The 57,432-nt window shown below is 57.4% G+C and carries 55 protein-coding genes (1 of these 55 only partly in view); 33 read left to right on the plus strand and 22 right to left on the minus strand.

Translation table 11 applies throughout. The features are described 5' to 3' along the window. From RSK20926_RS17410 to RSK20926_RS17430, 5 genes are all read right to left on the minus strand, one after another. Positions 1-1,470 (minus strand): sulfatase-like hydrolase/transferase (locus tag RSK20926_RS17410; RefSeq protein ID WP_008208735.1); only part of this gene is annotated, 1,470 nt, incomplete at its 3' end. A 159-nt stretch (positions 1,471-1,629) separates the two neighbouring features. After that, the gene (locus tag RSK20926_RS17415) at positions 1,630-2,766 is read right to left on the minus strand and encodes a nitronate monooxygenase (protein WP_008208737.1); all 1,137 of its coding nucleotides are present in this window, start codon (positions 2,764-2,766) and stop codon (positions 1,630-1,632) included. Next, complete coding sequence (locus RSK20926_RS17420; RefSeq protein WP_008208739.1) at positions 2,766-4,733, minus strand: acetyl/propionyl/methylcrotonyl-CoA carboxylase subunit alpha; 1,968 nt, start codon at positions 4,731-4,733, stop codon at positions 2,766-2,768. Before RSK20926_RS17420 ends, RSK20926_RS17415 begins: the two co-directional genes overlap by 1 nt. 17 nt (positions 4,734-4,750) lie before the next feature. Next, entirely contained in the window at positions 4,751-6,367 is a 1,617-nt protein-coding gene (locus tag RSK20926_RS17425) for an acyl-CoA carboxylase subunit beta (RefSeq protein WP_008208741.1), read from the minus strand. 62 nt (positions 6,368-6,429) lie between these two features. Next, entirely contained in the window at positions 6,430-8,244 is a 1,815-nt protein-coding gene (locus tag RSK20926_RS17430) for an acyclic terpene utilization AtuA family protein (RefSeq protein WP_037255684.1), read from the minus strand. A gap of 254 nt (positions 8,245-8,498) precedes the next feature. Here RSK20926_RS17430 and pcaF point away from each other — a divergent pair, with 254 nt between their 5' ends. The 19 genes from pcaF (at position 8,499) to RSK20926_RS17525 (ending at position 25,034) form a co-directional block, all read left to right on the plus strand. Continuing rightward, complete coding sequence (gene pcaF, locus RSK20926_RS17435) at positions 8,499-9,701, plus strand: 3-oxoadipyl-CoA thiolase (protein ID WP_008208746.1); 1,203 nt, start codon at positions 8,499-8,501, stop codon at positions 9,699-9,701. A gap of 30 nt (positions 9,702-9,731) precedes the next feature. Next, positions 9,732-10,709: a 1,2-phenylacetyl-CoA epoxidase subunit PaaA gene (gene paaA / locus RSK20926_RS17440; protein ID WP_008208748.1), complete on the plus strand. Its 978-nt coding sequence runs from the start codon at positions 9,732-9,734 to the stop codon at positions 10,707-10,709. Between the two features lie 59 nt (positions 10,710-10,768). Continuing rightward, a complete protein-coding gene (paaB, locus tag RSK20926_RS17445; protein ID WP_008208750.1) occupies positions 10,769-11,053 on the plus strand; it encodes a 1,2-phenylacetyl-CoA epoxidase subunit PaaB in 285 nt (94 codons plus the stop codon). After that, positions 11,053-11,826, plus strand: a complete 774-nt coding sequence (gene paaC / locus RSK20926_RS17450) for a 1,2-phenylacetyl-CoA epoxidase subunit PaaC (RefSeq protein WP_008208751.1) — start codon at positions 11,053-11,055, stop codon at positions 11,824-11,826. The genes paaB and paaC overlap by 1 nt, the downstream gene beginning before the upstream one ends. Before the next feature lie 122 nt (positions 11,827-11,948). Continuing rightward, positions 11,949-12,422: a 1,2-phenylacetyl-CoA epoxidase subunit PaaD gene (gene paaD / locus RSK20926_RS17455; RefSeq protein WP_037255637.1), complete on the plus strand. Its 474-nt coding sequence runs from the start codon at positions 11,949-11,951 to the stop codon at positions 12,420-12,422. Positions 12,423-12,433: 11 nt separating this feature from the next. Continuing rightward, complete coding sequence (locus RSK20926_RS17460; RefSeq protein ID WP_008208755.1) at positions 12,434-13,507, plus strand: 2Fe-2S iron-sulfur cluster-binding protein; 1,074 nt, start codon at positions 12,434-12,436, stop codon at positions 13,505-13,507. A gap of 26 nt (positions 13,508-13,533) precedes the next feature. After that, positions 13,534-14,295, plus strand: a complete 762-nt coding sequence (locus RSK20926_RS17465; protein WP_008208757.1) for a Phenylacetic acid catabolic protein — start codon at positions 13,534-13,536, stop codon at positions 14,293-14,295. A gap of 156 nt (positions 14,296-14,451) precedes the next feature. Next, the gene (locus RSK20926_RS17470; RefSeq protein WP_008208758.1) at positions 14,452-15,315 is read left to right on the plus strand and encodes a branched-chain amino acid aminotransferase; all 864 of its coding nucleotides are present in this window, start codon (positions 14,452-14,454) and stop codon (positions 15,313-15,315) included. Between the two features lie 126 nt (positions 15,316-15,441). Beyond that, positions 15,442-15,897, plus strand: coding sequence for a universal stress protein (locus RSK20926_RS17475; RefSeq protein ID WP_008208760.1), 456 nt, complete (start codon positions 15,442-15,444; stop codon positions 15,895-15,897). Between the two features lie 186 nt (positions 15,898-16,083). Beyond that, complete coding sequence (locus tag RSK20926_RS17480; protein ID WP_008208763.1) at positions 16,084-16,647, plus strand: NifU family protein; 564 nt, start codon at positions 16,084-16,086, stop codon at positions 16,645-16,647. A gap of 37 nt (positions 16,648-16,684) precedes the next feature. Continuing rightward, positions 16,685-17,281, plus strand: coding sequence for a tRNA (adenosine(37)-N6)-threonylcarbamoyltransferase complex dimerization subunit type 1 TsaB (gene tsaB, locus RSK20926_RS17485; RefSeq protein WP_008208765.1), 597 nt, complete (start codon positions 16,685-16,687; stop codon positions 17,279-17,281). Beyond that, positions 17,274-17,699 carry a GNAT family N-acetyltransferase gene (locus tag RSK20926_RS17490; protein ID WP_008208768.1) on the plus strand — a complete coding sequence of 142 codons (426 nt, stop codon included), beginning with the start codon at positions 17,274-17,276 and terminating at the stop codon, positions 17,697-17,699. The genes tsaB and RSK20926_RS17490 overlap by 8 nt, the downstream gene beginning before the upstream one ends. Before the next feature lie 417 nt (positions 17,700-18,116). Then, the gene (locus RSK20926_RS17495) at positions 18,117-19,115 is read left to right on the plus strand and encodes a BMP family lipoprotein (RefSeq protein ID WP_037255639.1); all 999 of its coding nucleotides are present in this window, start codon (positions 18,117-18,119) and stop codon (positions 19,113-19,115) included. Between the two features lie 19 nt (positions 19,116-19,134). Further along, on the plus strand, positions 19,135-19,488 hold the full coding sequence (locus RSK20926_RS17500; RefSeq protein ID WP_008208772.1) for a nuclear transport factor 2 family protein: 354 nt from the start codon (positions 19,135-19,137) through the stop codon (positions 19,486-19,488). Beyond that, entirely contained in the window at positions 19,485-21,014 is a 1,530-nt protein-coding gene (locus RSK20926_RS17505) for an ABC transporter ATP-binding protein (RefSeq protein ID WP_008208773.1), read from the plus strand. Before RSK20926_RS17500 ends, RSK20926_RS17505 begins: the two co-directional genes overlap by 4 nt. Further along, positions 21,015-22,109, plus strand: coding sequence for an ABC transporter permease (locus RSK20926_RS17510; RefSeq protein ID WP_008208774.1), 1,095 nt, complete (start codon positions 21,015-21,017; stop codon positions 22,107-22,109). It abuts the gene before it with no gap. Continuing rightward, on the plus strand, positions 22,109-23,119 hold the full coding sequence (locus RSK20926_RS17515) for an ABC transporter permease (RefSeq protein ID WP_008208775.1): 1,011 nt from the start codon (positions 22,109-22,111) through the stop codon (positions 23,117-23,119). Before RSK20926_RS17510 ends, RSK20926_RS17515 begins: the two co-directional genes overlap by 1 nt. Positions 23,120-23,331: 212 nt before the next feature. Further along, entirely contained in the window at positions 23,332-24,252 is a 921-nt protein-coding gene (locus tag RSK20926_RS17520; RefSeq protein ID WP_008208776.1) for a sulfite exporter TauE/SafE family protein, read from the plus strand. Positions 24,253-24,254: 2 nt separating this feature from the next. After that, positions 24,255-25,034 (plus strand): TIGR02186 family protein, encoded by a 780-nt coding sequence (locus tag RSK20926_RS17525; protein WP_198136595.1) that lies wholly within the window; start codon positions 24,255-24,257, stop codon positions 25,032-25,034. Between the two features lie 176 nt (positions 25,035-25,210). Here the strand turns inward: RSK20926_RS17525 and RSK20926_RS17530 are convergent, their stop codons facing one another. The 5 genes from RSK20926_RS17530 to RSK20926_RS17550 all read right to left on the minus strand — a co-directional run bounded on the left by RSK20926_RS17530 (position 25,211) and on the right by RSK20926_RS17550 (position 31,211). Further along, positions 25,211-25,948, minus strand: a complete 738-nt coding sequence (locus tag RSK20926_RS17530; RefSeq protein WP_008208780.1) for an SDR family oxidoreductase — start codon at positions 25,946-25,948, stop codon at positions 25,211-25,213. Then, a complete protein-coding gene (locus RSK20926_RS17535) occupies positions 25,945-27,480 on the minus strand; it encodes an ATP-dependent DNA helicase (RefSeq protein ID WP_008208782.1) in 1,536 nt (511 codons plus the stop codon). Before RSK20926_RS17535 ends, RSK20926_RS17530 begins: the two co-directional genes overlap by 4 nt. 58 nt (positions 27,481-27,538) lie before the next feature. Next, positions 27,539-28,258 carry a helix-turn-helix transcriptional regulator gene (locus tag RSK20926_RS17540; RefSeq protein WP_008208783.1) on the minus strand — a complete coding sequence of 240 codons (720 nt, stop codon included), beginning with the start codon at positions 28,256-28,258 and terminating at the stop codon, positions 27,539-27,541. A gap of 360 nt (positions 28,259-28,618) precedes the next feature. Further along, positions 28,619-29,899, minus strand: coding sequence for a crotonyl-CoA carboxylase/reductase (ccrA, locus tag RSK20926_RS17545; protein ID WP_008208784.1), 1,281 nt, complete (start codon positions 29,897-29,899; stop codon positions 28,619-28,621). 229 nt (positions 29,900-30,128) lie between these two features. Continuing rightward, positions 30,129-31,211 carry an acyltransferase family protein gene (locus RSK20926_RS17550; RefSeq protein ID WP_050773116.1) on the minus strand — a complete coding sequence of 361 codons (1,083 nt, stop codon included), beginning with the start codon at positions 31,209-31,211 and terminating at the stop codon, positions 30,129-30,131. A gap of 201 nt (positions 31,212-31,412) precedes the next feature. On the opposite strand from RSK20926_RS17550, the gene RSK20926_RS17555 reads away from it, so the two are divergent. The 3 genes from RSK20926_RS17555 (at position 31,413) to deoD (ending at position 34,541) form a co-directional block, all read left to right on the plus strand. Beyond that, a complete protein-coding gene (locus RSK20926_RS17555; protein WP_008208786.1) occupies positions 31,413-33,365 on the plus strand; it encodes a protein meaA in 1,953 nt (650 codons plus the stop codon). Positions 33,366-33,498: 133 nt separating this feature from the next. Next, positions 33,499-33,816, plus strand: coding sequence for an H-NS histone family protein (locus RSK20926_RS17560; RefSeq protein WP_037255643.1), 318 nt, complete (start codon positions 33,499-33,501; stop codon positions 33,814-33,816). 20 nt (positions 33,817-33,836) lie between these two features. Beyond that, on the plus strand, positions 33,837-34,541 hold the full coding sequence (deoD, locus tag RSK20926_RS17565; protein WP_008208789.1) for a purine-nucleoside phosphorylase: 705 nt from the start codon (positions 33,837-33,839) through the stop codon (positions 34,539-34,541). Positions 34,542-34,665: 124 nt separating this feature from the next. Here the strand turns inward: deoD and RSK20926_RS17570 are convergent, their stop codons facing one another. The 3 genes from RSK20926_RS17570 to RSK20926_RS22915 form a co-directional block, all read right to left on the minus strand. Beyond that, complete coding sequence (locus RSK20926_RS17570; RefSeq protein ID WP_037255645.1) at positions 34,666-35,511, minus strand: urea carboxylase-associated family protein; 846 nt, start codon at positions 35,509-35,511, stop codon at positions 34,666-34,668. A gap of 85 nt (positions 35,512-35,596) precedes the next feature. Continuing rightward, positions 35,597-36,766 carry a type III PLP-dependent enzyme gene (locus tag RSK20926_RS17575; RefSeq protein ID WP_442852525.1) on the minus strand — a complete coding sequence of 390 codons (1,170 nt, stop codon included), beginning with the start codon at positions 36,764-36,766 and terminating at the stop codon, positions 35,597-35,599. A gap of 462 nt (positions 36,767-37,228) precedes the next feature. After that, positions 37,229-37,405 (minus strand): hypothetical protein, encoded by a 177-nt coding sequence (locus tag RSK20926_RS22915; RefSeq protein ID WP_008208795.1) that lies wholly within the window; start codon positions 37,403-37,405, stop codon positions 37,229-37,231. A 157-nt stretch (positions 37,406-37,562) separates the two neighbouring features. Between RSK20926_RS22915 and RSK20926_RS17580 the strand changes: the two genes are divergently transcribed. Beyond that, positions 37,563-38,318, plus strand: coding sequence for a hypothetical protein (locus RSK20926_RS17580; protein ID WP_008208796.1), 756 nt, complete (start codon positions 37,563-37,565; stop codon positions 38,316-38,318). Positions 38,319-38,383: 65 nt separating this feature from the next. Here RSK20926_RS17580 and RSK20926_RS17585 read toward each other — a convergent pair whose 3' ends face one another. The 9 genes from RSK20926_RS17585 to RSK20926_RS17625 all read right to left on the minus strand — a co-directional run bounded on the left by RSK20926_RS17585 (position 38,384) and on the right by RSK20926_RS17625 (position 45,543). After that, positions 38,384-39,163, minus strand: coding sequence for a succinate dehydrogenase iron-sulfur subunit (locus RSK20926_RS17585; RefSeq protein WP_008208797.1), 780 nt, complete (start codon positions 39,161-39,163; stop codon positions 38,384-38,386). Positions 39,164-39,175: 12 nt separating this feature from the next. After that, positions 39,176-40,981: a succinate dehydrogenase flavoprotein subunit gene (gene sdhA, locus RSK20926_RS17590; protein WP_008208798.1), complete on the minus strand. Its 1,806-nt coding sequence runs from the start codon at positions 40,979-40,981 to the stop codon at positions 39,176-39,178. A gap of 12 nt (positions 40,982-40,993) precedes the next feature. Next, complete coding sequence (sdhD, locus tag RSK20926_RS17595) at positions 40,994-41,365, minus strand: succinate dehydrogenase, hydrophobic membrane anchor protein (protein WP_008208799.1); 372 nt, start codon at positions 41,363-41,365, stop codon at positions 40,994-40,996. A 10-nt stretch (positions 41,366-41,375) separates the two neighbouring features. Then, positions 41,376-41,759, minus strand: a complete 384-nt coding sequence (sdhC, locus tag RSK20926_RS17600; RefSeq protein ID WP_037255647.1) for a succinate dehydrogenase, cytochrome b556 subunit — start codon at positions 41,757-41,759, stop codon at positions 41,376-41,378. A 152-nt stretch (positions 41,760-41,911) separates the two neighbouring features. Beyond that, positions 41,912-42,655, minus strand: coding sequence for a DUF1194 domain-containing protein (locus tag RSK20926_RS17605; protein WP_008208803.1), 744 nt, complete (start codon positions 42,653-42,655; stop codon positions 41,912-41,914). A gap of 194 nt (positions 42,656-42,849) precedes the next feature. After that, positions 42,850-43,896 (minus strand): MaoC family dehydratase, encoded by a 1,047-nt coding sequence (locus RSK20926_RS17610; protein WP_008208804.1) that lies wholly within the window; start codon positions 43,894-43,896, stop codon positions 42,850-42,852. Then, on the minus strand, positions 43,896-44,099 hold the full coding sequence (locus RSK20926_RS17615; RefSeq protein ID WP_008208806.1) for a DUF1737 domain-containing protein: 204 nt from the start codon (positions 44,097-44,099) through the stop codon (positions 43,896-43,898). Before RSK20926_RS17615 ends, RSK20926_RS17610 begins: the two co-directional genes overlap by 1 nt. A gap of 6 nt (positions 44,100-44,105) precedes the next feature. Then, on the minus strand, positions 44,106-44,654 hold the full coding sequence (locus RSK20926_RS17620; RefSeq protein WP_008208808.1) for an NnrU family protein: 549 nt from the start codon (positions 44,652-44,654) through the stop codon (positions 44,106-44,108). A 34-nt stretch (positions 44,655-44,688) separates the two neighbouring features. After that, entirely contained in the window at positions 44,689-45,543 is an 855-nt protein-coding gene (locus tag RSK20926_RS17625) for an HpcH/HpaI aldolase/citrate lyase family protein (protein ID WP_008208810.1), read from the minus strand. Positions 45,544-45,912: 369 nt separating this feature from the next. On the opposite strand from RSK20926_RS17625, the gene RSK20926_RS17630 reads away from it, so the two are divergent. The 10 genes from RSK20926_RS17630 to lpdA form a co-directional block, all read left to right on the plus strand. After that, complete coding sequence (locus RSK20926_RS17630; RefSeq protein WP_008208812.1) at positions 45,913-46,245, plus strand: hypothetical protein; 333 nt, start codon at positions 45,913-45,915, stop codon at positions 46,243-46,245. Between the two features lie 840 nt (positions 46,246-47,085). Then, entirely contained in the window at positions 47,086-48,048 is a 963-nt protein-coding gene (gene mdh / locus RSK20926_RS17640) for a malate dehydrogenase (RefSeq protein WP_008208815.1), read from the plus strand. 351 nt (positions 48,049-48,399) lie between these two features. Further along, positions 48,400-49,593: an ADP-forming succinate--CoA ligase subunit beta gene (gene sucC, locus RSK20926_RS17645; protein WP_008208817.1), complete on the plus strand. Its 1,194-nt coding sequence runs from the start codon at positions 48,400-48,402 to the stop codon at positions 49,591-49,593. Positions 49,594-49,932: 339 nt separating this feature from the next. Then, positions 49,933-50,817 (plus strand): succinate--CoA ligase subunit alpha, encoded by an 885-nt coding sequence (gene sucD, locus RSK20926_RS17655; RefSeq protein WP_008208818.1) that lies wholly within the window; start codon positions 49,933-49,935, stop codon positions 50,815-50,817. A 59-nt stretch (positions 50,818-50,876) separates the two neighbouring features. Further along, on the plus strand, positions 50,877-51,230 hold the full coding sequence (locus RSK20926_RS17660) for a hypothetical protein (protein WP_008208819.1): 354 nt from the start codon (positions 50,877-50,879) through the stop codon (positions 51,228-51,230). A gap of 34 nt (positions 51,231-51,264) precedes the next feature. Then, positions 51,265-54,216 (plus strand): 2-oxoglutarate dehydrogenase E1 component, encoded by a 2,952-nt coding sequence (locus RSK20926_RS17665; protein ID WP_008208820.1) that lies wholly within the window; start codon positions 51,265-51,267, stop codon positions 54,214-54,216. A gap of 11 nt (positions 54,217-54,227) precedes the next feature. Further along, positions 54,228-55,736, plus strand: a complete 1,509-nt coding sequence (odhB, locus tag RSK20926_RS17670; RefSeq protein ID WP_008208821.1) for a 2-oxoglutarate dehydrogenase complex dihydrolipoyllysine-residue succinyltransferase — start codon at positions 54,228-54,230, stop codon at positions 55,734-55,736. Positions 55,737-55,791: 55 nt separating this feature from the next. Beyond that, the gene (locus tag RSK20926_RS17675) at positions 55,792-56,139 is read left to right on the plus strand and encodes a hypothetical protein (protein ID WP_157133169.1); all 348 of its coding nucleotides are present in this window, start codon (positions 55,792-55,794) and stop codon (positions 56,137-56,139) included. 7 nt (positions 56,140-56,146) lie between these two features. After that, positions 56,147-56,536, plus strand: coding sequence for an MAPEG family protein (locus tag RSK20926_RS17680; RefSeq protein ID WP_008208823.1), 390 nt, complete (start codon positions 56,147-56,149; stop codon positions 56,534-56,536). Positions 56,537-56,630: 94 nt separating this feature from the next. Further along, positions 56,631-57,432 carry the 5' portion of a dihydrolipoyl dehydrogenase gene (gene lpdA, locus RSK20926_RS17685; RefSeq protein WP_008208824.1) on the plus strand. 590 nt of this gene lie beyond the right edge of the window, so the window shows 802 of its 1,392 coding nt (coding positions 1-802); its start codon is at positions 56,631-56,633; the stop codon falls past the right edge of the window.

Here is a 57,432-nt window from a genome sequence, read left to right on the forward strand (position 1 = left end):
GCGCTGATACATCAATGCAATGACCTCTTGGTGCTCCGCGCTTTGCCCCAAATCCACCAATTCCTGCGGATCCTCCTGCATGTCAAACAGCATCGGCGGCAGCCCGCCTTCGGCATGCATGAACTTCCAGCGCTGATCGGTCACCATGAAAAGCCGCGCATCCTTTGGCGCTAACCCCAGCTTTGCGCAGAGCGGCATGGTGGAATAGTCGAACTCGGCCACTGCGAAGTCCCGCCACTGCGGTGTTTCCCCATGCAGCACAGGCGTAAGATCACGCCCCTCCAGGATATGGCCAACCGGCTCGCCCCCTGCAAACTCCAGAAAAGTCGGTGCCAGATCGATGGCCTCGACCAGGGCATCAGACACGGAGCCCCGGGTGGCGTCAGCCGCTTGCCGCGGATCATAGACAATCAGCGGCACTTTGATCGAAGGCTCATGGAAAAGGTTCTTCTCCCCCAGCCAGTGATCTCCCAGATAATCCCCATGGTCCGAGGTCAGGACCACCATGGTATCCTCCATGCGGCCTGTCTCTTCCAGGTAGGCAAAGAGCCGGCCCATCTGGTCATCCGCTTGTTTGATCAGCCCCATATAGGCGGGGATCACCTTTTCGCGCACCTCATCGCGGCTGAAGGTCTTGCCGATCTGATTGTTCATCATGCCCGCAAAGACCGGGTGGGTGCCCTCGCGTTCCCCTTCTGAGCGGACAACGGGCAGCATATGCTCCGGGCCATACATATCGTGGTAGGGCGCCGGCACAATATAAGGCCAATGGGGCTTGATATAGCTCAGATGCGCGCACCAGGGGCCATCCTCCTTCCTGCGGCGCTCTTCCATGAACTCGATGGCCTTGGTGGTGAGCCAGGGCGTTTCGCTGTCTTCTTCGGCGATATTGGCGGGCTTGTCCGCATTGACCATGAACCAGCCCGAAGCGATATCATTGCCCTCGATGCCGGCATTGGCGAAATCATTCCAGGGGTTCTCTCCTGGATACCCCCTGTCCTTGAGATACTCATTATAGGGGCTGCGTTTCTGGTCATAGAAACCATCCGGCCCCTCGGCCCAAAGCCCATCGTCGCGCACATAGGGGTCAAAGCCGCATTCGCTCTGCCGCACACCTATCACACTGTCTGGCGCCAAACCCAGGCGCTCCATGCCCGCGGCATCAGCCACCATATGGGTCTTGCCAATCAGATGGCAGCTCATCCCTGCCCCGCGCAGATGATCCCCCATGGTCCATTCGCCTACTTTCAGCGGGTAGCTGTTGAACTGCACGCCATGGCTGGAGGGGTAGCGCCCGGTATAGCTCGACATCCGGGAGGAACCGCAGGTCGGCGATTGCACATAGGCCCGGGCAAAGCGCACCCCCTTGGCCGCAAGCCCATCAATATTGGGAGTATGCAGATGCGGATGCCCAGCACAGCTGAGGTAGTCAAACCGCAGCTGGTCAAACATGATATAGAGAATATTCATCGCAGGGCCTCTCCGTCTTGCGCTCTAAGCCTTGCACAACTATTAAACATGTGAAGCAAAATGGCGAGAGAGAAGAATCTCTCAGTGCCTCTCGCCTGGAAAAACCAGTATGCTTTGCCCAGAGTGAATAGCAACAAAGGGCCAATTCTTCACGCCCTGTTACTCCTCCAAGGCCGCTTGCAAGCGCTCAAAGGCATTCAGGAAATCTTCCTTGAACTCCTGGACCACTGCACCTGCCGACATCGACTGGTTCATCAGGCCCACGCCCTGCCCGACCCAATAGGTGGCCAGGCTTTGTGCGCCTTCATGCCCCTTCTGAGACATCTGATCTATCCGTTGCAAGGCGGGTTCGGAAACAAGAGTTTGCAAGGGCATCGGCAGAGGCTTGGGCGCATCTTTGCCCTCCCAGGCCTGGGTCCATGTGCTGACCAGTTGACGTGAGGGTTTCCCGGTTCTGGAACGTGAACGAGTGGTGTCGCGACTACTGGCCGCCAGCATTTTTCCCTTCACCACCGGGTTGGTCTCCGCCTCGGCAGTGGTTAGCCAGACCGAGCCGCACCAGGCCCCTGCCGCACCCATCGCCATAGCCGCTGCCATCTGAGCGCCGGTCGCGATGCCACCTGCGGCAAGCACAGGCACGCCGGATCCTGCAATCGCCTGCACCACCTCTGGCACTAGAACCATGGTCGAGATTTCACCGGTGTGGCCACCCGCTTCACCCCCTGCTGCGATGATCACATCCACACCAGCGGCAACCTGCGCGCGGGCATGCTCGGCAGTACCGACCAGAGCGCCCACCGCAACGCCCGCCGCTTTCCCGCGTTCCAGCATTTCCTTCGGCGGCAGGCCCAATGCATTGGCAATCAGCGCTATAGGATGGGAAAAGGCCACATCCAAGCTACGTCGCGCGCCCTCGGCGCTGATGTTTTCACGAAAAATCAATTGCTCGGCCCGGATCGGGTCCAGATCACCCGGCTCCACCCCATGGGACTGCAGGACCTCATCGGCAAAGTTCTTATGCACCTCAGGCACCATCGCCAAAATCTGGGCGTCGGGTATATCTTCACCCTTGGCCTCAAACTTGTTGGGCACAATCAAGTCCACCCCATAGGATTTACCCCCAACATGAGCGTCAATCCAAGCGAGCTCTTCTTCCAACTGCTCCGGAGACATCATGGCTGCCCCGAAGACACCCATTCCGCCAGCATTGGTGACCGCAGCCACCACATCTCGGCAATGAGAAAAAGCAAAGAGAGGAAACTCAATTCCGAGACGCTGACAAAGTTCATTGTTCATTATTCTGTCTCCTCAACTTCTATTTCGACCAAGACATCGCCCAGTTTGACCTGCGCCCCGGACTGGGCATGAATAAATCGGGTAACACCCGCGTTGTACGTCAGGATTTCATGCTGCATTTTCATCGCCTCCAACACGGCGATACGATCCCCGGCGGCGACCCGGTCGCCCGCTGCAACACAGATCTCCAGCAGGTTTCCATGCATTGGCGCACGGATTTCGCCACTCTTCTCTCCCCGATCGTCTGAGGCGCCAGCGCTTTGGAGGGTGACCTGAAACTGACGGTCGCCAAGCGCAACAAAGAGATTATCGCCTAAGATCAGCTGCCCCCGCAGATCGACCCGCCTACCATCCAGACGGATCTCCGCCGCGTCAAAGCAGACTGTGTGGCGCTTGTCCGCAATGGATGCCATCATTTCGCTACCATTTTGCTGCACCTGCACCAGTACGGGGCCGGACGATCCTTGCAAAGTCAGCCGGCTGTGTAGCGCGCCCTGGCTGGACCAGCCCAGCAGTTCCTTCGTGACGCCTGACTTACTTGCTGAACTCTCTTGCTGCCCCCGGAGGAAAAGAGCAGCGGCAAGGGCCAGATCTTCAGAACCCAGCTCTTTCTCCGGCGGAGCATCAAAATGCGTCCCGATAAAATCCGTTGTGGCCGCGCCCTGCGCAAACTCCGGATGTTGCAAGACTTGAAGCAGGAAGTCCCGGTTGGTTGTCGGCCCAAAGAGATGGCAATCCTGCAGCCCAGCAACCAATCTCTGGCGAGCCTCTTCACGATCTCTGCCATGGGCCACCAGCTTGGCCAGCATCGGATCATAAAAGGCAGAGATCTCCTGCCCGGTCGCAATTCCCGCATCTATCCGCAGACCCGCCCCCTTTGGCGAATGCCAGCGGTGGATCACCCCGGCCTGGGGCAAAAAATCCTGACCAGGATCTTCGGCATAGAGCCGGACCTCTATCGCATGGCCCTGCAGGGTGACTTCTTCCTGCTCCAACGATAGCGGGGCCCCCTCTGCACTGCTGATTTGCAGGGCAACCAGGTCCAGACCAGTTACCAGTTCCGTCACCGGATGCTCGACCTGCAGGCGCGTATTCATTTCCAGGAAATAGAAGTCGCCACTCTCATCCAGCAGAAACTCAACCGTGCCCGCCCCCAGATAGCCAATCGCGCGCGCCGCCTCGACCGCAGCCTTCCCCATGCGCGCACGCAGCGCAGGGTCCAGCGCCGGCGAAGGTGCCTCTTCCACAACTTTCTGGTGTCGGCGCTGCACAGAGCAATCGCGTTCACCAAGGTGGATCACATGCCCATGCACATCTGCAAGGATCTGGATCTCCACATGACGCGGGTTTTGGACAGCCCGCTCCAAAATCATCTCATCTGACCCAAAAGCAGAGAGAGCCTCACTCTTGGCCAGCTCCAGAGAAGAAGTGAAATCCGCCTCGGATGAAACCAACCGCATACCCCGGCCCCCACCACCGGCTGCGGCCTTGATCATCACCGGATAGCCGATCCGGGCGGCCTGTGTCTTCAAGGCTTCAGATGCTTGCTCAGCGCCTTCATAGCCCGGTACGCAGGGCACGCCCGCCTGCAGCATCTTGCCCTTAGCTGCAGCTTTGTTTCCCATCAAAGCAATCGCATCAGGCCTAGGGCCGATGAAAATCAGCCCCGCCGCCGCACAAGCGCTGGCAAAATCTGCATTCTCTGACAAGAAGCCATATCCTGGATGCACGGCATCAACACCCGCATCCAAGGCCGCCTGCACGATTTTTTCCGCATCGAGGTAGCTGGCGCCAACGGGTCCAGGACCAATAAGGATGGCTTGATCCGCAAATCGCCTATGCGGGCTATCCCGATCCGCTTCGGTGTAGACAGCAACACAAGCTATTCCCATGCTGCGGGCGCTTTGCATGATCCGCAGCGCGATTTCGCCGCGGTTTGCCACGAGGATAGAATTGATTTTCTGCATCTTTTTCTTCCCTCTTCTCAGGCTCGTGCCACGCCAAAGGCATTGGGGTTTAGGTCGCGCTTGCGTGCTTCCATGCAGGTTGCCAGGCAAAATCCGATGATGGCGCGGGTATCACGCGGGTCGATCATGCCCATATCGAGCATCCGACCAGAGGTAAAAAATGCGTCGGATTGATTGTCAAAATGTGCAGTGATCCCTGCGCGCTGTTTCGCCAAGCGTGCTTCGTCTACCTCTACACCTTTTCGCGCAGCTGTTCGGCGCGCGACCTGCTCCATTGTCAGTGCCGCCTGTTCGCCGCCCATCACACCCGTCATGGCATTGGGCCAGGTAAAGAGGAAATCCGCTCCAAAGGCATAGCCGCACATGCCATAGTTCCCGGCCCCAAAGCTGGCCCCTGTGTAGAGAGAGATCTTAGGCACGCGCAGATTGGTCACCGCCTGGATCATCTTGGAGCCATGCTTGATCATGCCCGCACGTTCATACTCCGTACCGACCATGTAGCCGGTGGTGTTTCCGAGAAAGACAACCGGCGTGCCAGCCTGGTCCATCGCCTGCAGAAAATGCGTCGCCTTGGTGGCTCCGTCTGGATCGATGGGACCATTGTTGCCCAAAATGCCTATGGCTTGCCCCATGAGATGGGCCTGCAGACAGAGGGTTGAACCCCCATAGTGAGGTTTGAAATCTCGCAGTTTGGACCCATCGACGATACGTGCCGCCAGCTCTCTCATGTCATAGGGTCTGCGATAATCCACCGGGACCACGCCTGCCAGCTCATCGCTGGCATAGATCGGCGCCTCATAAACAGATGGCTCCGTTGCGCAACTCTTCCAACCCAGCCCAGCCACCACATCCCGGGCAATCTCCAGCGCTTGGGCATCATTCTCGGCCAGATATTCCACCAGGCCGGTGACCTCCGCGTGCATCTCAGCGCCACCGAGATCCGCATCCTTGGCGACTTCACCGGTAGCCGCTTGCACCAGAGCAGCACCGGCCAACATCGCCATACCGTTGCCTTTGACCCCGATCACATAGTCCGAAAGCCCCGGCTGATAGGCACCACCCGCCGTCGATGCCCCATGCAGCACGGTGATCACTGGATTACCCGCTGCGGATAGCCGCGCAAGTCCCGCAAACATGCCGCCCCCGTGGGCCCAGAGTTCAACCGTGTAGCGCATCAAATCCGCACCAGCGCTTTCAACCAAGTGAATAAAGGGGAGCTTCTGCTTCAGAGCAATTTCGATCGCGCCCAGCGCCTTATCAACAGACTTACCAGTCATTGCCCCGGCATTGATGCCCGCGTCATCGACAAACACCATGCTCCGCACGCCGGAGACATAGCCAATTCCCAAGATGATCGAAGCACCAGGAACGGAAGTCTCAGGATCCGGATCATCCACCAGGTATGACGCCAGATTGAACAGCTCCAGGAATGGCATGCCAGGATCCAGCAAGGCGGCCAGGCGCTCCCTCGGAGAGAGCTGGCCACGTTTGTCAAAAACCGCTCTGCGCTCCTCGGATTTTGCGGCCGCACGCGCCTCAAGGTCGCGCATCCGCTTGACCAGGGCCTCCATGGCTTCACGGTTTTGCTGAAAACTCTCGCTCTCAGGGCTGATCTTGCTTTGAAACTGTGTCATTCAGCCGTCCTCATATTCGACTTCCTTGTTGCCCAGGCTAAAAGCTGCATCATCTAGAGCCCCTAGGCCCCAGCCTTCAGTAGGGCCGCATCTATTGCGATTGGTGCTGCGAGTAGGAGCTGCGCATAGCCTTTTGCCTGTGGGTCATTGCGAAGGCTGGAGGTCCCCCCCCCGCCCAGCGCCGCATGCAAAAGGATATTCATTGATTGGCTTCCAGGCAGAAAGAACCTTTCGATCTGCTCAGCCCTCCCCTCGCCCTGGAAATGGCCAAAAACCTTTTGCAAATGCGCCTCATTCAGACCTTTCCAGATCCATGGCATAAAGTCAGGTCTGCGGGCCAAGACACCGATATTGGCAATATCCCCTTTGTCCCCGCTCCGCGCCCAGGCCAGTTGCACCAATGGCACCTCAACAAGCTGTTCCGCCCAAGGCTCCACTGGCGCGCCCACAGGAGTGGGAGTGGACGTGGGACACGCGCTGGGAGTATCATCAAACGCTTCAGTGCCTGCCTCATCGGTTATGGTCAGTTTCAGCTGATCCTTTGGCGTCAGATAGGAAAACAGTGCGAGCACAGGTGTTGGTTTTGGCCGCGCTCCGGCAAAGCCGCTAAGGCCTGGCGGGGAGGTCAGGCCTAGGCCCGTCGCCTCTTTAAGGAAGAGGCCAACCGCGCGCGCATCAGGATGACGCACTGCGATCTTGACCGCGACCTCCCGCACATCTGTGTTTTGCCGCAAAAGCCCAAACTGGCTTTCGGTCCCGATAATCTCAACACTGGTGTCGGCAAAATCCGGCGCCTGCATTCGGGCAAGCGCCGCACGGCACCGGGACAAAACAGTCTTCGCAAAATGCTCTGCCTTCGCCTCTGCCTCCAACCCATAGAATGTAAAGAGATGCCCAGAACGATATCCATCTGACCAAGTCAGGCAGGTCTTGTAGCTCTGTGGCGCGCTATAGCCCTTGGCCCCGGTGACCAACACTCTGTTCTCGCCGCGATCCTCCAGAACCACATTAGAAAAGTCGCAGGTGACATCGGGCAACACATAGGCCTGCGGATCCCCGATCTCATAGAGCATCTGCTCGCCAACTGTCGCCCGGCTGACCAGTCCACCTGAAGACTTTGGTTTCGTAACTTCGAACTCTCCGGTGGCTGAGATTTCTGCAATCGGATAGCCAATCTCGCCGGAAGCCTCTAGCGCCTCTCGCCAGTCGGTAAAATTGCCACCGGTTGCCTGTGGTCCGCACTCGAGAATATGGCCCGCAAGGCTGCCAGCGGCGAGAGCATCCAGATCGCTCCTTTGCCAGCCAAAATGGTGAATTGCCGCGCCGAGTGTAACCGCGCTGTCGACGCAGCGACCAGTTACCACGATATCGGCGCCCCTTTCCAATGCTCTGGCGATTGGGAAAGCCCCAAGGTAGGCATTGATGCTGGCAATCTGTGCGACAGGAGGCATGGGGGCAGAGGAGAACATATCTCGTGGCGCGCCCTCCGCGATCTTCTCACGTTGTGCCAAGAGGTCATCCCCTTCGACCACCGCGACCTTCAGATGGAGCCCCTGCCGCTCAATCTCCTGCCGCAAAGCCGCAGCACAGGCCTTTGGGTTCACTCCTCCGGCATTGGAAACGATCCGCACGCCCTGACGGGCAATCTCCTGCAGGTTAGGCACCATGGCAGAGGTGACAAAATCCGTTGCAAAGCCCGCTGTCGCATCCTTGGCGCGCGCGCGTGCCAGAACGGCCATCGTGATTTCAGCCAGGTAGTCATAGACTATGAAATCAAGATCCCCCTCTGCGAGGAGCTGTGGCGTCGCCATGGCAGCATCACCCCAGAAGCCGCTTGCCCCTCCGATACGCAATTTTCTTGTTTCTGACTGAACCATTGCAGCTTCCTCCAAACGGCCAACAATCACAGACCGATCGTTCTGTTTCCAGCATGGCTGAGCCGATCTACCCCTGGCAAGCCCAATTGGCTGCACAAAAGAAAGGACGTTAAGTCATCATCGGCGTTAATGTTACAAAAATTTCACCACTTACGATTAACTCGTTACGTTTCTCTTGCCACGAATCATTCTTCAGCCTATTACCGACCCAACGGTCGGCTTTTCTTGCCGCCAATCCAGGAGACGCGAACACCATGGATGCATTCATTTGCGATGCCACCCGCACCCCGATTGGCCGCTACGGCGGCGCTCTTTCCCAGGTCCGCACCGATGATCTGGCAGCAGCCCCGATTGCAGCTCTTGCAGCGCGCAACCCACAGGTGGACTGGGCCAGCATCGACGACGTGATTTTTGGTGATGCAAATCAGGCTGGTGAAAGCAACCGCAACGTCGCCCGCATGGCCGCCCTTCTGGCCGGTCTGCCAGTGGATGTGCCCGGTACCACCATCAACCGCCTTTGCGCTTCGGGCATGGATGCAGTGGGCATGGCCTCACGCGGGATCCGCGCTGGCGACTATGACATGGCGATTGCTGGCGGCGTCGAAAGCATGAGCCGCGCGCCATTCGTGATGCCCAAGGCCACATCGGCCTTTACCCGCGCCAATGCGGTCTACGACACCACAATCGGCTGGCGTTTTGTGAACAAGAAGATGCAGGAAATGTATGGCACCGACTCGATGCCGCAGACTGCCGACAATGTGGCAGAGGATTACGGCATCAACCGCGCCGATCAAGACGCCTTTGCCGCTCGCAGCCAGGCCCGCTGGGCCGCCGCGCATGAAGCAGGCATTTTTGCCGATGAAATCACCGCGGTCTCGGTCCCGCAGCGCAAGGGTGAGCCGATTGTGGTCGACACTGACGAACACCCCCGTCCCGGCACCGATGCTGAGAGGCTCGCCAAGCTGAAGGGCGTCAACGGTCCCGACCTAACTGTCACCGCAGGCAATGCCTCTGGTGTGAACGACGGCGCTGCCGCTATCCTAATGGCCAATGAGGCCGCAGCCGCCAAGAACGGGCTCAATCCCATGGCGCGCATCGTCGGTATGGCCGCCGCTGGGGTTGAACCCCGTGTCATGGGCATTGGCCCGGCACCCGCCACACGTAAAGTGCTGGCGCGCGCGGGCCTTAGCATTGAGCAGATGGATGTGATCGAGCTGAATGAGGCCTTCGCCAGCCAGGGGCTTGCTACCCTACGCGAACTTGGCATTCCCGACGATGCGCCCCATGTTAACCCTAACGGCGGCGCCATTGCCCTTGGCCACCCGCTTGGCATGTCCGGCGCGCGGCTGGTGCTGACCGCCGCCTATCAATTGCAACGCACTGGCGGGCGCTATGCGCTCTGCACCATGTGCGTCGGCGTGGGACAGGGCACCGCCCTGATCCTGGAACGCGTCTAAGCCAGTCAATCCCAAAGGGAGGAGCAAGTCATGTATGCACAGATGGTTCAGTCCGAAGCCTCAAAGGATGATCCCGAGAAACTGGCCGAATTTCAGGCTCGTATCGATGCCGGGGAGAAGATCGAACCCAAGGATTGGATGCCTGCCGGTTACCGCAAGACCCTGATCCGCCAGATCGGCCAGCACGCCCATTCCGAGATCGTCGGCCAGCTGCCCGAAGGCAATTGGATCACCCGCGCCCCAACTCTGGAGCGCAAGGCGATCCTGCTGGCCAAAGTGCAGGATGAGGCGGGCCATGGGCTGTATCTGTACTGCGCAGCCGAAACCATGGGCGTGTCGCGCGACGAGCTGACAGAGATGCTCCTGGATGGGCGGATGAAATATTCCTCTATCTTCAACTACCCGACGCTAAACTGGGCCGACATTGGCGCGGTGGGCTGGCTGGTGGATGGCGCTGCCATCATGAACCAGGTGCCGCTGCAGCGGACCTCCTTTGGCCCCTACTCCCGCGCCATGATCCGCATCTGCAAGGAAGAGAGCTTCCACGCGCGCCAGGGCTTTGATGCCATCCGCAAGATGGCCGAAGGCACGCCTGCGCAAAAGAAAATGGCCCAGGACGCAGTCAACCGCCTCTGGTTCCCGGCGCTGATGATGTTCGGGCCTTCGGACAAGGACTCCACCCATTCGGAACAGTCGATGAAGTGGAAGATCAAGATCAACACCAATGACGAGCTGCGCCAGAAGTTTGTCGACCAGACGGTGCCGCAGATCGAATTCCTGGGTCTCGACCTGCCCGATCCGTCAATCAAATGGAACGAAGAGCGCGGCCACTATGACTACAGCGACCCGGACTGGGCGGAGTTCTTTGATGTGATCAAGGGCAATGGCCCCTGCAATGTCGACCGCCTCGCGGCCCGCAACAAAGCCTGGGACGAAGGCCAATGGGTGCGCGACGGGCTCTTGGCCCATGCCCGCAAAAAGGCCGCCGCCAAACACGCCGCCGAGTAACACGCAATTCATGCGGCAGGCCTTTCGAACGGCCCCCGCAACAGCCAGGAGAACGAGCTATGAAAAATGAATGGCCCCTCTGGGAAATCTTTATCCGCGGCCAGCACGGGATGAGCCACCGTCATGTTGGCTCTCTGCATGCGCCGGACGCCGCCATGGCGATCAAGAATGCCCGCGACGTCTATACCCGCCGCAACGAAGGCGTGTCGATCTGGGTTGTCGAAGCCAATAACATCGCGGCCTCCTCACCCAGCGACAAAGGCCCGCTTTATGAGCCTTCGGAATCCAAAGTCTACCGCCACCCGACCTTCTTCGACATTCCCGACGAAGTGGGGGCAATGTGATGGCTGCTGCACTCACACAAAATGAGGCGCTGCTGCAGTTCCTCTTGCGCATGGGCGACAACACTCTGATCCTGGGACACCGGGTCAGCGAATGGTGCGGCCACGCGCCTGTCCTGGAAGAGGACATCGCACTGGCCAATACAGCACTGGATCTGATTGGCCAGACCCAGATGTGGCTGGGCCTCGCTGGTGAGGTGGAGGGGACGGGCAAATCCGCCGATGAACTGGCCTTCCTCCGCGACGCCTGGGATTTCCGCAATGTGCTGCTGGTCGAAGTGCCCAATGGCGATTTTGGCCGCACCCTGATGCGCCAGTTCCTGTTTGATGCCTGGCATTCGATCCAGCTGGGTCATCTGATAAAATCCTCTGACGAGCGCGTTGCAGCGATTGCGGCCAAGGCCTCGAAAGAGGTGACCTATCACTTGGAGCGCTCTGCGGACACGGTTGTCGGCCTGGGCGATGGCACCGAGGAAAGCCATGGCTACATGCAGGCGGCACTCGACTACCTTTGGCCTTATGTGGGCGAAATGTTTGCCTCCGATGAAGTGGACGCAGCTTTGGTTGCAGTAGGTATTGCACCGGACCCTGCCTCGCTGCGTGCCGATTTCGATGCCCTTGCAGGCCGCGTGCTGAAAGAGGCAACGCTGACCATCCCCGACAGCAGTTTCGGGCACAAGGGCGGGCGCAACGGCAAGATGCATACCGAACACCTGGGTCACCTGCTGACCCAGATGCAATGGCTGCAGCGCGCCTATCCCGGCGCCAAGTGGTAGGTAGGGCATCAATGATCTGAGGGCAGCCCCGACCTCGAGTGGGGGTGAAGCCCCCTCCCGTGGGGGAGGTCGGGGGCTGCCCGGCCTATCGTCCGGGCAATCTTTCCGGGAAGGATAATCGCATGAGCCAAGTCACTACTCAGCCAAGCGTGGACCAGATCTGGGAATGGCTGGATGCCGTTCCCGATCCGGAGATCCCCGTGATCAGCCTAGTGGATCTGGGCATCATCCGGGACGTGGAATGGCAAGGTGAAACGCTTGTTGTCGCGGTAACACCAACCTATTCGGGCTGCCCTGCCACCGCCATCATCAATCTGGATATCGAGACCGCTTTGCGCGACCGTGGGCTTGAGAAGATCCAGTTGAAGACGCAGATCGCTCCGCCCTGGACCACCGATTGGCTGAGTGAAAAGGGCCGCTCCAAACTGGAAGAATACGGTATCGCCCCGCCGCAGCCCGCAGGCGGCCCCGAACGCTGCCCCAATTGCAAAAGCACAAATCTCACCCGTGTGAGCCAGTTCGGCTCCACCCCCTGCAAGGCTCACTGGCGCTGCCAGGACTGCCTGGAACCCTTTGATTATTTCAAGTGCATCTGAGGAGATCTTCGATGGCGCGCTTTCACGAACTTGAAGTCACCGATGTCCGCAAGACCATCCGCGATGCGGTGGTTGTCACGCTAAAGCCTGTGAATGGCGCAGCGGCGGAGTTTGAATTCACCCAAGGCCAGTATCTGACCTTCCGCCGCGATTTCGACGGCGAAGAGCTGCGCCGTAGCTATTCTATCTGTGCGGGCAAGGACGAGGGCGTGCTGCAGGTCGGCATAAAGCGGGTCGATGGCGGTGCCTTTTCGACCTGGGCCAATGCTGACCTGAAAACGGGCGACCGCCTGGAAGCTATGCCCCCCATGGGTAGCTTTTTCACCCCGCTGGATGCGGGCAGCGGCAAGAATTATCTGGGCTTTGCCGGCGGCTCCGGCATCACGCCTGTCCTGTCGATCCTGAAGACCACCCTGGCGGCAGAGCCGGAGTCCTCCTTTACGCTGGTCTATGCCAACAAGGGCGTGAACACGATCATGTTCCGCGAGGAGCTGGAGGATCTGAAGAACCTCTATATGGGCCGCTTCAACGTGATCCACATCTTGGAGAGCGACGCCCAGGAAATCGACCTTTTCACCGGCCTGGTGACAGAAGAAAAATGCGCCCAGCTCTTTGAGCACTGGATCGATATTGAAAGCACCGACACTGCCTTTATCTGCGGACCCGAGCCGATGATGCTGGGCATCGCCAGTGCCCTTCGCAATGCAGGATTGGACGACGCCCAGATCAAGTTCGAGCTCTTTGCCTCGGCTCAGCCAGGCCGCGCCAAGCGTAAGGCTTCTTCTGCCGAGGACAGCCGCGCGGGCAACCAGGCCCAGATGGCCATCACCTTGGATGGCGCCACCCAAACGCTGGAAGTCAGCAAGGACATGACGGTGCTGGATGCAGCACTCGGCAATGCGATGGACGCACCCTATGCCTGCAAGGCTGGCGTCTGCTCCACCTGCCGCTGCCGGGTACTGGAAGGCGAGGTGGAGATGGTCGCCAACCACGCGCTGGAGGACTACGAGGTCGAAAAGGGCTATGTGCTCTCCTGCCAGGCCTATCCTGTCACAGACAACGTTGTTGTGGACTACGATCAGTAAACCGTTTTGCGAGGGAGGATTACCCCATGGCTGAAGACATGAGCATTGAAAGCTACCTGGCGCAGGGCGGCAAACTAAGCAACCCCGCAAACGTGCCACCGCGCTACCGCGCGGAACTGTTGAAACTAATGACCAGCTTTGTGGACAGCGCCCTGGCCGGTGCCGCTGGTTTTGCGGATGTCATCAACGAAGGGCCAGGCATCAAGGCCCGGATCGCCGCCGCAAAGATCGTGCTGGAGAAAAGCGATAACGCTTATCAGGTTTTGCGACTCCTGGGCGAATTCGGTGCCGACACCAGGCGCTATGAAACACGGCACCCCTGGGCTGCCCGACTGGAACGCAGTGCCGATATTGGGCAGCGCAGAAGCAGCCAGGACATGCGCCTTGCGGTCTTCAACTACCCGCTCAAGGACTGGAGTGACGCGGTTGTCATGAACTTGCTCATGGGACGTGCGGTCACGCTGCAGTTGACGGAATACTCTCAGGTTTCCTATCAGCCGCTCGCAGAGGTCTTTCGCGCCATCGCGCCGATCGAAACCCATCACGCCGAGCTGGCAGAAGAGGGTTTGGCACAGTTGGTAGAGCAATGCGAAAAAGACGCGTTGCAGGCCTCCGTTGACTATTGGCTCCCGCGTGTTGCGGCCAGTTTTGGCACCGGAGACTCCGCCAAGTTTGAGGCCCTCAAGGCCTTTGGTCTCCGTCAGACTCCGAATGAAGATCTGCGAGCACACTGGCAGGCGGTTGCGGCGGAAACTCTGGGGAAACACGGGCTATCCCTCAATCTGTGATCAGGATGGGGCGGCGTGCTCTGCCCCTTCAAAACAAGATCAAATGTTTCCTTGGGCTGGTTTCGCACAATAGCACTGAAGAAAGGGTCTGGCCCTCTGACCTTTTCTTTCTTAGGCTCCGGAGCACAGGCATCTCCGGCAAGAGGAAACACAAGCATGGCAGTGGGCAAAACAATCCGCACCTATTTTCAAGGCGCTTGGCATGACGGTGATCTCCCTGTCATGAAGGCTGCCGACCATGGAATGTGGCTTGGGTCTTCGGTTTTTGACGGCGCGCGTTTCTTTGACGGAAAGCTGCCCGATCTGGATCTTCATTGCGCCCGAACCAATGCCTCAGCAGAGGCCCTGATGATGGCGCCCACTGTTGGCGCTGATGAGATGGTCGAGATCATCCGCGAGGGGCTGGCAGGCTTTGCCTCGGGTGCTGCTATCTATATTCGCCCCATGTACTGGGCCAGCGCTGGGGATGCCACGCTGATTGCACCGGAACCCGACAGCACCCAATTTGCCATCAGTTTGGAAGAAATCCCGATGGCCCCGGCAGAGGCAAGCCTGACACTGACCCGCACCCGTTTTCGTCGACCCGTTCAGGAAAGCGCGGTGGTCAACGCCAAGGCGGGCTGCCTATATCCCAACAACGCGCGCATGCTGCGCGAAGCGCGCTCCAAGGGGTTTCACAACACCCTGACCTGCGACGTGATGGGCAATGTAGCCGAAACCGCAACCGCCAATGTCTTTATGGTCCGAGACGGCGAGATCTTCACCCCTGTGCCCAATGGAACATTCCTGGCTGGGATCACCAGAGCCCGCCACATATCCAATCTGCGGGCCGATGGGTATACGGTCCATGAAGGTGTCCTGTCATACCAGGATTTTGAAGCCGCAGATGAGGTCTTTACCTCGGGGAATATGAGCAAAGTCACTCCGGTGACCGCATTTGATGATCGCCAATATCAAGTTGGGCCAGTGGCAAAGCGCGTGCGGGAACTTTATTGGGACTGGGCCTCAAGCCAGCAGTGAGACCTTCGTCAGAACAGCTGACATTCAAGGCCAGTGCGTCAAGAATGATAAGTCCTGTTCGCGCGCTCTATTGCACCGGCCCTCCGCTTGGGTCATGATCCAACCTGCAACAATCAGAGGCCGAAAATGCGCAAATTTCTTGTTGTTCTGGATGACAGCCGCGAATGCCTAAATGCGATGCGCTTTGCGGCTATGCGGGCTGCAAAGACTGGCGGTGGTGTCGCCATCCTCTCCATCATTCCACCAGATGATTTCAACCACTGGATCGGAGTTGGAGAAGTAATGCGCGAAGAAGCCAGAGAGCGGATACATGCCCATTTCGAGGTCTTCGCCAAATGGATGCGCGACCGTCAGGGCGTGGACCCAGAGCTGGTAATCCGTGAAGGTGATGCGGTTCCGGAGATCATGGGGCAAATCGAGTCTGATCCGGAAATCGGTGTCTTGGTCCTTGGCGCAGGGACTGACAGAAAAGGACCGGGCCCATTGGTCAGCCAGCTCAGCAAGAGCTCCGGTAGCCTGCCCGTTCCCATTACAGTCGTTCCTGGGGATCTGTCCAAAGAGCGCCTTGAAGCGATTACTTAGCAAAGAGCATTCTGGTCTGTCTGAGACAGGCCGGAATAGTCAACTTAAGAATAGGTTCAGTTTCGCTTCTAGCGCGGGTTCTTCAAAGATGGTTGTGCCCCGTCACCAATCAGTTTAGAATGGTTCTAAATGTTGACTCTGATCTCACCAGGGCGCATATCGTGACGACAGTCTTTGGAGGCTCCGATGTTCATTCAGACAGAATCCACCCCAAACCCGGCAACACTCAAGTTTCTGCCAGGCCAAACCGTCCTTGAAACAGGAACGGCAGATTTCCCCAATGCCGAAGCTGCAGAGAACTCCCCTCTGGCACAAAGGGTTTTTGCCGCCGCTGGGGTAACCGGTGTGTTTTTTGGCAATGATTTCGTCACAGTGACCAAATCTGAAGATGTGGAATGGGATCACATCAAACCGGCAATCCTTGGCGCTATAATGGAGCATTTCCAATCGGGTCAACCGGTGCTGAATGCCGGTGGTGCGCAATCGTCTGGCCATGCTGAGCATAGCGGTGAAGACGCAGAGGTTGTGAACCAGATCAAAGATCTGCTGGATAGCCGGGTGCGACCAGCAGTGGCACAGGATGGGGGCGATATCACCTTCCATGGCTTTGATCGCGGCGTTGTCTATCTCCATATGCAAGGCGCCTGCGCGGGCTGCCCCTCTTCGACCCTGACCTTGAAAATGGGCATCGAAAACCTACTGCGCCATTATATTCCTGAGGTCACGGAAGTGCGCCCGGTCGCTGTTTGACCATAAGCGCTTCCCATCGCTTGAAAGAGGGGTATGGATGGCTACTGAGCCCTTAGTTCTGGCCTTTGATTGTTCGGCCGCGCATTGCGCGGCCGCTTTGCTCAAGGGAGATCAGGTCCTTTGCGAGCGCCTAGAGGAAATGAACCGTGGTCAGGCTGAGCGGCTGATGCCGCTCTTGGAAGAACTTCTGTTTGACTGCGCACAGAGCTGGCAGGATCTGGATGCGATTGGTGTCGGCGTTGGTCCCGGGAATTTTACCGGCATCCGCATCGCCGTTTCAGCAGCGCGTGGGCTCGCATTAGGTTTGAACAGGCCAGCAGTTGGCGTTTCTGGCCTGGAAGCCAGACAAAAACCTGGCGTCCTGCCCGCCGTCCCCGCCCCCCGCGATCAGGTCTACATAGAGATGCCAGGGGAAGCACCGCGTCTTACCTCTTGCGCTGAGGCAGAGGAATGCGCACGCGGTGCCGCGCTAGCCTTTGCGCCTGTTGCCTCCCCCGTTGATTTGGCTCGCCGTATCGCCGAACTCACCCGAGACAGATACCAAAAGACTTCAAGCCCACCAGCGCCGCTCTACCTTCGCGCGGCTGATGCAGCCCCAGCCCGAGACTTGCCTCCAAAGCTTCTCGATGACTGAAATTGCAACATCAGCTGAGATGGCGACCACGCATCAGCTTACCTTCACCCGGTCGCGCCCCTGGACGCAAGCAGAGTTCGAAGCGCTCCTGGAAAGCCCCCTGGTTTTCGCCACTGGTGACGCAAAGTGCTTTGCCATGGTGCGCGTGATCGCCGATGAAGCGGAATTGCTCACCCTAGCAACGCATCCCAAGTACCGCAGGCAGGGACTGGCTATTGTGGTGATGCAAAACTGGCATAGGCGGGCTCTACAGCGGGGCGCGAAGACCGCTTTTTTGGAAGTCGCGTCCGACAATCAGCCTGCCCTCTCTCTCTATCGTTCCTGCGGCTATGAGGAAACCGGCCTGCGCAAGGCCTATTACGCCCGAGGCGATGGTTCTGCTGCAGATGCCATTCTCTTACGGCGAAGCCTAATATAGGTCCCTCATATATCTGGTTTTCAAGATACTGTTTCAAAAATTTCTGAAAGAACGCTCATTGAGTGCTGGATTTTCGAGGGAAATCTGCTTGAGCCAAAGCACGACAACCGAGCCAAGAATGTTACCGAATCTGTGCGTATATCGACAGATTCTGGTAGCGCTACCGGCATTTTAGATGACTTGCTATGCTTTCCAGCCCCTACTCGAAATCTGCGCAAAGGCAAGCAAGGACTTGCGCTAACGCAAGGAAGTCGGCAATTGGCGCCAATTGCACCCCCGGAATCTAACTAATTGGTCAAAAAGCGGTTGACCCTATGCCCCAGCTCACTGCTAAATTGCCGCACCTTTTTGGCTCAAAAAAGCCAAGCAGTGGCACCAGCTGCTGCATCCAACAAAAATGAAAATGGGAGTAACCTGATGACTCTGATGAAATCGCTGATGGGCGCGGCTGCGTCTTTGGCTCTGACAGCTGGTGCCGCATTGGCGGAACCTGCGCTGATCTTCGACCTGGGCGGAAAATTCGACAAGAGCTTTAACGAAGCTGCCCACAATGGTGCGAGCCGCTGGGCGGAAGAAACCGGTGGCAGCTACCGCGAAATCGAACTGCAGTCCGAAGCCCAGCGTGAGCAGGCGCTGCGCCGCTTTGCCGAAGCAGGTGCAAACCCGGTTATCACCATGGGCTTTGCCATGGCAGATCCTCTCAGCACTGTTGCGGCGGACTACCCTGACACCAAGTTTGTTGCGGTCGACGTGACCTGGTTGGACGCAAACAACATCCGCCAGATCGGCTTTGCCGAGCATGAGGGCTCTTACCTCGTTGGTATGATGGCAGCGATGGCGTCGAAGTCCGACACCGTTGGCTTTATCGGCGGTATGGATATCCCCCTGATCCGTCACTTTGCCTGCGGCTATGCCCAAGGTGCCAAAGCCGTAAACCCTGACATCAACATCGTTGCAAACATGACCGGCACCACCCCTGCGGCCTGGAATGACCCGGTAAAAGGCTCCGAGCTGACCAAAGCGCAGATCAGCCAGGGTGCTGATGTGATCTATGCTGCCGCCGGCGGCACCGGTGTAGGCGTTCTGCAGACTGCGGCGGATGAAGGCATCCTGTCGATCGGCGTAGACAGCAACCAGAACCACCTGCACCCTGGCAAGGTCCTGACCTCTATGCTGAAGCGCGTGGACGTGGCTGTCTATGAAGCCATGAAAGCCGGTACCGATCTTGAAACCGGTGTCTTCACCATGGGTCTGGCCGAAGAAGGTGTGGGCTATGCACTGGATGACAACAACGCTCCCCTAGTCTCCAGCGACATGCAGAGCGCAGTTGACGATGCCCGTTCGAAGATCATCAGCGGCGACATCAACGTGGCCAGCTACTACGAAAATGATAGCTGCCCAGCCCTGAGCTTCTGATCTGAGAAAGCCCCAGGCCATGACTACGTGTATTCATACGTTTTTTGAGGCCTGGGGCGTTACATCGCCCGAACTGCGTGCGGAAAAAACCGCTGCCGCTATCGGGCCAAACTTCTACTATTCTGATCCCAACGCAGTTGAACCCATCCGGGGACAAGAGGCCTATCTGGACTATATCGCGCAGTTTTCTGCGATGATGCCAGGCGCTTCTGCCCGGGTTCTTTCGGTTTCTCAGCACCATGGCCACCTAAGGGCCACGGTCGAATTTGCAAAAGACGGCAAGCGCATGATGCTGGGCCAGTATTTTGCCGATTTGACCGATGGGAAGCTCTGTCGCGTGATCGGATTTACAGGCATGGGAGAGCCCGATTGACCGCGCCCGCCATTGAACTCAAAGGCATTTCCAAAGCCTTTGGCCCTGTACAGGCAAACAAAGATATCTCTATCAGTGTCGCACCCGGAACCATCCATGGGATCATCGGTGAAAACGGCGCTGGAAAATCCACACTGATGTCGATTCTTTACGGCTTTTACAAAGCCGACAAAGGTGAAGTCTGGATCAACGGTAAGAAAACCGAAATTCCCGATAGCCAGGCCGCCATCGCCGCTGGCATCGGCATGGTGTTCCAGCACTTCAAGCTGGTGGAGAATTTCACCGTTCTGGAGAATATCATCCTCGGCGCAGAGGATGGCGGGCTGCTGAAGCCCTCGCTCTCCAAGGCGCGTAAGATCCTGAAAGAACTGGCCGCCGAATATGAGCTGAACGTAGATCCTGACAAGCGGATCGACGAGATCGGCGTTGGCATGCAGCAGCGAGTCGAAATCCTAAAAGCCCTTTACCGTCAGGCCGACATCCTGATCCTTGATGAACCGACCGGTGTTTTGACCCCGGCCGAGGCCGATCAGCTGTTCCGCATCCTCGACCGGCTGCGCGGCGAAGGCAAGACCATCATCCTGATCACCCATAAACTACGGGAGATCATGGAGTACACCGATACAGTTTCGGTGATGCGGCGCGGTCAGATGACCGCGACAGTCAAAACCGCAGAGACCAGTCCCGAGCATCTGGCCGAACTGATGGTCGGGCGTAAAGTCTTGCTGCAAGTCGACAAAGTCCCCGCCAACCCCGGCAAGCCAATTCTGGAGATTGAAAAACTCCGGGTCATAGACGAGGCCGGTGTCGAACGGGTGAAGGGCATCGACCTCACCGTGCGTGCCGGAGAGATCCTCGGAATCGCCGGGGTTGCCGGCAATGGCCAGTCCGAGCTGCTGGAGGTCCTAGGCGGCATGCGCGAGGGTATGGGTTCAATCCGGCTGAATGGAACGCCTCTGCCCCTTTCCGGTTCTGGATCCGATGCCCGTGCACGGCGCGCGGCCCATGTGGCCCATGTGCCCGAAGATCGGCAGCGCGAAGGTCTGATCATGGATTTCCACGCCTGGGAAAACGTCGCCTTTGGCTATCACCATGCGCCCGAATACCAAAAGGGCCTGTTGATGGATAACACCGCCCTGCGCGCGGATACCGAAGCCAAGATGGAAAAATTCGATGTGCGCCCGCCGGACCCTTGGCTGGCGGCCAAAAGCTTCTCCGGCGGCAACCAGCAAAAGGTGGTTGTGGCGCGCGAGATTGAGCGCAACCCGGATCTTTTGCTGATCGGCCAGCCCACCCGAGGGGTGGATATCGGCGCCATCGAATTCATTCACAAACAGATCGTCGAACTGCGCGACCAGGGCAAAGCCATCCTGCTGGTCTCGGTCGAACTGGAAGAGATCCTGTCCCTCTCCGACCGCGTCGCCGTCATGTTTGACGGTATGATCATGGGTGAGCGCATGGCCGCAGAGACTGACGAAAAAGAACTCGGCCTGTTGATGGCCGGTGTCGCGGGGGAGGCCGCGTAAATGGAAAAAATGCCTAAATGGGCCGATGTGGTTCTGATCCCGCTGATCAGCCTCTTCCTGGCCGCAGTGCTCTCTGCCCTGGTGATCCTGGGTATCGGCGAAGATCCGGTGGCGGCTGTCAAACTCATGGTCGACGGCGCCCTAGGCTCCAGCTATGGCTGGGGCTATACGCTCTACTATGCCACCAACTTCATGTTCACCGGACTTGCGGTGGCGGTGGCAGCTCATGCGGGTCTGTTTAACATCGGCGGCGAAGGCCAGGCGATGCTGGGCGGCTTGGGTGTGGCTGTTATCTGCCTCTTCATTCCCTGGCCGCATTGGTCGCTGGCGCTGATCTTTGCTGCGCTGGCAGCTGGCCTCTTTGGCGCTGCCTGGGCAGCAATCCCGGCCTATCTTCAGGCCAAGCGCGGCAGCCATATCGTGATCACCACTATCATGTTCAACTTCATCGCGGCTGCGGTACTGAACTACCTGCTGGTAAACCAATTGCGCCCCGTAGGATCAATGGATCCGGCTAGCGCCCGCTTTGCAGAGGCTGTGCATCTGCCCTCGCTGCATGAAATGCTGGCGCCTTTGGGGATTGCCTTCTCCAAGTCGGCCCCTGCCAATGTCAGCCTGCTGGTTGCCCTGGCCGCCTGTATTCTGGTCTGGGTGCTGATCTGGCGCACTTCGCTGGGTTTCGAGATCCGCGCCTTTGGCAAATCCGAACCCGGCGCGCGCTATGCCGGCATTTCGCCAGTCAAGATCACGATGATCGCCATGCTGATTTCCGGCGCACTGGCCGGCATGATGGCGACCAACAACGTGATGGGTGAGGCCGAGCGCCTGGTACTGAACTCCACCGAGGGGGCGGGCTTCATCGGCATCGCTGTGGCCCTGATGGGCCGCAACCACCCCTTTGGCGTCTTCCTGGCTGCGATCCTCTTTGGCTTTCTCTATCAAGGCGGTGCTGAGCTGGCACTCTGGACCAAGATCCCGCGTGAGCTGATCGTGGTGATCCAGGCCCTGGTGATCCTCTTCACCGGTGCGCTGGACAATATGGTACGGATGCCGCTTGAGCGTATCTTCCTGGCCTTCCGCAAGGAGGCGAAGTGATGGATTTTCTCACTCTGATCCAGGTGCTCGATAGCACTGTACGCCTTGCCACTCCTCTGCTGCTGGCCTGTCTTGCAGGCCTCTACTCGGAACGCGCTGGCATCTTCGACATCGGTCTGGAAGGCAAGATGCTGATGGCGGCCTTCTTCTCAGCAGCTGTAGCAGCCGTCACTGGCAATGTCTGGCTCGGTCTGCTGGCAGGCATCGGCTCTTCCATGCTGCTGGCCGGCCTGCACGGGGTGGCCTCAATCACCTTCCGGGGCAACCAGCTGATCTCTGGTGTGGCGATCAACTTCCTGGCGGCAGGCATGACAGTGCTGATCGCGCAGGACTGGTTCCAGCAGGGCGGACGCACACCCTCGCTGATCGGCGGCGGGCGCTTTGTCCCGATCGAGCTGCCCTTTGCCATCGGCCCTGCGGATGCGGCAGCTGCTGGCGTGCCGCTGACGCAGATGCTGAAAGAGGCGGGCTGGGTCTCGCAGATCTATTCCGAGCTGATCTCGGGCCATTCGATCCTGGTCTATCTGACCTTCCTCTTTGTGCCGCTGACAGCCTGGATCCTGTTTGGTACCCGCTTCGGGTTGCGTCTGCGCGCCGTGGGTGAAAACCCGGCTGCGGTGGATACCGCCGGCGTCTCAGTGGTGGGCCTACGCTTTGCTGCGGTAGCCATCTGCGGCGTGCTCTGCGGCATTGCCGGCAGCTACCTGGCCACCGCCCTGCAGGCCGGTTTTGTCAAGGACATGTCGGCAGGCCGCGGCTTTATCGCCCTGGCAGCGCTGATCTTTGCCAAATGGCGCCCCTGGCACGCCCTTGGCGCCTGCCTGCTCTTCGGTTTATTCCAGGCGCTCGAACTTCGTCCCGACGTACTGGAAGCCGCTTTCGGCATGAAAATCCAGGCCCAGTTCCTTGGCGCCCTACCCTATGTCATGACAGTCGTCATCTTGGCTGGCTTTGTTGGCAAGGCCATCCCGCCCAAGGCCGGCGGAGAGCCTTATGTAAAAGAGCGCTAAGGCGGCCTTTCAGATCACAAACAAGACCCGGCAGAGACATTCTGGCGGGTCTTTTTCTTGCTTTGACTTTGCAAACGGCAAGGTTCTCCCCCATAGATTGTGAAGCACAATGCGGGGACCTTAAGTCCAGTTTTTCACATCAAATCAGTCCTGCGTGCTGCAAAGCGGCATAGTCAGTTGATTTTGTCCTATTGCTGAGCTTAAAGAGGAACATGCAAATATACCTCCCCATCGCCGAAGTATCGGTCAATGCCTTCCTCCTCCTGGGTCTGGGTGGAATTGTGGGCGTTCTTTCGGGCATGTTTGGTGTGGGCGGCGGCTTCTTGATGACGCCGCTGCTGTTCTTTATCGGCATTCCCCCGACCGTCGCAGTTGCAACAGAGGCCAACCAGATCGTGGCCTCATCCTTCTCTGGGGTTCTTGCACATTTCCGAAGGCGAACCGTCGATATCAAGATGGGGGTTGTCCTGCAAATCGGCGGCGTCATTGGCGCAGCCCTTGGTGTGGTGGTCTTCAACTACCTCAAGAGCCTTGGGCAGGTCGATCTGCTGGTAAAGCTTTGCTACGTTGTCTTTCTTGGCGTTGTGGGTGGGTTGATGTTCATCGAGAGCCTCAACGCCATGCGCAAATCCAAGCGCAGCGGCGGTGCTACCCCGGTGCGGCGCCAGCGCGGTTGGGTCCACGTCCTGCCCTTCAAGATGCGCTTTCGTACCTCTGGCCTCTATATTTCCGTAATCCCGCCCATTCTGGTTGGGGTCTGCGTTGGTATCCTGGCTGCCATCATGGGTGTCGGTGGCGGGTTCATCATGGTCCCCGCAATGATCTATATCCTGGGCATGCCCACAAAGGTCGTGGTTGGCACCTCTCTGTTCCAGATCATTCTGGTCACCGCCTTCACCACCATGCTGCATGCCACCACCAACTACACGGTTGATATCGTTCTGGCGGTGCTCTTGCTTGTTGGCGGCGTGATTGGCGCCCAGATTGGCACCCGAATTGGCGTCTACCTCAAAGCCGAACAGTTGCGCATTCTGCTGGCCCTCATGGTGATCGCGGTCTGCGCCAAACTGGGACTTGATCTGCTTCTCATGCCTGCCGAGCTTTACTCGCTTGGTCCAGCAGGAGGGCATTGATCATGATCCGCTCTCTCATTGCCTCTCTCTCGCTTGGGATCGCGGCGCTGGCCTATCCCGCCACAGCCGGAGAAGAAGAGGTCGTCCTTGGCCTCAGCCAGGACCGGGTTGCTATCACCGCGACCTTTGACGGATCAGAAATCCTGATTTTTGGCGCAGTCAAACGCGAAACCCCAATTCCGGATGGTGACCCGTTGCAAGTGATCGTTGCTGTCTCCGGTCCCAGTTCGCCGGTCACCGTGCGCCGCAAGGAAAAGAAATTTGGCATCTGGGTCAATACCGACAGCGTATTGGTCGACTCCGCACCCAGTTTCTACGCTATCGCGACCAGTGCGCCCTTTGCTCAGGTGATCTCTGACACTGAGGATCTGCGGTACAGTGTTTCTATTGAACGTGCGATCCGGTCTGTTGGCGCCGCAATGCACATTCGTGGCGCACAAGATTTTGCAGAGGCCGTGGTTCGCATCCGCGAGAACCGCGATCTCTACTCCCTTCGCGAGAATACGGTTGCGGTGGATCAACAAACCCTGTTCCGTACCGCAATCGACATGCCCGCCGATCTGACCGAAGGCGAGTATAAGGCGCGTATTCTGCTCACCCGCAGCGGTGAGGTCGTCTCTCATTTCGAAACCGATATTGACGTGCGCAAAGTTGGACTCGAGCGTTTTCTCTTTGCGCTCTCGCGTGAGCAGCCCTTTGTCTACGGGCTAATGTCCCTGGCCATCGCCATAGCCGCGGGCTGGGGCGCCTCTGCAGCTTTCCGGCTTCTGCGCAACAGCTGAGAGACTGCCCGAATTTTCGGCATCAGCGAGGCCGTGCGCCGGATGCATTCCAGTTGCTTCAATGCGCTGCAGCGCCGCGCACAAGCGCGGCGCTGGGCCCAAGGGGATGCGATGCGCGTCAGCGCGTCAAATCCGGGCGGGAGCCCCGCCTGCGCCAGACAAATTCCCCGCCGAATTCATCCTCTGCCGATATAGGGCATCTTGGTGGCCATGACGGTCATGAACTGCACATTGGCCTCCAGCGGCAGATTTGCCATATGCAGCACAGACCGCGCCGCGTCCTCCACCGCAAAGCTCTGCATCGGCTCTGCCTCAGGGTCTGCTTGGGCCTGACGATGGCTCAGGTCTTCCACCATGGGTGTGCGCGCATTACCGATATCGATCTGGCCGCAGGCAATGTCAAAAGGACGCCCGTCTAGTGATAGGCTGCGGGTCAGGCCTGTTATGGCGGATTTGGTCGAGGCATAAGGCACCGAATGCGGGCGCGGCACATGGGCCGCAATCGACCCGTTGTTGATGATCCGCCCGCCCTGAGGCTTCTGCCGCCGCATCTGCCGAAAAGAGGCGCGCGCTGCCAGAAACATGCCATTGAGGTTCACATTGACCGAAGCATACCAATCCTCCAGTGCAATTTCATCAATGGTACCGCCAGGGGTAAAGATCCCGGCATTGTTAAACAGCACATCCAACCGCCCCGCCTGCATGGCAAACTGGTTGACCGCATGGTCCACCGCCGCCGCATCCGTAACATCGGCAGGCAGCACCATGGCGCGGCTATGGCCCAATGCCACCTCTTCCAGCGCCGCTTGGCGACGCGCCAGAAGCCCCACGGTCCAGCCCTCAGCCAGGAACAGCTCCGCCACGGCCCGGCCAATGCCGGAACTTGCACCGGTTACCAATATGGATTTCGTCATAGAGGTGCTTCCTCTTGCATTTTCAATGTCAGCGCCGCCGCCGGGGCGGCCTTCAGATCATCCACCCGCAGCGGTCCGGTGGGTTTGGCTAGTCGGTTGCGCACGACCCAGATCAGGCGTTCCTGCGCCCGGGTGATGGCCACATATGCCAGCCGCTTCCATAGCGGCTGCCCGGCCTCCACCCGCCCCATGCGCGCGGCAGCATAGATGTCCGGTGCAAAGACCTGGGTGGTGTCCCATTGCGAGCCCTGGGCCTTATGGATCGTTACCGCCGCCCCGTGCAGAAAGGCCGCGCCCATGCGGGCGGCAAAGGGGATGAAGGGCTCTTCCTGATCCGGTTTCTCGATCTTCACAATTGAGGCCGCAGAGACCTGCGGGTCCTCAGCTCCCATCACGTGCAGCCGGGAGAAACCCGGTTTGCGGCCCGGCCCCAGATAGACCACCTGCGCGCCCTTGATCAGGCCGCGAGCCTCAAGATCCAGGCGTTTTTTGCGGTGCTTCAGCGGCAGTTCAATACCGTCGCAAATCAAGGGCTCGCCTTCGATCAGCGCGTCCTCCGGGGCACCATGCACCTGCCGGAAGGCATTGATCAGGCGGATCCGGGTGTTGTTGCGCCAGACCAGCACCGGCGAGCGCGCCATCAGGTCCACCTCAACCCGCTGCCCCCAGACCACCCGTTCGTCGCGCCGGGCAGTCTCTTCGATCATGCGCTCAAACTCCTCAAACCCCAACGACGGGTCCGCCAGCGCATGCGCGAGATCTAGGATCGGGTTATCCGCATCCTGGCGATGCACCCGCTGCAGCTGCAGCTGCCGGTTCTGCGGCAGAGTCTCAAACACCATCGAGCCCGATTGGTTGACCGGCGCCAACTGCGCCGGATCACCAAAGAGCACCAAATTTGGAAAAATCTCTTTCAGATCTTCGAACTGGCGGTCATCCAACATCGAAGCTTCATCAATGAAGCCAATATCCAACGGATCATCCCGCCGCTTCCAGCCGGTGATAAAATCCGAGCCTCGAAGGCCAGCAGCGGCCAGCGCGCCGGGGATGGATTTATTGACCTCATAAAAGGCATGGGCACGGGCCAGAGCCTCCGGTGTCACCCCTTCGATCTCCGGCTCTTCGCCATTGCCAGTCAGCCATTCAGCAATGCGCTCATACTCAGGGTCATAGACCGGGGTATAGAGAATACGGTGAATGGTGGTCGCAGGCACACCGCGCAGACGCAAGACGCTCGCGGCCTTATTGGTAGGTGCCAGGATCGCCAGTGAACGGCGCCCAGTTTTCTTGCGGCTCTCGTAATCGCCCGAGACCACTTCAACCCCGGCCTGTTCCAAGGCCTTGTACAGCTCAGCCAAAAGCAGGGTTTTTCCTGAGCCCGCCTTGCCAATGACGGCCATCACCCCCGCTTCACCTTTTGGAGGTTGCAGCAATCCATCATCCATATCAACGCCCGCTTGTCGAAGCAGGGCGGATACGCTGTCATAGGCCTGGGCCTGATCTTCTGAAAACTGCAAAGCCTGATCTGTCATGGCGCGACACTACAGGGCCGCCGCAGCAGGCACCAGTCGCAAAGCCTGGGCTTTGCTCTCAGATCACAATCAGCCCGCAACTGATAGCACGTGCAATGGCATGGGTGGTGTTAAGTGCACCCAGTTTGAAACGCGCGCTCTCGATATAGACCCGCAGTGTATGCTCGGAAATCGAAAGCGTCTTAGCGACCTGAGCCCGGTTATACCCGATAGCCAAAAGGGTCAAAGCATCCATCTCTCGGGGAGAAAGCGGAGGCGTATGCTCGGGTTTGCGCTTTGGCTCGAACTCCAGGGCTTTACGGTTGAAGTAATGCCCGACCAGGATCAGCTCCTGACTAAAGGTATCGATAAACTCATCCCAGTTGGCATCGTTGCAGCTATGACTAACCGTAAAGAGGGCAAATTGACCATTGGGACCCCGGATCGGCACCGAATACCCCTGATTGCCAACACCATAGTTTTGCGCATCCGAGCGAAACTCCTTTGCCTGACGGGTCGTCCAATCCAACCTGCGCCAGTCAACTGGGTGAAAGCGCTGATAGCACCCCGCAATGACCGGGTCTGAACGCACATATCCTTTGTCCAGATAGCGCTGGATCCAAGCCTGTTTGTAGGTGCCGCACCCATATTGATCACCTGCGCTGTCGACCCAATGGTACATGGCATCGTCAACACCAAAGGCTTGGCATACTTCTTCAATAATGGATTGCAGCCCATCAAGAGACTCTGTCAGATCAAGTGCCTGCAGAATATCATCTAGATCCACCGGTCTTCCCATATCGCACACGTCAAAAATGATAGAGCCGCCCTGATTGAGGCCGAAGCCTTGGGCGATCTAATTGTTTTGAATTTCGTCCATCCCGAGTTTCCTTTTGCCGTGCGTAAGGGGCACAGGTCAATGCATGCATTATCATAAATGATAAAAATAGCAGTGGAAACTCGCCAAAAGTAGGAGTCATGCATGCGCCGCAGCATTGGAGCAAAGCCTCACTCACCCAAGGGGTTGAGCGGAAATGACCCGCCCAATCTATACGCGCATTTTCATCTTCCCAAAAAGGCAAAGCAGCGCGGATTGCCAATGACAATCTACGCTGCTTTCAGTCCCTTTGTGGGACCTCTACTTCAACTCGCCTCGGCGTTAACCCGCCAAGACCTCAGCCAATGTTCGCATTCCGGTCTTTGGCGCCTGGACCAGAACAGACATATTGCCTGGCAGATGCTCATTGCGCAGCATCTTCATGTGGGCTTCTGGAAGGTCGTTCCAGGTAAAGACCTCTGACATGCAGGGATCTAGGCGACGCTCTACCATCAGCTTGTTCGCGGCAGCCGCCTGTTTCAGATGGGCAAAATGCGAGCCTTGCAGACGCTTCTGGTGCATCCACATGTAGCGCACGTCGAAAGTCAGGTTGTAGCCGGTGGTCCCGGCACAGATCACAACCATACCGCCCTTTTTCACCACAAAGGTGGAGACCGGAAAGGTGCTTTCGCCAGGGTGCTCGAACACCATATCAACGTTGTTGCCCTTGCCGGTGATGTCCCAGATCGCCTTGCCGAATTTGCGGGCTTCCTTGAACCACTCGGCATATTCCGGGGTGTTCACCGTAGGCAGCTGGCCCCAGCAGTTGAAATCTTTGCGGTTCAGAACGCCTTTGGCGCCAAGCCCCATGACAAAGTCGCGCTTGCTCTCGTCCGAGATCACGCCGATGGCGTTGGCGCCGGCGGTGTTGATCAGCTGGATCGCATAAGAGCCCAGACCTCCGGAGGCGCCCCAGACCAGAACATTCTGGCCCGGCTTCAGATCATGCGGTTCATGGCCGAAGAGCATCCGGTAGGCGGTGGCCAGCGTCAGCGTGTAGCAAGCGGCCTCTTCCCAGGTCAGATGCTTGGGGCGCGGCATCAGCTGCTGGGCCTGCACATTGGTGAACTGGGCAAAGGAGCCATCCGGGGTCTCGTAGCCCCAGATCCGCTGGCTAGGAGAATACATCGGATCGCCACCGTTGCATTCTTCATCGTCGCCGTCATCTTGGTTACAGTGGATTACAACTTCGTCGCCAACTTTCCAGCGGGTCACCTTGGAGCCAACCGCCCAAACAATGCCCGAAGCATCGGAACCGGCGATGTGGTAAGGTGCCTTATGGCCATCGAATGGTGAGATCGGTTTGCCCAAAGAGGCCCAGACGCCATTATAGTTAACGCCTGCCGCCATCACCAGAACCAGCACCTCGTGGCTGTCCAGTTCTGGCACGTCCACGACCTCCTGCACCATGGCCGTATTGGGCTCACCATGGCGTTCCTTGCGGATCGCCCAAGCGTACATTTTCTTGGGCACAAAGCCCATCGGGGGGATTTCGCCCATCTCATAGAGATCTTTTTCGGGCGCCTCATAAGACATGATGTCGGTCTGGGTGTCCAATGCCATGATGGCCTCCTTCGTCCTGCGCGTTTGCCGCGATGCAGAATCGCGGCGATTACCTAGGGAATAGGATCGGCAAAGTAATATTGCAACCTCTTTCGGCTTATATTTGAAATTTTATAACCCTGCAGATGCAGCATGACCCTTTGCAATTGCAGAATACGTCCCTCATCCAGTATCAGGCTCACAGCATTGGGACCACTCAAAATAGAGGATCTCTTGGGCTCTGGCGCCTCTAACTTGTCTGCGTTGTCAACGGATCGGGTGAACTGGCAACTTTTGGCTTGGCCCATCTACGGGCCAAGGCCTGCGCAGGCTTTTCTACCCAGAGATAGACACAGGCGGAGATCAGCAAGATCAGCGCAAAAATCCCCGCAAGGCAGAGAAGGTAAACCGCAGAGTGCGCCCCCGGTGGAAACAAGGAAATCAGCGCATTGCCGATATTGTTGTGCAACAAATAGACAGAATAGCTGCCCAACCCCAATGTCGCTAAGGGCCAGCTTCCCAGCCATTGAACAAACCGCAACCGCAATGCACAAGCCAGGACCAAGAGATATATCCCAGCCAAAACACTCGCCTGAACAAGACCTTCGGAGATATACTGCGAAACAGCGAAACTCCAAAGCAGCAAGGCCAAGCTGCGCGTTTTCACACCTTCCTGGTAAATCTGAGAAAACAGCATACCGGCGGCAAACAGATGTAGGTACTCACTGGACAGAAAGCGATAGTATATCTTTGGCATCATCCCCGGTAGAAAACTCTCCGAAGCTGATAGAGAAAATTGCGCTAACAAAAGACAAAAAGCCCCGCGTTCGCAAAATCGCTGCCGTCCGAGCATTGCGAATAAGGCCGCAATTATCAGATAGAATTGTGCTTCGATCGCCAGTGTCCAATAGACAGGATCGATGTAGTTATCCAAGGCAAAGCTGCCCGGCCAGATCTCTGGCCTGGTAAAGGTCAACGAAGGTACAAAGGCCGTTATCTCCCTGCGGGCAAATAGGGCAAAGTCAGTACTCAGCACCTGCATCACCAAGAATGTCAGCGCAGAACAGACAGCTAAAGCGGGCCACAACCGCAGGAAACGTTTCAGCAGAAAGCGAGCTCCCCCACCACCTGAAAGCAGTGAGATCGGGATCACAAATCCGGAAATTATAAAGAATAGATGCACCCCGAGATTACCGTAACTAGCCCAAGGTAACAACGTGTCACCATAGGGGTAGAACTTTGGGTAGCTCTGAAAATAGTGGAAAAAGACAACTGCGAGCACCGCAAGAGCACGCAGTCCGTCAAAAACGGAAAGCCGGGTTGGAAACAGCACGAAAACCTCAATGAGTTTAACGAATAAAATTTCTATCAACTTATAGGTGCAACTTCAAAAGAAGCAACCCGGAGGCGAGGAAGACATGCTCTCTCGAATCCACGAATGCCGCAACGCAGCGAATTGACAAGGGTGTAAAATTGCAGTTTACATCAGCTTGACGTAATAAAATTACCCACACACTGACTCGCGAGGCCCGTAATGCCGCAGATGCAAAAAGACCGCCCCTGGCTGATCCGTACCTATGCAGGCCATTCCACCGCCAAGGCTTCGAACGAGCTTTATCGCGCGAACCTGGCCAAGGGGCAGACCGGCCTTTCGGTGGCCTTCGATCTGCCAACGCAGACCGGCTATGATAGTGACCATGTGCTGGCGCGCGGTGAGGTGGGTAAAGTTGGGGTGCCAATCTGTCATCTGGGTGACATGCGCACGCTGTTTGAAGAGATCCCTCTAGAGCAGATGAACACCTCAATGACGATCAACGCTACAGCCCCCTGGCTGCTGTCACTGTACATAGCGGTGGCTGAGGAGCAGGGCGCGGATGTATCCAAGCTGCAGGGCACCGTGCAGAATGACTTGATCAAGGAATACCTATCGCGCGGCACCTATGTCTGCCCGCCCAAACCCAGCCTCAAGATGATCGCCGATGTAGCTGAATACTGCTACACCAACGTGCCCAAGTGGAACCCGATGAACGTCTGTTCATACCACCTGCAGGAAGCTGGCGCGACACCGGAGCAGGAACTGGCCTTCGCCTTGGCGACCGCACAGGCGGTTCTGGACGAGCTGAAACCGCGCATCGCGCCTGAGGCCTTCCCGGCGATGGTCGGCCGCATCTCTTTCTTTGTGAACGCGGGCATCCGCTTCGTGACCGAAATGTGTAAGATGCGGGCCTTTGTCGATCTGTGGGACGAGATCTGCGAGAAACGCTATGGCGTTGCTGATCCGAAATTCCGCCGCTTCCGTTACGGGGTGCAGGTAAACTCACTGGGCCTGACCGAGCAGCAGCCGGAAAACAATGTCTACCGCATCCTGATCGAGATGCTGGCAGTGACCTTGTCGAAAAAGGCCCGCGCCCGCGCGGTGCAGCTGCCCGCCTGGAACGAAGCGCTGGGCCTGCCCCGCCCCTGGGACCAGCAGTGGTCCATGCGTATGCAGCAGATCCTGGCCTATGAGACCGACCTTCTGGAATACGGCGATCTCTTCGACGGCAACCCGGCGGTCGATGCCAAGGTTGAAGAGCTGAAAGAAGGCGCCCGCGCCGAGCTGGCTAACCTGGAATCCATGGGCGGCGCGGTTGCTTCGATCGAATACATGAAGGGCCGTTTGGTCGATTCCAACGCAGAACGCCTGAACCGGATCGAAAAGAACGAAACCGTTGTGGTTGGCGTCAACAAATGGACGGAAGGTGAACCCTCGCCGCTGCAGACCGAAGATGGTGGCATTATGGTGGTTGATCCGGCGGTGGAGCAGGAGCAGGCAAGCCGCTTGGCAACCTGGCGTGCGAGCCGTGACAATGATGCAGTTCAATCCGCTCTGGCAGCACTTCGCGCAGCTGCAAAAGATGGTAGCAATATCATGGAGCCTTCCATCGCAGCCGCAAAAGCAGGCGTAACCACCGGCGAATGGGCTGAGGAAATGCGGAAAGCCTATGGAACCTATCGGGGACCAACCGGCGTTTCGGCCTCTGTCTCGAATAAGACTGAAGGATTGGAAGACCTCCGCGACGCAGTAAATGCAGTCAGCGATCAACTGGGACGTCGGCTGAAATTTGTGGTTGGAAAACCTGGCCTCGACGGGCACTCAAACGGAGCCGAGCAAATTGCATTCCGTGCGCGCGATTGTGGCATGGATATCACCTACGACGGGATCCGCATGACCCCGGAGGAACTGGTCACCCAGGCTCAGGATGACGGGGCTCATGTTGTGGGGCTCTCAATCCTATCTGGCAGTCACCTTCCCTTGGTTGAAGATCTGATGCAACGTATGGAGCAGGCCGATCTTAACCACATTCCCGTGGTTGTAGGTGGGATTATCCCTGAAGAAGATGCCGAGAAGTTGCGCCAAATGGGCGTGACCCGGGTTTACACTCCCAAAGACTTTGAATTGAACGCAATTATGGGGGATATTATCGAATTAGCAAAACCCTCATAGGTTGCTAATACCCTTGGAAACTTCAATTCCTCACATTTATGCTAAATTTATGGGGTGAAATCCTCAATTTGATTTGGCATGAATGCGAATGACCTGCAGAATGCAGTGCAATACCTGGAATTGGAGTATCAAAATGAGCATTGACCTAACGGCAATGTCCCGCAAAGAGCTTCTCGAACTTAAAAGCGGTATCGATGTAGCGCTGAAAGAAGCTGAATTGCGCGAACGTAGCGAAGCAATTAAGGCCGCGGAAGAAGCCGCTGCAAAATATGGCTTCTCTCTTGAAGAAATCACTGGTTCGGCCAAGTCAGCTGTTAAGAAGCAAAAAGCCGCCGCAAAATACCGCAATCCCAGCAATCCAGACGAAACTTGGAGCGGGCGCGGGCGTAAACCACATTGGGTCCACGCAGCTTTGACCTCTGGTAAAGACATTTCGGAACTGGAAATTTAGACACGGCGAGGAGTCGCTTTATGACTGTCCATATTGGTGCGGAAAGTGGTGATATTGCTGAAACCGTCTTGATGCCTGGGGATCCCTATCGTGCAAAGTGGGCTGCAGAGAATTTTCTGCAAGATGCCCGCCTCGTAAATGAAGTGCGTGGAATGCTGGGGTACACGGGGACCTGGAACGGAAATCCGGTAACAATTCAGGGCAGCGGAATGGGTATGCCTTCCCTGTCTATTTATGCAAATGAATTAATACGTGATTTCGGTGCCAAAACCCTTATCCGAATTGGCTCCTGCGGTGGAATGCAGCCACAGGTGAAGTTGCGTGATGTTATCCTCGCAATGAGTGCGAGCACGCTGGGCTCCCCTTCTCGCGGTATATTCCGGGAATTGAATTTTGCCCCTGTTGCCGATTGGGGTTTGCTTCAGGCGGCGGCAAAAGCGGCAGAAAAGCACGAAGCAAACTTGCATGTCGGCGGCATCTATTCTTCGGATGTCTTTTACGACGAACGTCCTGATCTGAACGAACAGATGGTGCGTCACGGTATTCTTGGTGTCGAAATGGAGGCAGCAGAACTCTATACGCTCGCAGCCCGGCATGGTTGCCGTGCCCTCGCCGTCCTCACCGTTTCTGATCATCTGGGAACCGGAGAGGCCCTGCCATCGGATCAGCGTGAGCGCAGCTTTGGCGATATGGTTGAGATCGCTCTTGAGGCAGCTTTCGCCTGAGTAGACTTTCAACGCCCAATGGTGCGTGAAGTAAAACCTTTTGAAGCAGCCCCAGGGCTGCTTCTTTTCATTCTAAACCTCATACAGCCCGAAACACGCAGCTGATCGGCCTCACTATGAAGTGCTATCGGCCATGGCTCTGATCATAGCCGTTCAACGCCGGGCTCTGCCAGTTTTCCAGCGCGCCTTCCTTTGGCGCAAACACCTCAACAAGAAGTGGGAAACATGCGGCGGTGTCGCTGGAGTGCTCAGAGGAGCAATCCCCTCCTGGGCAAGCACTCAATGCACCAAGCAGTGGAATCTCTGCGAAAAACTCCAGGTAATCGCCGGGACGCACCGGGCTGGCTTTCATAAAATACTGGCCGGTATCCCGCGTGAAGCCTGTGCACATAAAGACATTCAAAACATCATGCACATAGGGCTCGGCTTCGCTCAGACTCATCCCTGTGTGATCAGCCAGGGCCCGGATCAGGTTAGAATGGCAACAATGGTGATATTGACTGCCTGCAAGCAGGTTCCCTGTATAGGGGTCGCAACGGGTGCCAATCACATCATGAACCGAGCCACCAAACTCATCCATGCCATACCAGCCAAGGCTATCCTCAATTATGGTCGCCATCGGGCGCATCTGCGGAAAAGAGGACCACATGCGTTCTCCGGTGGTGATGTGCGTTCCATGGAGCGCGCGCGTCTTGCCAGAGTAAAACCGTTCTTTCAGATCATCGCGGTTCCACAGGTTAAGGTCCCCAACCTGGGCTCCCTCAACCGAAGAAATGCGAAAGAAGTAACCAGCTGGCACCTCGAAACAACCTGCATCACGGGGCTCTACAAGAGTTTCAGAGATCTTTTGCGCACCGGCGCGTGCTGTGCGGTAAAGATCCAGATCGGGTTTCGGCAGAGAGTTGTTCGGGTAGCAGATCACCGGCTTAACGGCACGCCGCGCAGCCGCATCCATTGGGGCAGTGGTCATTAATGAGGCCTTCCTGTTGTTTGGCCTCAGCTAGCCTCATTTCCGGGGGCCACTGCAAGCCAAAACCAACAGCTTTTGGCAGGCCTCAGATCACAATCACATCCAGCGGCGGAAACCCGTTGAAACCGATAGAGGCATAGGTCGAGGTATATGCCCCACAGGAATGGATCACCACACGGTCGCCCGCCTTTAGGCCTGTCGGCAGCTGATAGGGCTGCTTTTCATAGAGCACATCAACACTGTCACAGGAGGGTCCGGCCACAACGCAGGGGCCTTTTGCCTCATGATCGCGGTCAGTGGTGATGCGATAGCGGATCGCCTCATCCATGGTTTCGGCGAGGCCCGAGAACTTACCGACATCCAAATAGACCCAACGATGGAGGTCATTCTCATGTTTCTTCGAGACCAGCAGGACCTCGGCGGCAATGGCCCCAGCCTCTGCCACAAGACCCCTACCCGGTTCGGCCATGATCTCGGCAGCCTCGCCAAAGCGGGCTTCGACCTGTTTCATGACCTCACGCGCATAGGCTTCTGCTCCCTGCATCTGCTGATCGTAGCTGGCGGGGAAACCACCACCGATGTTGACCAGGCGGAGGGCATGACCCGCTTCCCGCGCCTGCCGCCAGATCGCTGCGGCCTGATCCAACACCGGCACCCACATGTCTGGCTCCCGGGTCTGCGAACCGACGTGAAAGGACAAGCCATTGACCACCAAGCCCAGTCCTCGCGCCTGGTCCATCAACCTCAGGGCATCTTCGGGTGCACAGCCAAACTTCCGGCTCAGTGGCCAATCTGCTTCGCAGTTTTCCACGATGATACGCAGGCAGACCTCTGCCCCCGGTGCATGGGTCGCGATTTTCTCCAGCTCTTCACTGGCATCAAAGGCAAAATGGGTGATGCCACAGGCATGCGCGTAGGCGATATCGGCAGGACGTTTGATGGTATTGCCAAAGCTGATTTGTGCAGCAGTCGCGCCTGCCGCAAGGCACATATCAATCTCTGCCCGCCCCGCCGCATCAAAATGCGCGCCCAGCGCCACCAGGCGTTTTAGAATGGCCGCTTCTGGGTTCGCCTTGACCGCATAGTGAATACGCGCACGCCCCAGCCCGGCCTCCAAGGCCCTGTATTGCGCGGCTACCGCATCCAGATCCACAACCAGCGTAGGCCGTGCAAAACGGTTCTGGGCGATATACGCTAGGTGACGTGAAAGAGGTTTGGTCGCGCGGGCAGCCTGCCCAGCTACGTTTGCGTTCATGGTCATCTCCAAAAGACCCGGCCATATATGACCGCTCAGTTCCATCAGAGACGTTACCGTCGCTACGTAACCACGGGGGTGCTAAGCCCTTGGGACAGAGGCGCGTGCGTTGGCGTCCTGCCCGTCCTATCGGACATGCTGCTGAGTCTTTCAAGAGTTTTCTTGCATAGACTCCACTCACAAGCCCTCTACAGCAGAGTTCTCGCACCCTCGGCACCTTACTTTTTCAGGTGACAGTACCTAGGTTCAATTAGCCCATCACTCGTGGCACCACAGCTTGCACAGCGCCAGCATCCATTCTTGCGCTCTTCGCGCCAGCGACAGGTCCGCGACAGATTGCTGGTTTTGTGACGCCAGAGAAAATAGGCAAGAACACCTAGCAAGAGAAGAAGAAGTAAGATCGGCATGGCCTTCCTTACTTCGCCCTCATCTCACTCTCAATCCCCTCGAAGAAACAGATCTTTAGGCTGCTCTGAAATAGGGCACATAGCCTAGGGGTTGTTGGATTTCCTGATCCGCCGGTTTGGCTTCGGGCATGTAATAGGCCCAGGCTTGATCCAGGTCCTTCAGGGCTGCCTCAGCTTTTTGCTTGGCGATGGTTTCGGCGATGCGGTCGGTAAGATCTACAGCGGTTTTCACGGCTTTTTCCTCTGCACGGTTTGACTGCCTCCCTCGGAAGACAACTTAGGTCAGAAGCCCTTGAACTGCATGTTACAATTTCGCATGGCCGTCATGCCCGAAACTCAAGGCAATAATGCCTCTTGTTTCCGGGGGCGCTCTCCTGCTTTCTACGCCCATGTTGATGTTTTTCTTTCACGCTTTCCTTTTCCTGTTGCTCACCGCCGTTACGCAGCTAGGCGGAATTGCCTGGCTGCTGGCCCTTTGCTTCAAAAGGCGCCTGCCAGTCTTTCTAGGTCTTTATCTTCTATCGACCATTGCAGCCCATATGCTGGCACCCCATACCGGGCGCGTTCCGGTTAGCTGTTTTGCCAAGGAAAGCCTGCAAGTGCAAAGCTGGTTCTACTGTCTCAGCAATCGGAACTATGTCAGCGCCGATCTAGCGGAGGTCCTGCAAGAGGCGGCATCACAAGTAGAAGCACAGTATCCCGGTACCCAGACCCTACTGTTGGATGCCAACTTCCCGTTTTTGGATGGTTTTCCTTTGCTGCCGCATCTCTCCCACAAAGATGGCCGCAAAGCTGACCTCGCTTTCTATTATCAAGACCAGAACGGTGGGTATTTGCCTGGGCATCTGCCCTCACCCATAGGCTACTTTGCTTTCGAAGACGGGCCGACAGAATGCCCAGATGCTTGGCCCACCCTGCGTTGGGATCTGGCTTTTCTTCAGCCTTACTGGCGCGACTATTCCCTTGAACCTGAACGGCTCAAACTTGTGGTCCAGACCCTTGCCGGGAATGAACGGGTAGAGAAGATCTTTCTGGAACCACATCTCCAACAAAGACTGGGCCTTCGGGACGCCAAGCTCCGTTTCCAGGGCTGTCGCGCCGCCCGGCACGACGATCACCTGCATCTGCAGATCTTTCCAGAATAAGAAACCCCCGGCAGGAGTGACCTGCCGGGGGTTCTAACTAGCCACCAAAAAGATGCGCCTTCGGATCAGACCGCGCGATCGACCATCATATGCTTGATATGGGCAATCGCCTTGGCCGGATTCAGGCCTTTGGGGCAAGTCTTGGTGCAGTTCATGATGGTGTGGCAACGGTAGAGCTTGAAGGGATCCTCCAGCTGGTCCAACCGTTCGGGCGTCGCCTCATCTCTGCTGTCAATGATCCAGCGGTAGGCATGCAGCAGTGCTGCTGGCCCAAGGTATTTGTCGCCATTCCACCAGTAGCTGGGGCAAGAAGTGGAACAGCTGGCACACATGACGCATTCATACAGACCATCCAGCTTTTTGCGGTCCTCAATGGACTGCTTCCACTCTTTGGCGGGCGCGTTAGTCTTGGTTTCCAGCCAGGGCATGATCGAGGCATGCTGCGCATAGAAATGGGTGAGATCCGGGATCAAGTCCTTGACCACCGGCATATGCGGCAGCGGGTAGATCTTTACGTCACCCTTCACCTCATCCATGCCATAGATACAGGCCAGAGTATTGATGCCGCCGATATTCATAGCGCAAGAACCACAGATCCCTTCGCGGCAGGAGCGGCGGAAGGTCAGCGTCGGATCAATCTCATTCTTGATCTTGATCAGCGCGTCCAGGATCATCGGGCCGCAATTGTCCATATCGACAAAATAGGTATCAACGCTGGGGTTCTTGCCGTCGTCGGGGTTCCAGCGATAGATCTTGAACTTACGGACATTGGTCGCACCCTGAGGCTTCGGCCAGGTCTTGCCCGTTGTGATCTTCGAGTTCTTTGGAAGTGCAAATTCGACCATCTGGGCGTCTCCTTAGAAGGTGCGTGCCTTGGGGGCGATTTTCTTCAGGCTGATGCCGCCCTCGTCTTCGGTGGTGAGCGGGTCAACGATCACCGGGCGGTAGCTGAGGTCAACCTTCTCACCCTCCACGCGAGAGACGGTATGGACGCGCCAGTTCTCGTCATCGCGGGTGGCGTAATCCTCATGGGCATGGGCGCCCCGGCTCTCTTTGCGTGCTTCGGCGCCATGGATTGTGGCCAGAGCGTTGGGCATCAGGTTGGTGAGCTCGAGGGTTTCCATCAGGTCGGAGTTCCAGACCAGCGAGCGGTCGGTGACCTTGAGGTCACCCATCTTGCCCGCAATCTCGGTCATCTTCTCAACACCTTCCTTCAGGGTCTTGTCTGTCCGGAAGACTGCCGCGTCGGACTGCATGGTCCGTTGCATCTCCAGCCGCAGATCCGCAGTCGCCACCGCGCCGTTTGCGTTGCGCAAACCATCAAAACGGTCGAATGCAGCATCAACCGAGGCCTGGTTCAGCACTGGGTTGGGGGCTTCCGCATCCACCACCTTACCCGCACGGATCGCCGCCGCACGGCCAAAGACCACAAGGTCAATCAGAGAGTTGGAGCCCAGACGGTTCGCACCATGCACCGAGGCACAGCCCGCTTCGCCCACAGCCATAAGGCCGGGCACAACACCGGTTGGATCTTCCGCGGTTGGGTTCAGCACCTCACCCCAATAGTTGGTGGGGATACCGCCCATGTTGTAGTGCACGGTGGGCAGAACCGGGATCGGCTCTTTGGTGACATCAACACCGGCAAAGATTTTCGCACTTTCCGAAATACCCGGCAGGCGTTCCGCCAGTGCCTCGGCTGGCAGGTGGGAGAGGTTCAAGTGGATGTGATCACCTTCAGCGCCCACACCGCGGCCTTCGCGGATTTCCATGGTCATCGAACGCGAAACATAGTCGCGCGGTGCAAGGTCTTTATACTGCGGCGCATAGCGCTCCATGAAGCGCTCGCCTTCGGAGTTGGTGAGGTATCCACCCTCGCCGCGCGCGCCTTCGGTAATCAGGCAGCCGGAGCCATAGATGCCGGTTGGGTGGAACTGCACGAATTCCATGTCCTGCAGCGCCAAGCCAGCGCGCGCCACCATGCCGCCGCCGTCACCGGTGCAGGTATGGGCGGAAGTGGCGGAGAAATAGGCGCGGCCGTAACCACCGGTCGCCAGCACCACCATCTTGGCGTTGAAGACATGCATGGTGCCGTCATCGAGCTTCCAGCAGACTACGCCCTGGCACTGCCCGTCCTCGGACATGATCAGGTCGATGGCGAAATACTCGATATAGAATTCCGCGTTGTTCTTGAGACTCTGACCATAAAGCGTGTGCAAGATGGCGTGGCCGGTCCGGTCGGCGGCGGCACAGGTGCGCTGCACCGCAGGGCCTTCACCGTATTCGGTGGTATGGCCGCCAAAGGGGCGCTGATAGATCTTGCCCTCTTCGGTGCGGCTGAAGGGCACGCCGTAGTGCTCCAGCTCATAGACCGCCTTGGGGGCTTCACGTGCGAGGTATTCCATCGCGTCTGTGTCACCCAGCCAGTCAGAGCCCTTGACGGTGTCATACATATGCCACTGCCAGCTGTCCGGACCCATGTTGCCCAGAGAGGCCGCAATGCCGCCCTGCGCTGCCACGGTGTGGGAGCGGGTTGGGAAAACCTTGGTGACACAGGCGGTACGCAACCCCTGCTCCGCCATGCCCAATGTTGCGCGTAGGCCGGCACCGCCGGCACCCACGACCACGACGTCATAATCATGCGTCTCGTATTCGTATGCAGCCATGTCTCTTGTCCCTTACAGCGCAATCTTGGCCAGAGCAAAAACCCCGGTCGCAATGGTGGTATAGCTTAACCCGATGACAAATATGATCAGTGCCTTGCGCATGGAGCCCCGCGCATAGTCCTCGATCATCATCTGAGCACCTTTGTTGAAGTGCATCACGCCCGCATAAAGCGTGAGACCGGTCAGAATTGCGGGAAAGGGCCGCGAGAAGGTCGCCAGAACCTCTTCATGGCTGCTGCCAATGGCAGACCCCACAACATAGAGGAAAGCAGGAACCAGAAAGGCCAAAGCAACAGCGCTGGCCTGCATGTACCAATGGTGCTCCGTACCGGTTCCAGAAGCCCCTTTGCCCTCGGCGCGTTTGCGAGCAGTCAAATAACGCATGGTTGCCTCCTTAAACCACAAGCACGGTAATGGCGGTCAAGACAAACGAACCGGCTATACAGCCCCAACCGAGCTTTTCAGCGGTTTCGATATCTAGGCCATGACCCGCATCAAAGTAGAGGTGCCGCAGGCCTGCCAGGAAGTGGTACCAAATGCCCAAAGTTGAGAGCAGCAATACGATGCGCCCAAACCAGGATGTCAAAAGACCATTCGCAAGTTCAAAATATTCGGCCGAGGTCGCAGCCGCCAAGAGCCACCAGACAACCATGATCACCGCGATGATCAGTGCGTTGCCAGTGATCCGTGTCAAGATCGAGGACATTGATGTCATTTGTGGACGGTAGATCGACAAATGTGGCGAAAGCGGGCGCTCGCCCCGATTTACATCGGCCATGTTGGCTCCTTTCCGGTTAGCTGACGACGTTTTAGCGTTTTTTTGCGTCCTGTCACGCAAACGAGTGGTAAATTCCTGCAGTTATTTGACCAGAGTTAGCGAAAACAATGCATTTGTGATCACACGCATTCAATAAGTGATCACAAATTAACTCACTGAAAAACTTTTGCAGAATCAGCCCCCCTTTCTGCAAATTCTTGCAAATCCGGCGCCGGCTCGTTGAAAGGCGGCAGGAAATCAGCGGTTTTTTCCGCCACCTCTCTGATCAGCTTTCTGCGAATTTTCTGCGGGTAGTCGCGGAAGTTTGCTGCGGTCTCAACAAAGGCGCCTTCCCCGCGGATGACGTTTTCATAGAAGTAGGCGGTCAGCTCTGGCTCGCTCTGCTCAATGGCAATGGCATTGACAGTGATCCCTTTGGCGCCAAGTTCCGGATGGAGCGCCCTGGGAGCAATGCCTTCATTGGAAAACCCATCCCCAGACAAATCGATCACGCGGCGTTGGCACTCGGTAACTTGGTTGAACTGCAAGGAGGCTAATTCCAGCGCCTCGCCCAGCGCCGTGGAAAAATTGCGCCAGGGTCGCGGGGTCAGTTCAACCCGCTGGGCCAGGGCCTCAACATCTTCAAAAGTTTGCAAGGCAGTCCAAGGGATGGAAATCTCTTGTCGCCTGGTTCCAGACCACTGTATCAAGAGAATCTGAGCTTCGGCTCGCACCAGTGCTTCGGAAACGATTCCGTCCCGCAGCCCCTCTGCCAGCCCATCCATCTGGATCCGATACTCCGTCTCATCCACAGACCCGGAAACATCCACCGCCAAAACCAGCGCCAGATCGCAGGCAGTTGCCAAACGCGGCAACAGCAAGGAAAGACAACAGATCAAAACACGCAAATATTGCATGAGATCAAGTTAGATCCTCATCATGGTTGCGTCACCCTCTTTTCGGCTGGATTTCTTTGCTCTCTCACTATTGCTTGGCAAAGTGGCAGATACCACTCACAGTCAGCCCTTGCCCCTAGGGTAAGGTTCACCTTCTGGCCGAAGGCCCCATTGCTGGCCTGAAAATGCCGGTCTGCAACCTCCCAAGCTCTCAGTTATTTGGGCATCAGCACCCAGTAATCGAGATCCAGCAGCACGTCGGGCAAGTATTTGCCATCATCGCCTTTGAGTTCAAAGGGCGCCCCGCCTTTGGTCGCAACCAAGCGCAAACGCAGAGCTCCTACTCCAGGAGCCTCTGTATCAGCTTTGTCCAGCACCTCGCTCCAGGCGCGAATGGTGGTGCCAGAGAGGCAGGGGTTGGCATGAGCACCGCCATTGAGGCCAACTATCATCTGCGCGTTGGCCAGCCCGTTGAACGACAGCGCCCGCGCCATCGAAATCACGTGACCGCCATAGATCAGCCGGGTCCCATCGGGGCGCGCCGTAGTGTCGAAATGCACCTTGGCTGTATTCTGCCAAAGACGCGTGGCCAGCATATGCTCCGCCTCTTCCACGGTGACACCGTCGACGTGGTCAATGGTTTCACCAATCTCATAGTCGCCCCAACGATGCGACTCACCGGCCAGACCGAAATCATAATCGGAGAAGTCGAGCCCGGCAGGCACCACCAGCTGGTCCGCCGGGATGACTTTTGTCAGCTCCGGCACATGGGTTTCCGGCGCGGGCGCATCCAGGTCGCGCTTGCGCACCATGACCCAGCGCACATATGCCATGACGCATTCATCGCGCTGGTTCAGCCCGCGAGTGCGGACATAGACCACCCCGGTCTTGCCGTTGGAGTTCTGCTTAAGCCCGATCACTTCGGATTCAGACCGCAGTGTATCGCCCTCGTAGACCGGCAGCAGCCAGCGCCCTTCGGCATAGCCAAGATTTGCCACCGCATTGAGAGAGACATCGGGAACCGTCTTGCCAAAGACCACATGGAATGCCACCAGATCATCCAGCGGCGCCCCTGGCAGACCGGAGCGGCGGGCAAATTCATCCGAGGAATAAAGCGCATGGCGCGCAGGGTATAGCGCATGATAGAGCGCCCGCTCGCCGCCCGACACAGTGCGTGGCACCGCGTGGGTGATCACTTCACCCAGCTTGTAGTCCTCAAAGAACCGGCCCGGATTGGTTTTTGCCGCTCTGGTCTTTGCCATCAGTGTTCTCCCAGCTTTGTTTCGCGCGTGTAGGTGCCATCCACATCCTTGACCACCGCCTGACCGCAACGCATGACACCCTTCACCGGATCAAAGGCCTGGGTCGGGCTGCCATGCAGCTCCCAGCCCTTGTTCAAGGCATCCGTCACCTTGTGGCAAAAGTCCGAGGTGTCGTCCTCGCTCAGAAATCGATAGAGTTTCATCCGTCACTACCCTGGAAATGGAGAAGGCCCCACGAGGCCATGGACATAGCCGATCACGGCCAAAAGTATGATTGAAGCAACCAAGAACATCCCGTCCTTGGCAATGCTGCCCTTGGCGGGCGCGGTCCAATTGGGCTCTGCCCGGTTGATCACGACCATCTCCAACAGTGCCCAGGCCAGCATGCTGCCAAAGAGCACGAATGAAGCGGGATCCCAATTGACCAAGAGGTGCGCGATGGCCCAGAGCGAGAAGCCAAAGAGCATTGGATGGCGCATCCGGTAGAAGAGCGCCCCTTTGCTAGGGCCAGGGCTGGTGAAATAGAGCGCCAGCAGCATCAACAGGTTATTCACATGCTGCAGGAAGGGCGGATATAGCGCCAACTCATAAGATTCAGCCGAGCGATAGCCAAGAACCATCAGAACCACACCAGCCAGCAAGGCCAAGGCGACGAGCCCTTTGCCGCGCTGCCCCATAGGTTCGCGGATGCCCGGCGCCACCCGCTTGAACAGGTGCGCGCCCCACCAGATTAGGATGCCTAGGACCAAAAGTGTCATGTCAGTCTCCCCGAGATGTTAATATGTTTAACACCTACGTCGAAAGGGCCGCGATTGCATCCGCTTTTGCAAGAATTTCACGTGCGGTCACCACGTGAAGATTCTCCACGATCTTGCCATCGACCACTGCAACGCCCTGCCCTGCGGCTTCGACCTCTTCAAAGGCCGTGATCTGACGCTTGGAGAGATCGATTTCCTCTTCGCTGGGTGCAAATGCGTTATTCGCCACCTCTACCTGCGCAGGGTGGATAAGGGTTTTGCCGTCAAACCCCATGTCCCGACCCTGGTTACATTCCAGCCTCAGCCCCTCAGCGTCCTTGAAAGCATTGTAGACGCCATCAACAATTATCAACCCTTCTGCTTTTGCAGCCAAAAGGCAAAGGCCTAGGCCCGACATCAGGGGCAGACGATCTGAACGGAACCGGGTCTGCAGCTCTTTGGCCAAATCATTGGTCCCCATGACCATCCCTTGCAAGCGCGGATGCGCTGCAATCGCAGGGGCATTCAGCATGCCACGCGGGGTCTCCATCATGGCCCAGATCGGCTTATCCCCAATCAGATCTGCCAGCGCATCCAGATCTTGCGGAGAGGAGACCTTTGGCAGCAGGACCGCATCACAGTCCATCTCGGCTGCGGCGCGTGCATCCGCCTCACCCCATTGTGTATCCAGGCCATTGATCCGCACAATCTTGACCCGATCTCCATACCCGCCTTGCACCAGAGCCTCGGCAAGGGTGGCACGGGCAGTGGTTTTCTCATCCGCCGCCACCGCATCTTCGAGATCAAATATCACCGCATCCACAGGCAGGCTGCGCGCCTTGTCCAGCGCCCTCGGCTTGGATCCAGGGATATATAGAACCGAACGGTATGGGCGGTTGCGCGGGTCCATGAGGTGCTCCTGCAAGTTATTTTGTTGCGCAAATGGCTATATGCGAGAGAAGAAACTTTCAAGAGAAATCACGCCGCAGCGCAGAATGTTTTCCTATGGAAGGTTCAACTCATTGAAAATAAGTGAGAAAAATGCCAGCCCGGTTTGTTAACACTATTTCAGCAACTTACTGGCACAGTTTTAATGTCGCAGGGCTTCCAGGCAAGAACTCCTTACCCTGCTGCCGGAGAAATAGTCCGGCTGGGAACTACCGGGCCAAAGGCCCGAATAACAATTACGTCACAGCAACCGGCTCAGTCTTGAGGGCACGGAGAGAGGCTAGTCTCGCCACTCTCCCTTGAGGAAGCCGTTCCGGAAAGGGTAAAACCCATGAAAAAGACGATGTTTAAAACCGCATTTGGCCTGACTGCTCTTAGCTTGGCCATGACTCTCACAACTGCAGCACCTTCGGCCGCACAGGGCCGCAACTGTGCACCACGCGATGTGGTGGTTCAACGCCTCGCTGATAAATATGGCGAAAGCCGTCAGAGCATTGGCCTTGGTCAGCAAGGCATGGTGATGGAAACTTTTGCCTCCGCCGAAAGCGGCAGCTGGACAATCACCGTAACGATGCCCACTGGAATGACTTGCCTTATGGCATCGGGTCAGTCTTTTGAAGCCTTGGCAGAAGCGCTTCCTGCACCAGCGGATAACGACGCCTAATCCGCTTCGTTGGTGAGTTTCGGACTGGTCACAGCGATGTCCGCTGTTGAACAGAGCCCCGAACTGCGTGCCAGGCATACCAGCTTAGGCCTGTCGCCCGCGCTTTTCACTCTGTGCGCCATAGTAATTACCCGGCTTAGTCGAGGCCTTGCTTCTTGTTAAAGGTCCGACTGTCTTTCTCAGCGCTCATTCCTAGTGACCTTCGGGCCTTTCCATCATCGGGTCTATTGATCACCTGGCCGCATCTGTTGTTCCTCTTTGGTTTTTTCTCGTCGGAAAACAGCTCGGCTTAAGGTCGGTGCTGTTCAGACTGAACTCTTCGTTGCACCAGCGAATTTAACCCAAGTCATGTTGGCCCCACAGGCCCTGTTTCTAATTGCAGTGAAGTGTCAACTCCTGCGCATATTTCAGATTTTTGCCGCCCCAATCGACCCAGCTGCCAGCTTCGCATGCCTGGTAGGGTTGTACATATTTCGTAGCAAGCAATCTTCACGTCGGCCTCACCCAATTGGCAACTCGCAAGATATGCAACCGCAGTCTACAAAGATGTGGCACAACCTCCACAGGAATCAAAACCACTGGAAGAAATTGCAAAAGCGCAAATCCGCATCAGGAAACCTTCGCAAAAACGACCGCAAGGCGCGCAAAAACGAAAAACAATCCCTGCAAATCATCTTCGGGACTCGCCTGAAATCGCCATTATTTGCTAACCCTTTAGCGCTAGCACATCTCCCACAGTTGTAACCCTCTTCCTCTTTGCCGCAGCGCAGAACACTTGCGCGAGGGCGCATGAAGGCGTAGGCATCCTTGCAAATTCAACCGGACCGGAGAGAAATCCCCATGGCCAGACCAAAGATCGCCCTTATCGGCGCAGGCAACATCGGCGGCACGCTCGCTCATCTCGCAGCTATCAAAGAACTCGGCGATGTCGTCCTTTTCGACATTGCAGATGGCCTGCCCCAGGGCAAGGCGCTCGACATTGCCGAATCCGGCCCTGTTGAGAAAATCGACGCAAACATGAAGGGCTCCAGCGACTATGCCGATATCGCGGGCGCTGATGTCTGCATTGTGACCGCCGGTGTTGCGCGCAAACCAGGCATGAGCCGCGATGACCTTCTGGGCATCAACCTCAAAGTGATGAAATCCGTTGGTGAAGGCATTGCCGCCCATGCGCCAAACGCCTTTGTGATCTGCATCACCAACCCGCTGGACGCGATGGTTTGGGCTCTGCAGAAATTCTCGGGCCTGCCCGCGAATAAAGTCTGCGGCATGGCTGGCGTTCTGGACTCTGCTCGTTTCCGCCACTTCCTGGCCGAAGAATTCAACGTCTCAATGCGCGATGTCACCGCCTTTGTTCTGGGCGGCCATGGCGACACCATGGTGCCCTCCGTGCGCTACTCCACCGTTGCCGGGATCCCGCTGCCTGACCTGATCGAAATGGGCTGGACCACGCAAGAAAAGCTGGACGCCATGGTTCAGCGCACCCGTGACGGCGGCGCCGAAATCGTTGGCCTGCTCAAGACCGGCTCCGCCTTCTACGCACCAGCCGCTTCTGCCATCGAGATGGCCGAAGCCTATCTGAAAGACCAAAAGCGCGTGCTGCCCTGTGCGGCCTATTGCGATGGCGATCTGGGCGTCAACGACATGTATGTTGGCGTTCCAACCGTGATCGGCGCCGGCGGTGTAGAGCGTATCGTAAACATCAAGCTCAACAAAGAAGAGCAGGAGATGTTCGACACCTCGGTCAAAGCAGTTCAAGGCCTTGTTGACGCTTGCAAAGGCATCGACGGATCCCTCGCCTAACCCGCGAAGAAACAAACCTGCTGCCTTGGCAGCAAAGACTAGGAAGCACGGCCCATCTTGGCCGTGCTTTTCTTTTTCCTATCTCTTCCTCTCCGGTCCTGACACCACCAGCCCCAACTGCGAGACACAAAGGGCGTTTCCCCGCTTGAAACGTCGCATTTCCCCTATTTCCAAACTCACGAATCAAATCCGCTAAGGATTTATAAATTTGTGATCACACGATTAAAAAGCGTGATCACAAATGCGGAAAATCTTCATCATTTCCCCGTGAAGCATCAAAAAACCCTTTAAAAATGTAGGTTATGACGGCGTTATGACAAAGACAAATGAAGCCAGACGGGACAGTTTCTCATGAACATCCACGAATATCAGGCCAAGGCCCTTCTTCGCAGCTACGGTGCGCCGGTTTCCGACGGACGCGTGGTGCTGAAGGCCGATGAAGCCAAAACCGCTGCAGGCGAGCTTGACGGCCCGCTTTGGGTGGTGAAGGCACAGATCCATGCCGGCGGTCGCGGCAAGGGCTCCTTCAAGGAGGCCGATGCAGGCGAAAAAGGCGGCGTGCGCCTGACCAAATCGGTGGAGGAAGCCGCCGAGGAAGCCAAGAAGATGCTGGGGCGCACCCTGGTCACCCATCAGACCGGCCCCGCAGGCAAGCAGGTCAACCGGATCTACATCGAAGCGGGCTCGGGCATTCAAAGCGAGCTTTACCTCGCCCTGCTGGTAGATCGTCAGACCTCGCGCATCTCCTTTGTCTGCTCCACCGAAGGCGGCATGGACATTGAGGAAGTGGCGGCTGAGACCCCGGAAAAGATCCTCTCCTTCTCTGTTGATCCGGCTACCGGCTATCAACCCTATCACGGCCGCCGCGTTGCCTTCTCGCTGGGGCTTGCGGGTGCCCAGGTAAAGCAATGCGTCAAGCTGATGGGCCAACTCTACCAGGCCTTTGTCGACAAAGACATGGAGATGCTGGAGATCAACCCGCTGATCATCGCGGATGATGGCAACCTCAAGGTGCTGGACGCCAAGGTCGGCTTTGACGGCAACGCGGTCTACCGCCACGCCGATGTGGCCGAGCTGCGCGACACCACAGAGGAAGACCCCAAAGAGCTGGAAGCCTCCAAGTATGACCTGAACTACATCGCGCTCGACGGTGAGATCGGCTGCATGGTGAACGGCGCGGGGCTGGCGATGGCCACCATGGACATCATCAAGCTTTACGGCGCTGAGCCTGCAAACTTCCTCGACGTGGGCGGCGGCGCCACCAAAGAGAAAGTCACCGAGGCCTTCAAGATCATCACCTCTGACCCCAACGTCAAAGGCATCCTGGTCAATATCTTCGGCGGCATCATGCGCTGTGATGTGATTGCCGAGGGCGTGGTTGCCGCGGTGAAGGAAGTCGGCCTGCAGGTTCCGCTGGTTGTCCGCCTTGAGGGCACTAATGTGGAAGCCGGCAAAGACATCATCAACAACTCCGACGTTGATGTGATCGCCGCCGACGACCTGTCTGACGGCGCCGAGAAAATCGTGAAAGCGGTGAAGGGTTAAAGCCTACTTCGATGCTAACGATGTTTTTGCCCCATACAGCTTTGTACTGGCTCGCTGCGTCAGGCCTTTTACTAGTCTTCTACGGACTAGTAAAAGTGGGCATCGCAGCCAGTCGTATGGTTGTAGACCCTGAAGGTAAGTTCGAACTAACCGTTCTATACCCAGAGAGTTACCAACCAAAATCTTGGGGCGTAAAGCACGCAACATATCGGATCGATCAAGCCATCTATGAAAAAGTACTCAGACTTGCGTCCAGAGTTTTAGGGCTTTTTGCTTTAGTTTCTTTTCTTGGCTTTCTGATCGCGGTTTCATCAAAATCTATCTAGGAGACTCCTAAAAATGGCAGTCCTCATCGACGAAAACACCAAGGTCATCTGTCAGGGCTTCACCGGCTCGCAGGGCACCTTTCACTCTGAACAGGCCATCGCCTATGGCACCAAGATGGTTGGCGGCGTCACGCCGGGCAAGGGCGGGCAGAGCCACCTGAACCTGCCGGTCTTCAACTCCGTGCACGAAGCCAAGCATGTGACCGAGGCCAATGCCTCCGTCATCTACGTGCCGCCCCCCTTTGCAGCAGACTCGATCCTCGAAGCCATCGATGCCGAGATGGAACTCATCGTTTGCATCACCGAAGGCATCCCGGTTCTGGACATGATGCGGGTGCAGCGCGCGCTCGAAGGCAGCAGCTCGCGCCTCATCGGCCCCAACTGCCCCGGCGTGATCACTCCGGACGCCTGCAAAATCGGCATCATGCCTGGCCATATCCACAAACGCGGCTCGGTCGGCGTGGTTTCCCGCTCCGGCACCTTGACCTATGAGGCGGTGAAGCAGACTTCTGACATCGGGCTTGGCCAGTCCTCTGCTGTGGGTATCGGCGGCGACCCCATCAAGGGCACCGAGCATATCGACGTGCTGGACCTGTTCCTGGACGATGATGAGACCGAGTCCATCATCATGATCGGTGAAATCGGTGGCTCTGCCGAAGAGGAAGCAGCCGAATTCCTCGCCGAGCAGAAGAAAAAAGGCCGCTGGAAGCCGGTTGCAGGCTTCATCGCCGGACGTACCGCCCCTCCCGGCCGCCGAATGGGCCACGCGGGCGCCATTGTTGCCGGCGGCAAAGGCGGTGCTGAGGACAAGATCGAAGCAATGAAAGCCGCAGGTATCGTAGTCGCCGAAAGCCCCGCGGGCCTGGGCGAAGCCGTGCTGAAAGCGATCAAAGGCTAAAGAACTTTTGGGGCGGCGCAGATGCCGCCCCAATTGCCCATTTGGAAACGGCAGGTTCAATGACACTGAAATCCCTACCTCTCGCGCTGATGGCCACCGCCCTGCTTGCAGGCTGCGATGCAGGTAATCAGCGCGTTGCCTATGTCGGCGACGGCGACAACTGGCAGCAGGTCTCACTGAAAGAAGCCGCGCAATTTAAGGCGCTTCAACAAGGGATCGAGGCCAAACCGGAACTGGTAGCGGCGGTTGCCCGCAACCCGGATGAAGCAGAGGTTCTGGCACAACTGAATGCAAAGGATCCCGGTGATTGGACCGAGGAAGACTTTGCAAACATGTCCGTAATCATTGCGAAAGACGTCTGCAATATACCTGACGGCCAAGTCATTACACCAACCACCACATGCAATTTCTGATCCTCGCCTCCAGCCCCACGCAGTGAGATCCTCCATGACCGATCAAAGCCCAAACGACCTGTTCCACGCCTCCTCCTTCATGCAGGGGCACAATGCGGAATATCTGGAGCAGCTCTATGCTCAATATGCCAATGACCCGAGCGCAGTGGATGCGGCCTGGGCAGAGTTCTTTCGCCAGATGGGCGATGCCGAACTAGATGTGAAGGCCGAGGCCGCTGGTCCCTCCTGGGCCCGTGGCGACTGGCCACCTGCTCCGAATGACGACTTGACCGGCGCTCTGACGGGTGAATGGCCCGCTCCGGTGGAGACCAAGGCTGCAGGCAAGAAGATCGCCGAGAAGGCACAATCGGCCGGGGTTGAGATCTCCAATGATCAGATCCAGCGCGCTGTCTTGGACTCGATCCGGGCTCTGATGTTGATCCGCGCCTACCGGATCCGGGGGCATCTGGCGGCCAATCTGGACCCATTGGGCATGCATGGCAGCACCCCACATCCCGAACTGGACCCGGTGAGTTATGGCTTCACTGAGGATGATTTGGATCGCCCGATCTTTATCGACAATGTTCTTGGCCTCCAGGTCGCCACCATGCGCCAGATCGTCGAGATCGTGAAGCGCACCTATTGCGGTACCTTTGCGCTGCAATACATGCATATCTCTGATCCCGCACAATCGGCCTGGCTGAAGGAACGGATCGAGGGCTACGACAAGGAAATCAAGTTCACCCGCGAAGGCCGCAAGGCGATCCTGAACAAGATGGTCGAAGCCGAGGGTTTTGAGAAATTCCTACACGTCAAATATACCGGCACCAAACGCTTTGGTCTGGATGGCGGTGAGAGCCTTATCCCGGCGATGGAACAGATCATCAAACGCGGCGGCGCTCTGGGTGTGCAGGATATCGTCATCGGCATGCCGCACCGCGGCCGTTTGAACATCCTGGCAAACGTAATGCAAAAGCCCTATCGGGCAATCTTCAACGAGTTCCAGGGCGGATCGTTCAAACCCGAAGATGTAGATGGTTCCGGCGATGTGAAATACCACCTTGGTGCCTCCTCGGACCGGGCCTTTGATGGAAATAATGTGCACCTCTCGTTGACGGCCAACCCTTCGCACCTGGAAGCGGTCAACCCGGTTGTCATCGGCAAGGTCCGCGCCAAGCAGGACCAATTGAAGGATGACAGCCGCACCAAAGTAATGCCGATCCTCTTGCATGGCGATGCGGCCTTTGCAGGTCAGGGTGTTGTGGCAGAGTGTTTTGCGCTTTCGGGCCTCAAGGGTCACAAGACCGGCGGCACCATGCATATCGTGGTGAACAACCAGATCGGTTTCACCACGGCGCCGCATTTCTCACGCTCCTCGCCCTATCCCACCGACAATGCGCTGGTGGTTGAAGCGCCGATCTTCCACGTCAATGGGGATGATCCTGAAGCGGTTGTACATGCGGCTAAGGTTGCGACCGAATTCCGCCAGAAATTCGGGCGCGACGTGGTGCTGGATATCTTTTGCTATCGCCGCTTTGGTCACAACGAAGGCGACGAGCCGATGTTCACCAACCCTTTGATGTACAAGAAAATCAAAGGGCATAAGACCACGCTCAGCCTCTATACCGAACGACTGGTCAAGGATGGTCTGATCCCCGAAGGTGAGATCGAGGACATGAAGGCCGCTTTCCAGGCCATGCTGAACGAAGAGTTCGAGATCGGCAAAGACTACAAACCCAATAAGGCCGACTGGCTGGATGGGCGCTGGTCGCATCTGGACAAGAAGGATGAGGATTATCAGCGCGGTCGCACGGCAATTCCGCCTGAAACGTTTGCTGAAATCGGCAAATCGCTTTCCTCGGTCCCTGAGGGCTTTCCAATGCATCGCACCGTTGGCCGGGTTCTGGATACCCGTGGCAAGATGTTCGAAAGTGGAGAGGGCTTTGACTGGGCTACCGGCGAAGCACTGGCCTTTGGGTCCCTGCTGACCGAGGGCTTCCCGGTTCGCCTGGCTGGGCAGGACGCCACACGCGGCACCTTCTCTCAGCGTCATTCCGGTATCATCAACCAGGAAACCGAAGAGCGTTACTACCCGCTGAATAACATTCGCCCGGGTCAGTCCCAATATGAGGTGATCGATTCTGCACTGTCGGAATATGCGGTACTGGGCTTTGAATATGGCTACTCCCTGGCAGAGCCCAATGCCCTGACCCTCTGGGAAGCGCAGTTTGGCGATTTCGCCAATGGTGCGCAGATCATGTTCGACCAGTTCATCTCCTCGGGGGAGAGCAAATGGCTGCGGATGTCAGGTCTGGTCTGTCTGCTGCCTCATGGCTTTGAAGGCCAGGGGCCTGAGCACTCCTCTGCGCGGCTGGAACGCTTCCTGCAGATGTGTGGCCAGGACAATTGGATCGTCGCAAACTGCACCACGCCTGCAAACTATTTCCACATCCTGCGTCGGCAGCTGCATCGGACCTTCCGCAAGCCATTGATCATGGTGACCCCTAAGTCTCTGCTGCGTCACAAATTGGCGGTCAGCAAAGCGGAAGAGTTCACCACAGGCTCCAGCTTCCACCGGGTGCTCTGGGATGACGCCCAGCACGGCAACTCCGATACTCAGCTCGTCACAGATGACAAGATCAAGCGCGTCGTCATGTGCTCGGGCAAGGTCTACTACGACCTCCTAGAAGAGCGCGATGCCCGTGGTATCGACGATGTCTACCTTATGCGGATCGAACAGTATTATCCCTTCCCGGCGATCTCCATGGTCAAGGAATTGGAGCGCTTCAAGCAGGCTGAAATGGTCTGGTGCCAGGAAGAGCCTAAGAACCAGGGTGCCTGGACCTTTATTGAACCCAATATCGAATGGGTGCTGAGCCGCATCAAGGCCAAGCATACCCGGCCCCAATATGTGGGCCGCGCCACCTCGGCGTCTCCGGCCACCGGTCTCGCCAGCCAACATAAAGCCCAACAAGCCGCGCTCGTGAATGACGCGCTGAGCATCTGAGGAAGACAGACATGACCACCGAAGTTCGCGTGCCCACTCTGGGCGAATCCGTGACCGAAGCCACCGTTGCCACTTGGTTCAAGAAACCCGGTGACGCCATTGCGCAGGACGAAATGCTCTGTGAGCTGGAAACGGATAAGGTCACCGTTGAGGTCCCTGCCCCCGCTGCCGGCGTGCTGGCAGAGATTGTCGCCAATGAGGGCGATACCGTGGGTGTTGACGCTCTGCTGGCAAATATCTCAGCAGATGGCGCCGCCGCAGCCCCTGCAAGCGCTCCGGCCACCGCACCTGCGCCTGCTGCAGACAGCGGCGCAGCGACCGATGTGATGGTGCCCACTCTGGGTGAGTCTGTGACCGAGGCCACCGTCTCCGTCTGGTTCAAGAAAGTCGGCGACACGGTTGCGCAGGACGAAATGCTCTGCGAGTTGGAAACCGACAAAGTCTCGGTTGAAGTGCCCGCCCCAGCATCTGGCGTATTGGCTGAAATCACCGCCGCAGAGGGCGCCACCGTTGAAGCCAGCGCCAAATTGGGCGTGATCTCGGGTTCTGGAGCAGCCGTAGCGGCGGCGCCAACCGCAGCCTCCGCAGCCGCTGCCGCTCCTGCCGCCGCGAGCAAGGACATCGCCAATGCGCCATCGGCGGAAAAGGCCATGGCTGAAGCCGGGCTTTCTGCTGCTCAGGTCGCCGGCAGCGGTCGTGACGGCCGCATCATGAAAGAAGATGTCTCACGCGCGGTTGCCGCCGCCGCAGCAGCGCCTGCCCCGGCGCCAGCCCCGGCTGTAGCCGCAACCCCACGGGCACCGGTGACTGCCGACGATGCTGCACGTGAGGAACGGGTCAAGATGACCCGCCTTCGTCAAACCATCGCCAAGCGTCTGAAAGACAGCCAGAACACCGCAGCTATGCTGACCACCTACAATGAGGTGGACATGACCGAGGTGATGGCCCTGCGCAATGAGTACAAGGACCTCTTCCAGAAGAAGCACGGCGTGAAGCTCGGCTTCATGTCCTTCTTTACCAAGGCCTGCTGCCACGCGCTGAAAGAAGTGCCAGAGGTCAACGCAGAGATTGACGGCACCGACATCGTCTACAAGAACTTCGTCCACATGGGCGTCGCGGCCGGTACGCCGACCGGTCTGGTGGTTCCGGTGATCCGCGACGCGGATGCGATGTCCTTTGCCGCGATCGAAAAGGCCATTGCCGAAAAAGGCGCGCGCGCCCGCGATGGTAAGCTTTCGATGGCAGAGATGCAGGGCGGCACCTTCACCATCTCCAACGGTGGCGTCTACGGCTCACTGATGTCTTCGCCGATCCTGAACCCGCCGCAATCCGGTATCCTGGGCATGCACAAGATCCAGGACCGCCCCATGGCCATCAACGGTGAGGTGGTGATCCGCCCGATGATGTATCTGGCGCTCTCCTATGATCACCGCATCGTCGACGGCAAAGGTGCTGTGACCTTCCTGGTCCGCGTTAAAGAAGCCCTGGAAGATCCCCGCCGCCTGCTGATGGATCTGTGATCGAAATTCAGCTTAGTCGCCTTTGGCGGCTAAGCTCCCAGGCAGGATGCCCAAGATGCCGCGCCGCAGCCGAGAACAGGTATTGAACGAATTTCACTACCTCTACGACTGTTTTGAGGCAGCTTTGGTTTCTGCGGCTCAAATCGAGGACTTCTTCGATGCATCTGAATACAGAGAATTTGTCCTCTCACGCGGTGACATGCTAATTTTGGTGAGCGAAGGCAAAGCGACGGCAACACAGATCTGCACTGGCACAAAAGCCGCTCTTGGAGATATCAAGCAGGGCCTGAAAGATCTCCAACGTCGCCGCCCGCCAGCCTATGATCTATTCCAGAAGACCTACCGGAACCTGCGCGACATTTCTTTTGCGGACGACATTTCCCTCACAATTCACGTAGGGTGAACCTCCAATGGCCACTGAACTCACAGTCCTTACCCTCGCCGCCCTGCTGCAATGCCTGCAGTTCTTTGCCTATTCTATTACCGCAAACCGGCAGGTCAGCCGTAAGATTGCATTGGGTCCACGCGATGAACCGGTGCAACTCACTGGCACCGCAGGTCGCCTTAAACGGGCGATGGAAAACCATTTTGAGGGACTCACGCTTTTCGCAATCGCCTGCCTGATCATCACACTTGGTGATCAATCTAGTGCTGCAACCCAAAGCTGCGCTTGGATCTATCTTTGCGCCCGCATCGCCTATGTCCCCGCCTATGCCCTGGGGCTCTCGCCCTGGCGCTCCCTCATCTGGGCCATAGGTTTCTTCGCAACACTCATCATGCTGATTGCGGCGCTGATATGAGTTTTCATTTTGCCGCAAATACCTCGGGGGAGGCCCGCACGGGCCGGGGGCAGCGCCCCCTCCTCTCCCTTCAACCACAAAGGACCCTGTGAACATGGCATCCTATGACGTAATCATCATCGGCGCGGGCCCCGGCGGCTATGTCAGCGCTATCCGCTGCGCGCAGCTTGGCCTCAAAACCGCAGTGGTCGAGGGCCGCGAGACGCTGGGCGGTACCTGCCTGAACGTGGGCTGTATCCCCTCCAAGGCGCTTCTACATGCCACCCATTTGCTGCATGAGGCAGAGCACAATTTTGCTGGCATGGGCCTCAAAGGCAAATCCCCATCTGTCGACTGGAAACAGATGAAGAGCTACAAGGAAGATGTAATCAGCCAGAACACCGGCGGCATTGAATTCCTGTTCAAAAAGAACAAGGTGGACTGGATCAAAGGCTGGGCCTCGATCCCGGCGGCTGGCAAGGTTCAGGTTGGCGATGAGGTCCATGAGGCCAAGAACATTGTGATTGCCTCCGGCTCCGTTCCCTCTTCACTGCCCGGTGTTGAAGTGGATGAGAAAGTGGTCGTCACTTCCACCGGTGCGCTGGAACTCCCCAAGATCCCCAAGAAAATGGTGGTGATCGGCGCGGGCGTCATCGGGTTGGAGCTGGGCTCTGTCTATGCCCGCCTTGGCTCGGAAGTGACCGTGGTCGAATACATGGATGCGGTTTGCCCCGGCATGGACAAGGACGTCCAGCGCGGTTTCAAGCGTATCCTTGAAAAGCAAGGGCTTAACTTCATCATGGGCGCCGCCGTACAGGGGGTTGAGGCCTCCAAAACCAAGGCCAAGGTCAAATATCAGCCCAAGAAGGGCGGCGATGAGGCCATCATCGACGCCGATGTGGTGCTGGTTGCCACTG

The sequence above is a fragment of the Roseobacter sp. SK209-2-6 genome (genome assembly GCF_000169455.1).
In the GTDB taxonomy this organism is placed as follows: domain Bacteria; phylum Pseudomonadota; class Alphaproteobacteria; order Rhodobacterales; family Rhodobacteraceae; genus Pseudophaeobacter.

Coding starts and splice junctions, on each gene's coding strand:
- RSK20926_RS17415 (WP_008208737.1), bottom strand. CDS start 2,766: ATGAACAATGAACTTTGTCAGCGTCTCGGAATTGAGTTTCCTCTCTTT.
- RSK20926_RS17420 (WP_008208739.1), bottom strand. CDS start 4,733: ATGCAGAAAATCAATTCTATCCTCGTGGCAAACCGCGGCGAAATCGCG.
- RSK20926_RS17425 (WP_008208741.1), bottom strand. CDS start 6,367: ATGACACAGTTTCAAAGCAAGATCAGCCCTGAGAGCGAGAGTTTTCAG.
- RSK20926_RS17430 (WP_037255684.1), bottom strand. CDS start 8,244: ATGGTTCAGTCAGAAACAAGAAAATTGCGTATCGGAGGGGCAAGCGGC.
- pcaF (WP_008208746.1), top strand. CDS start 8,499: ATGGATGCATTCATTTGCGATGCCACCCGCACCCCGATTGGCCGCTAC.
- paaA (WP_008208748.1), top strand. CDS start 9,732: ATGTATGCACAGATGGTTCAGTCCGAAGCCTCAAAGGATGATCCCGAG.
- paaB (WP_008208750.1), top strand. CDS start 10,769: ATGAAAAATGAATGGCCCCTCTGGGAAATCTTTATCCGCGGCCAGCAC.
- paaC (WP_008208751.1), top strand. CDS start 11,053: ATGGCTGCTGCACTCACACAAAATGAGGCGCTGCTGCAGTTCCTCTTG.
- paaD (WP_037255637.1), top strand. CDS start 11,949: ATGAGCCAAGTCACTACTCAGCCAAGCGTGGACCAGATCTGGGAATGG.
- RSK20926_RS17460 (WP_008208755.1), top strand. CDS start 12,434: ATGGCGCGCTTTCACGAACTTGAAGTCACCGATGTCCGCAAGACCATC.
- RSK20926_RS17465 (WP_008208757.1), top strand. CDS start 13,534: ATGGCTGAAGACATGAGCATTGAAAGCTACCTGGCGCAGGGCGGCAAA.
- RSK20926_RS17470 (WP_008208758.1), top strand. CDS start 14,452: ATGGCAGTGGGCAAAACAATCCGCACCTATTTTCAAGGCGCTTGGCAT.
- RSK20926_RS17475 (WP_008208760.1), top strand. CDS start 15,442: ATGCGCAAATTTCTTGTTGTTCTGGATGACAGCCGCGAATGCCTAAAT.
- RSK20926_RS17480 (WP_008208763.1), top strand. CDS start 16,084: ATGTTCATTCAGACAGAATCCACCCCAAACCCGGCAACACTCAAGTTT.
- tsaB (WP_008208765.1), top strand. CDS start 16,685: ATGGCTACTGAGCCCTTAGTTCTGGCCTTTGATTGTTCGGCCGCGCAT.
- RSK20926_RS17490 (WP_008208768.1), top strand. CDS start 17,274: ATGACTGAAATTGCAACATCAGCTGAGATGGCGACCACGCATCAGCTT.
- RSK20926_RS17495 (WP_037255639.1), top strand. CDS start 18,117: ATGACTCTGATGAAATCGCTGATGGGCGCGGCTGCGTCTTTGGCTCTG.
- RSK20926_RS17500 (WP_008208772.1), top strand. CDS start 19,135: ATGACTACGTGTATTCATACGTTTTTTGAGGCCTGGGGCGTTACATCG.
- RSK20926_RS17510 (WP_008208774.1), top strand. CDS start 21,015: ATGGAAAAAATGCCTAAATGGGCCGATGTGGTTCTGATCCCGCTGATC.
- RSK20926_RS17515 (WP_008208775.1), top strand. CDS start 22,109: ATGGATTTTCTCACTCTGATCCAGGTGCTCGATAGCACTGTACGCCTT.
- RSK20926_RS17520 (WP_008208776.1), top strand. CDS start 23,332: ATGCAAATATACCTCCCCATCGCCGAAGTATCGGTCAATGCCTTCCTC.
- RSK20926_RS17525 (WP_198136595.1), top strand. CDS start 24,255: ATGATCCGCTCTCTCATTGCCTCTCTCTCGCTTGGGATCGCGGCGCTG.
- RSK20926_RS17530 (WP_008208780.1), bottom strand. CDS start 25,948: ATGACGAAATCCATATTGGTAACCGGTGCAAGTTCCGGCATTGGCCGG.
- RSK20926_RS17535 (WP_008208782.1), bottom strand. CDS start 27,480: ATGACAGATCAGGCTTTGCAGTTTTCAGAAGATCAGGCCCAGGCCTAT.
- RSK20926_RS17540 (WP_008208783.1), bottom strand. CDS start 28,258: ATGGGAAGACCGGTGGATCTAGATGATATTCTGCAGGCACTTGATCTG.
- ccrA (WP_008208784.1), bottom strand. CDS start 29,899: ATGGCATTGGACACCCAGACCGACATCATGTCTTATGAGGCGCCCGAA.
- RSK20926_RS17555 (WP_008208786.1), top strand. CDS start 31,413: ATGCCGCAGATGCAAAAAGACCGCCCCTGGCTGATCCGTACCTATGCA.
- RSK20926_RS17560 (WP_037255643.1), top strand. CDS start 33,499: ATGAGCATTGACCTAACGGCAATGTCCCGCAAAGAGCTTCTCGAACTT.
- deoD (WP_008208789.1), top strand. CDS start 33,837: ATGACTGTCCATATTGGTGCGGAAAGTGGTGATATTGCTGAAACCGTC.
- RSK20926_RS17570 (WP_037255645.1), bottom strand. CDS start 35,511: ATGACCACTGCCCCAATGGATGCGGCTGCGCGGCGTGCCGTTAAGCCG.
- RSK20926_RS17575 (WP_442852525.1), bottom strand. CDS start 36,766: ATGAACGCAAACGTAGCTGGGCAGGCTGCCCGCGCGACCAAACCTCTT.
- RSK20926_RS17580 (WP_008208796.1), top strand. CDS start 37,563: ATGTTGATGTTTTTCTTTCACGCTTTCCTTTTCCTGTTGCTCACCGCC.
- RSK20926_RS17585 (WP_008208797.1), bottom strand. CDS start 39,163: ATGGTCGAATTTGCACTTCCAAAGAACTCGAAGATCACAACGGGCAAG.
- sdhA (WP_008208798.1), bottom strand. CDS start 40,981: ATGGCTGCATACGAATACGAGACGCATGATTATGACGTCGTGGTCGTG.
- sdhD (WP_008208799.1), bottom strand. CDS start 41,365: ATGCGTTATTTGACTGCTCGCAAACGCGCCGAGGGCAAAGGGGCTTCT.
- sdhC (WP_037255647.1), bottom strand. CDS start 41,759: ATGGCCGATGTAAATCGGGGCGAGCGCCCGCTTTCGCCACATTTGTCG.
- RSK20926_RS17605 (WP_008208803.1), bottom strand. CDS start 42,655: ATGCAATATTTGCGTGTTTTGATCTGTTGTCTTTCCTTGCTGTTGCCG.
- RSK20926_RS17610 (WP_008208804.1), bottom strand. CDS start 43,896: ATGGCAAAGACCAGAGCGGCAAAAACCAATCCGGGCCGGTTCTTTGAG.
- RSK20926_RS17615 (WP_008208806.1), bottom strand. CDS start 44,099: ATGAAACTCTATCGATTTCTGAGCGAGGACGACACCTCGGACTTTTGC.
- RSK20926_RS17620 (WP_008208808.1), bottom strand. CDS start 44,654: ATGACACTTTTGGTCCTAGGCATCCTAATCTGGTGGGGCGCGCACCTG.
- RSK20926_RS17625 (WP_008208810.1), bottom strand. CDS start 45,543: ATGGACCCGCGCAACCGCCCATACCGTTCGGTTCTATATATCCCTGGA.
- RSK20926_RS17630 (WP_008208812.1), top strand. CDS start 45,913: ATGAAAAAGACGATGTTTAAAACCGCATTTGGCCTGACTGCTCTTAGC.
- mdh (WP_008208815.1), top strand. CDS start 47,086: ATGGCCAGACCAAAGATCGCCCTTATCGGCGCAGGCAACATCGGCGGC.
- sucC (WP_008208817.1), top strand. CDS start 48,400: ATGAACATCCACGAATATCAGGCCAAGGCCCTTCTTCGCAGCTACGGT.
- sucD (WP_008208818.1), top strand. CDS start 49,933: ATGGCAGTCCTCATCGACGAAAACACCAAGGTCATCTGTCAGGGCTTC.
- RSK20926_RS17660 (WP_008208819.1), top strand. CDS start 50,877: ATGACACTGAAATCCCTACCTCTCGCGCTGATGGCCACCGCCCTGCTT.
- RSK20926_RS17665 (WP_008208820.1), top strand. CDS start 51,265: ATGACCGATCAAAGCCCAAACGACCTGTTCCACGCCTCCTCCTTCATG.
- odhB (WP_008208821.1), top strand. CDS start 54,228: ATGACCACCGAAGTTCGCGTGCCCACTCTGGGCGAATCCGTGACCGAA.
- RSK20926_RS17675 (WP_157133169.1), top strand. CDS start 55,792: ATGCCGCGCCGCAGCCGAGAACAGGTATTGAACGAATTTCACTACCTC.
- RSK20926_RS17680 (WP_008208823.1), top strand. CDS start 56,147: ATGGCCACTGAACTCACAGTCCTTACCCTCGCCGCCCTGCTGCAATGC.